Consider the following 55081-nt stretch of genomic DNA (forward strand, 5'->3'; position numbering starts at 1 on the left):
CAGATATTCCTTACTAGCCTCTACATTGCAATGGGGAGATTTCATCGCAACATTGGAGAGTTTTCCCACAAACAACCGGATAGACCTGATTATCCGAATCACTCTTTTAAATTTTAAATCTTACTCTTACACCACCACACGAATTCGCCGACAAACTTTTCCGACACACAAAAAGTTTAAGAAAAAAGGAAATACATTTATGCAATAGACACTTTACAACAAACACCTTAAAAGCAGAAAAGGCAACTCCACCCTAATGGAGTCACCTTTTATAACTTAACTATCTGTCTGAGTGCAAAAGAGGCAAACATAATGTTTACAAGGGTATAACTGGGTGATCTCTTCAAAATTGTGCAACCGAAGATCCCGCCCTTAACTCAACAACACCACCCCACCCGGCAACTCCGTGCACTTGGCCCCATACGCATCGCGAATCAACAACGCCACGCCCGCCAACTGGTGCAAACTGAACCGCGCCTGCACCCGGCGCTGGCCCAACTCTTTGTTGAGCAGTAACAGCATGCCCGGCCGGTAGCGGTTGATTTCATCCACCACCGTTGCCAGCGTGGCGTTGTTGAACACCAAAATCTGTTCACGCCAGGCCACGACGGCCTGGGTGTCTACCGTGGTCACTTCACTGACGCCAGCAACGCCATAGGTCAGTTGCCGACCGCCGTCCAGGCGCACACTGCGTCCGGCGATATCTACCGAGAGCGAGCCCTCGATACAGGTCACGCACACGTTGTGGTCGGTGTTGCGCACGTTGAAGCGTGCCTGCGCCGCGCTCACCCAACCATCACCGGCCTGGACCTTGAGCGGTTGGGCAACGTGGGCGATCACTTCGACTTCACCTTCGACCAGTTCAATGCCCTGCCCCACCCGACTGATGCGGGTCTGGGTGTTGAGTTCCAGGCTGATCCCTTCGCTCAACAGCACTTGGCGTTGCTCACCGACTTCGGTGCGATAGTCCGCCGTGAGTCCGGCAAAGCCACCCGGCACGCCGACGCGCACCATCAACACGGCTGCCGAAGCGGCAATCGCGCCGCCCAAAAACGCGCGCCGACCAAAGCTGCGCGGTTGCGCCACCTGGTCGAGGGCCGGTGTGAGTTGCTGCCACAGCACCTTGGCCTGCTCGAATGCCTGCGTATGTTCCGGGCTCTGCGCGCACCAGGCTTTGAGCGCCTTGGCATCGGCCACGGTGGCGCGGCCCGAGGTCAGCAGGAGCAGCCAGTCGCGGGCTTCATCGTGCAGGGGGCTGGCGGCGGATGGCCGGGCGGTGGGGAAGCTGAAAATATTCAAGCGCGCACGTACTCACGGATTTATCAGGGACTCGACACTAAGACGGTTTTCCGGCCCCGGGACCGAACCGCTGAATCACTTTTCTTTCGAGGCGCTTGGCACAGTGGCCCAGGGCGGCCTTGATTTCCTTCTCGACCATGCGCGTGGAGATGCCGAACCGCTGGGATATTTCCAGGTGCGGCGCCTCTTCCAGGCGGGCGGCGATGAGGATTTTGCGGCGACGGGCCGGCAGTTCGTAGAGCGCTTTGACCAGGGACTGGATTTCTTTCTGGCCGCCCACCACCCGCGACGGGTCCTGGGCTTCATCGGCGCTTTGCAGCAGTTCTTCCACTTCGCTGCCGGTGAGCAGGCGCGCGTCGGCCTGGCGGCGGTCGGCGGCGATGTTCAAGGCCATGCGGTAGAGGTAGGCGTTGGGTTGTTGAAGGTTGGGCGGCACGTCCATGCGGTCGACCCGCAGGTAGGTTTCGTGCAGCACGTCGTTGGCCAGGTCTTCCGAGCCCAGGCGCTTGCGCAAACGCACCTTGAAGTCTTCGTAGGAGGCCAGGAACAAGCTGACCATCGCACTGTGCCCGGTATTTTTCATCCGCCCCAGGCTCCTTTCGCTGCTGTGCATTCCATGCGCATTCCTGTTGTGTCAGGCATCAAAAGTAAAGTCACCGGTTGGCGCAGTGAGCTCGGTGCCGGGCGTTGGACCCGGGCCGCGCTCAGGCTGCGTACCAGTGCTTCATCGCGTTGTTCATCGCCGGTGGAGCTGACCAACCGACTGTGTTCAATCACTCCGTCCGGGTTGACCCACACCTGCACCAAGGCCCGGAAGCTGCCGGGCCGGGTCAGCGGCGAGCGGCACAGGCTGGTCTCGATGGCTTGCTGCAGTGCCGTCGCGTAGCTGTTGTTGATCCGCGCGGCGCTGCGTGCCGCCGCCCCCTTTGTGGGCGGTGGTTGGCTGACCTGCGGGGTCTGCAAGGTAAACGCATCGCTGCGTGCATAACGTGCCATCAGGCCACTCCCTGTCAGCAACATCGCCAGTGCCTCTTGCGCCGTAAAGCGCCCGCGTACCCCGATGGAGCGCCGGCCCCGCGTCAACTCGCGGTCCACCAGCACCGCCATCCCGGTGGCGCGGCTGTAGGCTTGCAGTGCGTGTTCAAGGTCTTGCGCCGGCAGGTTCAACGACAGCAGCGGTGACTCTGCCTGCGCCATACGACCGCCGGCCAGCAGCAACAGCAAGACCAGGGCGCACATGACGCGCCTCCAGCCCCCCTGATCACCCCCTGCTCTGCATCGCTGCACGGCCGACGCGCCCTAGAAAACCGTCATCCTGAGGCCAGTTTATGAACCTGATGTTACGGTGATAGCAAAAAAAACATCACGGTGACGAGAAGCCCGCTGCACTACACTTTCAAGCCTAACCGGCCCACTCCTCAGGGCCTGCCAGGAGGCCCGATGAAGCTGTTACCGACCCTCGCCAGCCTGTTGCTGTGCGCTGCCCTGCCCGCACTCGCCCACGCCGAAAACGCCGCCGGCACGTGCGCCGAAGTCAGCGTGGATGGCTACAAGGCGCCCGACTATGGCTGCCTCAGCCAGCAGATGGGCAACGATACCAATGCGACCAAGGCGGCGAAGAAAAACCGCGAAGCCCAAAACATCCCAGTGGAAAAACGGCCGCCGAATGCAGTGGGGTTGTCCACCCCGGCGGCGACCAGCGTGCGCATGGGCAACACCTTTGGCACGTCGGTCAAGCCGCAGCGGCCTTGAAGATTTTGACGGAATTTTCATATATGCCCGCCTATGATCGCCCTCCTCGTTGGGGAGTAACCGGCTTCTGACCCTGTTGGAAGCGTTCGTATCAACATATTCGGCAACCTGCCGTGGTGCGAACACCGTCTTTTCGGTTGGTGAGACCAGCGACATCCCATGCCTGAAGTCGGGCGCATGGCGGTGTCGTTGTGTCCCATAGCCCGACTGGAAGCCTGACCGTGAACCCCATTTCCCTGATCCTCCTGGCCCTGGCCATGTCGACCGACGCCTTTGCGGCTGCCATCGGCAAAGGCTCCAGCCTGCACAAACCCCGCCTTACCGAAGCCCTGCGCGCCGGCCTGATCTTTGGTGTGATCGAAGCCATCACGCCGATGATCGGCTGGGCCATCGGTCATGCCGCCACCCGCTGGGTGGAAAACTGGGACCACTGGATCGCCTTTACTTTGCTGGTCGGGCTGGGCCTGCACATGATCTGGAACGGGTTGAAAGCCGATGATGAAGAGGCCGAGAAGCCGACCCAGCATTCCTTCATGATCCTCGCCGTGACGGCGTTCGCCACCAGCATCGATGCACTGGCAGTGGGCGTGGGCCTGGCGTTTGTCGACGTGAATATCCTGGTGGCAGCGGCGGCGATTGGCCTGGCGACCATGACCATGGTGACCCTCGGCATGATGCTTGGGCGAGTGCTGGGCACCGTGGTGGGCAAACGGGCAGAGATGGTCGGGGGTGTGGTGCTGATGCTGGTAGGTGCGACGATTCTGTACGAACACCTTTGGGCCTGATCAAGCGTAGGAGCCGAGGGAACGGCTCCTACAGAAGATGAATCAGGCAGCGTGGCTTGCTTTCTTCAAGCTATCCATATCGATCACAAACCGGTACTTCACATCGCCCTTGAGCATCCGCTCATACGCCTCGTTAATGCCCTGGATATCGATCATTTCGATGTCCGAGACAATCCCGTGCTTGGCGCAGAAGTCGAGCATGTCCTGGGTTTCCTGGATGCCGCCAATCAGCGAACCGGCCAGGCTGCGGCGCTTGAAGATCAGGTTGAACACCGTCGGCGACGGATGCGGGCTGTCGGGCGCGCCGACCAGGGTCATGGTGCCGTCACGCTTGAGCAAGTTGAGGAACGCATCGAGGTTGTGCGGTGCGGCAACCGTGTTGAGGATGAAATCCAGGCTGTTGGCGACCTTGGCCATCTCGTCCGCATTCTTGGAGACCACCACTTGATCGGCACCCAGGCGCAGGCCATCTTCACGCTTGTTGGGTGAGGTGGTGAACAGCGTTACATGGGCGCCCATGGCATGGGCGATCTTCACCGCCATATGGCCCAGGCCGCCCAGGCCCACCACGCCGACCTTCTTGCCAGGGCCGACCTTCCAGTGGTGCAACGGCGAATAGGTGGTGATACCCGCGCACAGCAACGGTGCCACGGCGGCCAGGTTGGACGCGTCGTGGGAAATGCGCAGCACGAACTTCTCCTTGACCACGATGCTGTCGGAGTAGCCGCCGAAGGTGTTCTCACCGCCGAACACCGGGCCGTTGTAGGTGCCGGTAAAACCGCTCTCGCAGTATTGCTCCTCGCCTTCGGCACAGGACGCGCAGTGCTGGCAGCTGTCGACCATGCAGCCGACGCCGGCCAGGTCACCGACCTTGAACGTCTTGACGTTGCCACCCACGGCAGTCACACGACCGACAATTTCATGGCCGGGCACGGAAGGATACAGGGTGTTGTTCCACTCGTTGCGTACGGTGTGCAAGTCGGAGTGGCAGACCCCGCAATAGAGAATGTCGATCTGCACATCATCTGCCCCCGGCGCGCGGCGCTCGAAGGTGTAGGGCTTGAGGGAGTCCTTGGCGTTCTGGGCGGCGTAGCTGTAAGTCTTGGCCATTTCGTTCACCTGTGTGATCTGACGTTGGAAGTCAATCGACCAGCATAGACGCTCAACCGTTCAACCGAGCACAGGCGTACAAGCCCTTCGTCCGGTTTAACGCAATAGTGAGCTAGCATTCTCTTTCCACCCTCCCAGGAGTTTTCCATGAGCACATTCGTTGCCAAAGACGGTACCCAGATCTACTTCAAGGACTGGGGCAGCGGTAAACCCGTGTTGTTCAGCCATGGCTGGCCGCTGGATGCCGATATGTGGGAATACCAGATGGAATACCTGAGCAGCCGCGGCTTTCGCACCATCGCGTTCGACCGCCGTGGTTTCGGCCGGTCGGATCAGCCGTGGACTGGCAACGACTACGACACCTTCGCCGACGATATCGCCCAACTGATCGAGCACCTGGACCTCAATGACGTGACCCTGGTGGGCTTTTCCATGGGTGGCGGCGACGTCGCGCGCTATATCGCACGCCATGGCAGCGCGCGCGTGGCCGGCCTGGTGTTGCTGGGCGCGGTGACGCCGATCTTCGGCCAGCAAGCCGATTACCCGCAGGGTGTGCCGCTCGACGTGTTCGCCGGCTTCAAGGCTGAGTTGCTGAAAGACCGCGCGCAATTCATCAGCGATTTCAACACGCCGTTCTATGGTCTCAACAAAGGCCAGGTCGTCTCCGCAGGCGTGCAGACCCAGACGTTGCAGATTGCCCTACAGGCGTCCCTCAAGGCGACGGTGGACTGCGTCACCGCATTCTCCGAAACCGACTTCCGCCCGGACATGGCCAAGATTGACGTGCCGACCCTGGTGATCCACGGCGATGGCGACCAGATCGTGCCGTTCGAAACCACCGGTAAAGTCGCGGCGCAGATGATCAAAGGTGCCGAACTGAAGGTTTACAAGGATGCGCCGCACGGGTTTGCCGCCACCCATACCCAGCAGTTGAACGAAGACTTGCTGGCGTTTCTGAACCGCTGAAACGTGCTCCCCCTACTGGCGCGTATGCGCTGGTAGGGCAGGGTTCCGATTGAATCAACAGCCAGGTAAGGTGGTCCCACTTCATACGCTCACCGCCACAGGACCCGCAAAATGCCCCTGCCTACCGAAATGACCTTGATTGAAATCACCACCCCTGGCGGCCCCGAGGTGCTCAAGCCGCGCCAAGTGCCGTTGCCCTCCCCGGCAGCCGGTGAAATCCTGATCCACGTGCACGCCGCCGGCGTCAACCGCCCGGACGCCTTGCAGCGCGCCGGCAAATATCCGATGAAACCCGGCATGAGCCCGATCCCCGGCCTGGAAGTGGCCGGTGAAGTGGTGGCCCTGGGCGATGGCGTGACCGAGTACGCCGTCGGTGACAAGGTGTGCGCCCTGACCAACGGTGGTGGTTACGCCCAATACTGCGCAGTGCCCGCCAGCCAAGCGTTGCCGGTTCCCGAAGGCATGGACTGGATTCAAGCGGCGGCCATCCCGGAAACCTTCTTTACCGTGTGGGCCAACCTGTTCGGCATCGGCGGCGCCCACAAGGGCCAGCGTGTGCTGATCCACGGCGGCACCAGTGGTATCGGCACCACCGCGCTGATGCTGTGCCGCGAGTTCGGCATCCAGGCGTTTGCCACTGCCGGCAGCGAAGAAAAATGTGCAGCCATTCGTGCCCTGGGCGCGGAAGCAATCAACTATCGCGAACAGGATTTCGCCCAGGTGATCGGTGATCAAGGCGTGAATGTGATCCTCGACATCATGGGTGCCTCCTACCTCAACAACAACCTCAAGGCGCTGGCGATGGACGGCCGCCTGGTGATGCTGGGGTTCCTCGGCGGTGCCAAGGCCAATGAGGTGGACTTGCTGACCATTCTAGGCAAACGCGCAATCGTCACCGGTTCGCTGCTGCGCGCACGGACCAAGGCAGAGAAAGCCGCGATTGCCGATCAACTGCGCGAGCACGTATGGCCGGTGCTGTCAGCCGGACGCTGCCTGACGATGATCGACCAGGTGTTCGATTACACCCAGGCCGATCAGGCGCATGCGCGGATGGAAGGTGGGGATCATATTGGCAAGATTGTGTTGCGGGTTGCCTGATTATCCGGCGTAAACCGGGTAATCGATATAGCCCTCTGCACCACCGCCGTACATGCCCTCCACCCGCAGCGGATTCAACGGCCACGCGTTGAACAGCCGCTGCGGCAGATCCGGATTGGCGATGAACGGCCGCCCGAACGCGATCAAGTCCGCCAGCCCGGCCTCTACCCACCGCGCACCGCGTTCAGCGGTGTAGCGGCCGGCGTAGATGATCCGCCCGCTGAACGTCTCGCGCACGGCACGGCGAAACGACTCAGGCAGGTCGGGTGCGTTGTCCCAGTCGGCTTCGGCGATGGAGACGTAGGCGATGCCCGACGCTTCGAGCACCTTGATGGCTTCGATGTAGGTGTGGTGCGGGTCGTCTTCCACCAGGCCGATGTACACACGGTCCTGATCGGTGCCGCTGAACAACGGCGAGAAGCGCACGCCCAGGCGTTCCGGCCCGACCACCGCGCTCACTGCTTCGACGATCTCGCGCAGAAAACGCAGGCGGTTTTCCAACGAACCACCGTATTCATCGTCACGTTGATTGGCATGGGCCGAGATGAACTGGTTCACCAGGTAGCCATTGGCCGAATGGATTTCCACCCCATCAAACCCCGCATCCAGCGCATTGCGTGCCGCCTGGGCATACTGCCCAACCAAGTCCTTGACCTCTTGCGTAGCCAACGCACGTGGCACCGGCGGCTGTTTCAACTCACCCTCGCCCGGCGCGGTTTCGATAAAGGCCTTGGCTTGCAGGGCCTGCAGGGCCGACGGTGCAACCGGCGCCACCCCTTCAGGCTGCAAAGCGTTATGGGACACCCGGCCCACATGCCACAACTGGGCAAAGATCACCCCACCCTCGGCATGCACTGCGTCGGTGACCTTGCGCCAGCCATCGATCTGCGCGGGGGTGTAGATGCCCGGTGTCCAGGCATAGCCTTGGCCACGCGGCTCGATCTGAGTGCCTTCGCTGACCATGAAACCGGCACTGGCCCGCTGGCGGTAATACTCGGCCATCAAGTCGGTGGCGATATCACCCGGTTGGGCGCTGCGCTGGCGTGTCAACGGCGGCAAGACAATACGGTTGCGCAGCGTATGGTGACCCAACTTTACTGGGGTACTTAAAACATTGTCAGTCATTTAAGGATTTCCAAATTCTGGACGTGCTAAAGCATTGGCGACTTATAAAAGTCGCCAATGAATTCAGCGGTCTAATTAATTAAGCAGTCAGTTTCAGCAGGGCTTTAGCGACATCACTGGAACTGCCAGGATTTTGCCCGGTAACCAACAAGCCATCGGTAATGACAAAGGACTGCCAGTCAGCGCCTTTTTCATAAAGGCCGCCCAACTTCTTGAACTCATCTTCCACCAGAAACGGCACCACATCAGTCAACTCCACCGCCGCCTCTTCCGAGTTGGAGAACCCGGTGACGCGACGGCCCTTGACCAGCGGCTCACCATTGACCGCCTTGACGTGACGCAGCGCGCCCGGTGCGTGGCAGACAAAACCGATCGGCTTGCCAGCACGTTCGAAGGACTCGATCAGGGCGATCGACACCGGCGATTCGGCCAGGTCCCACAGTGGGCCGTGGCCGCCGGGGTAGAACACGGTGTCGAAATCGTCGGCGTTGACCGAGTCCAGTTTCACCGTGGAGGCCAGGGCTTGCTGGGCAGCCGGGTCGGCAGCGAAACGGTGCGTCTGTTCGGTCTGGAAGTCCGGCAGATCACTCACCGGGTCCAATGGCGGCTGGCCGCCGGCCGGTGAAGCCAGCACGATCTCGGCGCTTGCGTCCTTGAACGCGTAATAGGGTGCAGCAAACTCTTCGAGCCAGAAGCCGGTCTTGCGCCCGGTATCGCCAAGCTGGTCGTGAGAGGTCAGTACCATTAATACTTTCATTTTCCAGTGCCTCGATAGGTGTGAATGTCAGTTTCTTGCGGCTGACCCAACAACTGCCGGGTCAACCACAACGCCTCATCAAAAGGCGCCGTAGTACGGGTGATCTTGCTCATGACGCTGGTCCCCAACCACAACGCATACAGGCGCTGGGCCAGGCTGTCCGGGTGTTGCGTAATCGCTACCGAGCCGTCTTCGACGCCCTGCTGCAAGGCCTCGGCCAGCAAACCGATGGTGCGTGCAGTGCCACGTTGCAGGGCCAGGCGCATCGGCTCTGAAAGGTCTGACACCTCCGCACCGAGTTTGACGGCAAGGCATTTGCCTGCGTCGGTGCAGCCGGTCTGGTTATCAATCCAGCACTGCCAATAACGCATCAACTTGGTGTGCTGGGTTAAACCCGGCTGCTCGAACAGTTGCTGCATGCCGTGCACGTAGTTGTCAAAGTAGTGGTCGAGCAATACAACGCCAAACGCATCTTTGGAGGTGAAGTAGTGATAAAACGAACCTTTGGGTACTTCGGCGGTTTGCAGTATTTCGTTCAGGCCCACCGCAGAAAAACCTTTGCGGCCAACAATCAATTGCGCCGTGTCAAGAATGCTCTGGCGTACTGTTTTAGTTTCGCTGCTCATCGGATTAGACCAGTCGTCTAGTGCGTTGAGGGAATGTTAGGAGCCTGGGCAAACCCGCACAATGTCAGATCCGCAAGGATTTCGGACATGCGCCAAAGTCGGTTGCCGTTTTCCCGGCAGCCGCCGACAATCCCTGCTCCCCCCACCCGGAGACATACGATGCACAGCGTTGCGCTGATGGTTTACCCGAACTTCCAGTCCTTGAGTCTCAGCCTGGGCTCGGTGTTCGAGTGCGCGAACCTGTTGCGTGGTGAGCCGGCCTATGAGTTTCACCTGGTGTCGGAAAGCGGCGGCGCGGTGATGACGTCCCAGGGCTTTTCGGTGAACACCACGCCGATCCGGCCGGAGGGCTACGACACGCTGATCGTCAGCGGTTATCTGGAATTCCGCCTGCCGGAGGCCAACCTGCTGGAACTGGTCAAGGCCGCCTCCGCCCAGTCGCGACGCGTCGCCTCGTTGTGCATGGGCATCTTCGTGCTGGCCGAAGCGGGCTTGCTGGAAGGTAAGCGCACCACCACCCACTGGATTCACGCGCCGGCCTTTCGCAAGCGCTATCCGCACATTCATTTGGAAGAAGACAAGCTGTTTGTGGTGGACGGCCAGGTGTGGACCGGCGCCGGCATGAGTGCCGGGGTGGATCTGGCATTGGCCATGGTGGAGAACGACCTGGGCAGCGACCTCGCCCGGCGCATTGCGCGCAAACTGGTGATCGCCCAACGCCGGGGCAGTGAACAATCGCAGTTGTCGGCGCTGTTGGAGCTGGACCCCAAGTCGGACCGCGTGCAACTGGCCCTGGCCTATGCCCGCGAGAACCTGACCCACGACTTGTCGGTAGATGCGCTGGCCGATGTTGCCCGTCTCAGCCCGCGCCAGTTCAGTCGGGTATTCCGCGAAGAGACCGGGCAAACGCCGGCCAAGGCCATCGAGTCGCTACGGGTAGAGGCGGCGCGGGCGATGATGGAAACCAGTCGCCACCCGGTCGAGGTGGTCGCCCGCGAAACCGGGTTTGGTGATCGCGAGCGCATGCGCCAGGCATTTTTAAGGGCGTTCGGGCAGCCGCCGCAGGTGATGCAGCAGGCGTTTAATGCAGTGCCGCCCGCGTAATCAGGTAACTCACCAGCTGCGGGTCATCCTCCAGCTCAATCGTCTGCACCGGACGCGGCAGGTTATCCAGCACCGTGCGCCAGAACGCTTGAGACACTTCATCCTGATCATAGAAGCGCACCAACCAATCAGCCTCGCCACTGCACAGCACCTGGCTGGCGATGGCGCGGCCGATGCCTTTGCGGCGGTAACGCTTGAGGACGAACAAGTCGGCCAACTCCAGGGCATCGATGCCCGGCAGTTCGCTGCCTTCGATCAACAGGAAACCTGCGATATAGCCATCCACTAACAGCAGGTTGGCGCTCCATTGCGGGTCCTGCCAGTAACGGACCAGGTGCTCGTCATGAGTGTAGAAACGGCCATCGGCCTCCACATCTTCCTGTTCCCAGTCAGAGGATTCATAGGCGTAGTACTGGTAAAGATTGCGGATCAGCTCGGCGTGCTCCGGGCCGGTCTGGATCAATTCGACGGTGACTTCGGGCATGAGACTCTCGGTGAAAAAACACAGGGCGCCATTGTTCACAAAACCTGGGGGCAGGCCAAGAGAGCGGCCAACCTTTCTACTTGCTGAACCGATTGCAAATAGGTGTTGCCTCGGCCTAAACCTTGAAACATTTCGAATAAACTCCGCGAAATTGCCGCTCTCTTTCAAGGACACGTATTTTGACAAACGTCTGTACCGCCGGCCTGGACGTGGGTTTTGCCTCCCTGGATTACCTGCAGATCTTCATCCTGGGCGTGATCCAGGGCATTACCGAGCTGCTGCCGGTGTCATCCACCGCCCATATGCGAGTGGTCCCCGCCCTGCTCGGCTGGCAGGACCCCGGCTCAGCATTCTCGGCGGCCATGCAGTTGGCGGCGCTGGCGGCAGTGGTCAGTTACTTCTGGCGGGATGTGCGCCAGGTAACCACCGGCAGCATCAGTGCGGTACGCCGGGGTGACTACAACGATCGCTGGTTCAAGTTGGCGGTGGCAATTGTGCTGGCGACTATCCCCATCGGCATTGCCGGCCTGGCGCTGTCTTCGACCCTGAACGCCTGCAACTCACCGTTGCGCGGGTTGATGGTGATCGGTATTTCCTGCGTGGTCATGGCCGTGCTGCTGGCGGTGGCCGAAGTGCGCGCACGCCACACCCGCGAAGTGAGCGAGATGCGCTTGCGGGATGCGTTGATCGTGGGCATTGCGCAGATCGGTGCGCTGATTCCGGGTGTCTCGCGGTCCGGCTCTACGCTGACCGCCGCGCTGTTCCTCAACTTCAAACGTGAGGAAGCCGCGCGGTTCTCCTTCCTGCTCGGCTTGCCCGCCATCGCCCTCGCCGGCCTGAAGGAACTGTGGGTGCTGCTGCACGCCGACATGCCGGCCCATGCCTGGCCGCATTTGCTGTTCGGCCTGGTGGTCGCGAGCCTCTCGGCGTTTTTTGCGATCTGGGGCCTGATGAAGTTCCTGGAACGGTTCTCCACCTGGCCGTTCGTGATCTATCGCGCGTTGCTGGGGATCTTCCTGATTGTGGCGGTCAGTACCGGGCTGTTGAGCTGACCTCACACACCTACTTCAATCTGTTAAGGTTCAGCGATCACAAAGTTGCGATCACTGAACATGTCTTTTGTAACACGCGTCCAGCACCAGCAAGTATCACGCCCCAATCAACGAAGTTTTGCCCCTGATCGATGGAGCGCGGAGTTCGATCCAAGCACTGCTGACGCCGCCGACAGGAGCCTGCATCAGGCAGGCCTCTGGTTTTATCGAGCGTTCGGCGAGCTGCGCGGGCAACTCAGCTTTGCCGCCGACAAACACATCAGCCAGAAGCAAAAACTCCTGACATTCGTCACGCGCGCTAACCTGAATGCGATGATGTATGACGATGCCACGAGAGACACTTGTGAAACCATCTCAGAGTTTGACCCGATCGAGGTCACCCGACATCAGATAGTCCCCAAGCTTTATGACCATAATGGTGCTCAGCACTCGATCGATGAGGTAGCCCAAGCGGACATCGATGGTCTGCAACTACCGCTCCAGATGGTGCTCTCAGAAAAAGCCGACACCGCAGCATTAGACATCCCCACCACCCCTTTCAACCTCAAGCGCGTTGAACGTGATTATCAGCTTGGCGCCTTTTACGGTGTTCTTGAGCAATACTGGGAAGACTGTCTTTGGAACGACTACCGGTTCGAACTTGATGACAGGCTATTGCTCACGCCGGGAAACCCGATGTTCGCGGCCTGGAAAGTCATCGGTCAATTTCGCCGTAATATTCTGGTTCACTCGAATACCACCGCTCGGCTTCTAGACTTTCACAAGCACCACAAGCACAAAACGCACGACGAACTGGGGCTCCCACGGCCTATCCGCGCAATAACTATGCGCCAGGGCCTTACTTGCTACTCACTCGCCGATGACGCTGAGGTCGAGCGTTCGACCGCCGCCACGTACTTGATCATTCATGAAGCCATGGAGCCCTATTACAGTGGGTACTCCACTTACCAGTCACCTCGGCTGGGTGGTGCCACCATTCATGAGGTCGTCAGATGCTGGGCCGTGCTGTCTAGCCTGGCGAAATGCCTCAAAGATAGCCCCTCAGCAGCGCCGCCGACACTGGACGGTGATTCACTACTGGTGCATGTCGCTGCACCGCGCGTGGATAAAAAAGCCCTGCTCAACGCAGTTTCCGAGTCTCTTGAAATCGATATGCAGCGCAGCCAGGCACTGATCGACTTCCTGACCTTTGACGCTACCGACAAGTCAGATAACGGAAAAAATGAGCTGTGGAGTCAACCTCTGATCCCCTACAGCGATGATCAACTGCTCATTCTGTTCACGCCACTGCTGTGGGGCACGACTCAACGCAACGTCAATATCTGGCTGCGCCAAATGGGCGCCGACCTGGCTGTGCGTGGCAACTCCTTTGAAACTCATGTGCGCCATACCTTGGAGCATTGCGCTCAGCTCTCTCGTATGAAGACCCACGTTCGCGTCATGAAACATGCCTTCACCTTCAACCTCCCAGGAACTGCCGAGCCTCGATACGAAGACATCGACCTGCTCTTGCTGATGGGAAATACCTTAATCGTCGGCGAGGTCAAATGCTTCCTGCAGCCTGCAGACTCGTTGGGCACCTTCAGCCACAGGAAGAAGGTCATTGGGGCCTGTGACCAGTTGGCACGCAAGATCGACCACATCCGACGCCATGAAAAATCATTCAGGAAACAATGCCTGAAAGCCAATTTCCGCCTGCCTGAAAGACTCTCAATCCAACCTGTCGTCGTGCTAAATGGTCCTGCCCATTGCGGGCTTCCCTATAACGAGATTCCGATTGTCGATACCGCCATCCTGTCCAAATTCCTCACGGGTGTTATCCGCCAGAACATCATCGAGACGGCCGAAGCAGGCGTGATTTCTGAAGAGCGGATTATTCTCTTCACTGACCTGGCCAGCGCTGAGTCGAACCTCGCCGCCTACCTCAAAGACCCGCCACAACTGGCTTATATAAAGAATGGGCTCACTGAGCAAGACTCCAGTCGCGCCCATATTGCGCAGAACATAGAAGCTATTTGCTACCGCCATTTCGAGGTGGTCTTATAGTCCGTTCTTTCGGTCGGCCAATTCCTCCATCAGGTCGGCCGAGGGCACGAAAAACAGGCCGCCGGTGACCGCCGTGCTGAAGTCCAGCAGGCGGTCATAGTTGCCGACCGGACGGCCGACGAACATGTTTTTCAGCATCAACTCCAGAGGCTCCGGCGAACGCGCATAGCCGATAAAGTAGGTGCCGAACTCACCGGCACCGGGGCGACCGAAAGGCATGTTGTCGCGCAGGATCTTCACTTCATCGCCGTTCTTGTCGGTGATGACTGTCAATGCACTGTGGGAATTGCTCGGTTTGGTCTCTTCGTCCAGTTCAATATCCGACAGCTTGGTCCGCCCGATCACCTTCTCCTGGGCCTCCACCGTGAGGCCGTTCCAGGCCGTCATGTTGTGCAGGTACTTCTGCACCAGCACGTAGCTGCCGCCGCGGAATTCTCGATCTTCATCACCGACGATGGTGAACCCTTCGGCCTTGCGCCCCACCGGGTTCTCGGTGCCATCGACAAAGCCGATGATGCTGCGCATGTCGAAATAGCGGAAACCCTGGACCTCATCCACCACCTTGACGCTGTCGCCCAGGGTGGCCATCACGTGGGTGGCCAGCTCGAAGCACAGGTCCATCTGTTCGGCGCGGATATGCAGCAGCAGATCCCCCGGTGTCGATACGGCTTTGCGCCCTTCTGCGCCGAATTCGCGAAACGGATGCAGCGCCGCCGGGCGCGGCGCACCGAACAGCCGGTCCCACGCGTCGGAGCCAAACCCGCAGACGCAGGTCAGGTTGCCCGCCGGCACGCGCTTGCCCACCGAACGCACCAGCCCGGCGATGTCAGCACACCAGCCCCGCACCGTGTCTTCACTGCCGGGGGCGACGGTGGCGACCATGAAAATCGCGCTGCTGGTGATGGGATGGCAGACGGACTGCGGCTCAAGAGGCGGCTGAACGGAGGATGGCGTCATGGTGAAGGTCCAGGCTAAAGGGCGAGATTGAACCCGCGCAGATTAGCAGATCATGCCTGACAGCTCTCCCACACCTCGCGAATCAACGCCTGCATTTTCAGCGCTTCGGCCCAGCGATTACTGATCTCACGCCCGTCCGCGCCGGTGATCGCATAGGGCGGCGGGCCCAGTTCGCAGGTGAAGGACAGGCTCTGCGGCGTGTCGGGCCGGGCCAGCCAGTCCTCAATCCCGTAGCGCCACCACTGGGTAAAACGCTGTACCCAGGCCTGGTGTTGGGGAAAGTCCAGGGAGACTTGCACCTGCTCGCTGCTGGCGACACGACCGTGAAACCCCCAGCTGTGGCGCAAAATCGTGCGGATATGTTTGTCGTCTTCCGGCGCGCCCGGTTCGGGCAGTTCACGCCCGACCACGTAGTGGGACAGGTCGGCCAGCAGCTTCAAGTCCGGCATTTGCGCCAGCAGGTCTAGGGTGAACAGCAGGTCGTTGGTGAGGCGATAACGGTGGGTTTCCAGCAACACCGGAAAGTCCACTTGCTCGGCCAGGCGTTGCCAGCCTTCGACCAACCGGGCCGCCTCGGCTTGAGTGCGCGGGCGTACGTCGGCTTGCAGGGTGAGGTGGTGGCAGCCGTAGCGACTGATCACATCCAGTGCGGCGGCCAGGTCATCCACCGTTTGCGGAAACAACTGGCCCTCGATCTGCAAGCCTCTTGAGCTAGCCGCCGCGTGCAAACGGGCAACATCGGCAGGCTGCCAGTAATGGTCGGTAATGCCGTCAAAACCGGCGGCCTGGATGCGGTCGAGTTGGGTGTCGAGACAGCCGGGTTCGGTCTGCATCGCCCAAAGGGATTGGAACACCAGGAATTGGCGCATATCAGCCTCGCAGCAGGAGTTTGAGAGACAGCTCGGGGTTGGCCAGGCTGGCGGTATCGAGCGCAATCCGCGCGCTGATCAGGCGCTCGCAGAGCTTGATGTCCTTGGCCACGCTGTTGCCCGGCGCCCAACCACAGGCGCCTCGCAAGTGCTGATCGGCGTCGAGGTAGAACAGCAACAGGCCGCCGCTCGGTAATGGGCGGTTGACCACTGTCGGTGTGATCACGCCGACAGTCTGCAAGCCCCAGTCGTACTGATCGGACCAGAAACCGGGCAGCGCCTCGAACGGCACTTCGCGCCCCAGCAGATTCAGCGCGGCATGCCGGCCCTGGGCTTCGGCGTTGCGCCAGGTTTCCTGGCGCTGATAGAGACCGTCAAGGCGGAACTCACACACATCACCGGCGGCATAGATGTTCGGCGCGCTGGTGCGCAGGCACGCATCAACACGAACGCCCTGCCCCACCTCCAGCCCTGCTGCTGCCGCCAGTTCGAGATTGGGTTGCATGCCGATGCCGACCACAATCAAGTCGCAGGGCAAGCGGTGCCCATCCACCAACAGCACGGCGTCGGCCTGGATGGATTCCAGCGCCACATTCAAACGCACCTGCACACCGTGCTCGCGATGCAGATCCAGCAGCGCCTGGGAGATCACCGGCGGCAGCACACGCCCCGCCAGGCGCGGCCCGGCTTCCAGCACCGTCACTTCACAGCCCAGGCCACGTGCGGTCGCCGCGACTTCCAGGCCGATAAAACCACCACCCACCACCACCAGCCGCGTGCCGGGGCGTAAAGCGCTGCGCAACGCCAACGCCTCATCGTGAGTGCGCAGGTAAAGCACATTGGCCTGCGCCTGGGGCAAACGTCGCGCCCGGCCGCCCGTGGCCAACAGCAGACCGGCGTAGGGCAACCATTGGCCATCGGCGAGTTGCAGGCGATGCTGCTGCGGTTCCAGATGAGTCACCGGGTTACCGGCGATGTGCTCTATGCCCAGTTCGGCCAGTCGCGCACTGTCGCACAAGCTGTAGCCGGCCAGGTCCGTCGTGCCCTGCAACAGGCCTTTGGACAACGGCGGCCGCTCATAGGGCAAGTGCAGTTCATCGCCTATCAGCATCAAGCGCCCGGTATAACCTTCTTCGCGCAAGGTCAGCGCCGCCCGGCCACCGGCATGACCGGCCCCGACGATAATCAATGGAGCGTTCATCATCAGGCCGTGACCGCGAGCAACACCCGCCCCGCTTCGACCCGCACCGGGTAGGTCTTGAGGTTGACGCACACCGGTGCGCCGAGGGCCTTGCCGGTGCGGTAGTCGAAGCGCCCGTTGTGCTTGGGGCATTCGATCACGTGGTCCATCACCAGGCCGTCGGCCAGGTGGATTTTCTCGTGGGTACACAGGCCGGCGGTGGCGAAGAATTCATTCTCGGCCGAACGGTACAGCGCATAAGTGTGCGGGCCGTGGTCGAAGCGCAGCACGTCTTCTTCGTCGATTTCGCCCACGGCGCAGACGTCGATCCATTGATCGTTCATGGTGTTTTCTCTTGTTCTTGGGTGGGGATCAGCCAGCAGCGGTTTCTGCATGCACCGGCGCATGGGCAGCCGAATGAGTGTTCGGGTGAATCGGGCGCTGGATGAAATAGGTCGGGTCGCTGCGCTGCCGCCAGATCGTCGGCAGGATTTCCTTGTATGCCTCGAACAGGTTGGCGTACGGCGGTGGGCAGTCGCTGCGGATCTCTTCGTGCAGTTGCGCGAGGGCGTGGTACGGCACCATCGGGTACATGTGGTGTTCGAGGTGGTAGTTCATGTCCATGTAGATAAAGCGCAGCACGCGGTTCATGTAGATGGTGCGGCAGTTGCTGCGGTGGTCCAGCACGTCTTCGGCCAGGCCCACATGTTGGGTGAGGCCGAAGACGTAGCCGAGCCAGGCGCCGTAGAGGCTCGGCAGGCCAACCAGCATCAGCGGCAACCAGCTGTGCAGGTATAACGCGGTGCCAATCACCACCGCATAAATACCCACCCAGATCCGCGCCGCACGAAACACCTTGGGCCATTCGGATTCGGGGATGAAGTCGGCTTCCTGGGCACTCATCTTGCCGATGGCATGCCGCGCCACACCGCTGAAGGTTTTCCAAGCCAGGGGCAGGTTGAACAGGCTCAGGAACATCATCAACAGGCTCGGCGGACGCGGCTCGACGATCTCCGGGTCGCGGCCGACCACGATGGTGTCGGTGTGGTGACGGGCATGGCTCCAGCGCCATACGTGGGGTTCGAAGATGCACATGAAACTCGCGACCTGATACAGCCCGTCGTTCATCCACCGGGTCTTGAACGCCGTGCCATGGCCGGTTTCGTGCCAACGTGGGTTGGACGCAGTGCCATAGAGCACGCCGTAGGCGAGGAAGAACGGCACACAGGCCCAGGTACCCCAGAACCAATAGCCGCCGAAACCGGTGGCCAACAGCGCGATCAGCCAGATGGCGGTGTCGAGCAAAGCCGGGCCGTCGCGGCGCTGCATCAGTTCTTTCATGCGTTTGCGCGAGATGGGCGACTGGTACCAACTGGCCGAGACCAGGCCCTTTTCAGCCGCGCGGGCGGCTTCGGGGCCGGTGAGGCTGTAGTCGCGCCGGGCGGTGTGATCGGTGTGTTCAGGCATTGTTATTGTTCTCCGCAAGCGGGTGGTTTCAGGTGCTGTGTGAAACCCACGATAGAGAACGCCTAAATCACCCTCAAGGCCTTGAATCCATTCCCTATCAAGCTATCATCCAGGCCCAGCGGGGCTTGATAGTTTTCTATCAAGACGCTCAAGGGGGCTGTCATGAACAACAATAAACGCCCGACCATCGCCACCGTTGCCGCGCAGGCGGGGCTGAGTGTGGCCACCGTCGACCGTGTGTTGAATGCACGTGCGCCGGTCAATCCCGAGACCGCCGAGCAGGTGTTCCAGGCGGCCGAAGCCGTGGGCTATTTTGCGGCGCGGTTGATCGGCCAGCGCATTCGCGAACGCCGGCCGACCTATCGTTTCGGCATCCTGTTGCTGGCGACCGCCCAGGCGTTCTATGCCAGCCTGGCGCAAGCCATCAGCGCCGCCGCCGAGCAGCATGCCGGCGCCAACCTGACGTGCCAGTTCGAGTACATCGTCGATCGCACGCCCGCCGCCATCGTCGCCCAGATCGAACAACTGGCCGTGCAATGCGACGGCCTCGCGGTGGTCAGCTTTGCCCATCCGCTGATCAACGCCTGCCTCAAGCAGATCCGCGAAGCCGGTGTGCCCGTGGTGGCCCTGCTCTCGGATATCCACGAACAGGCCGTAGAACCCTACGTCGGCCAGGACAACCACGTGGTCGGCCGCACCATGGGCTGGCTGCTCGCCCGCACCTGCGGCGCCCGCAAAGGCAGCGTGGGCATCCTGCTCGGCGGCCACCGTTTCCTCGGCCACCAGGCACGGGTCGAAGGCCTGCACAGCTACCTGGCCGAACACGCGCCGGGGCTCAAGCCGTTGGAGCCGCTGATCAACCTGGACAACTGCGACATCACCGAAGAAGCCACCCTCGACCTGATCAGCCGCCACAGCGACCTGCGCGGATTATGCGTGGTGGGCGGCGGCGGCGACGGCATCATCAGCGCCCTGGCGCAGTTGCCCAAGCGGCCGGCGTTGTGCTGCATCCTGCAGGAGTCGACCGAGCTGTCGCGCCAGGCGTTGGGCCAGGGGTTGATTGATGTGGTGATGGATTCGCAGCCGGGGCAGACAGCGACGGCGTTGGTGCGGTTGATGGTGGAGTTGCAGAGTGCAGAGGGGTTCGATCCGGTGCGGCAGCGGGTGTATGTACCGCCGCAGATTGTGACATCGGAGAACATGGGTAACTGAAACACCGCTCCTACAAAGGCTTGCGAAAATCCGCAGCACTCAAGCCAAACCGACTCATCTTGTTGTACAGCCCGCCCCGCGACACGTTGAGTTGCTGCGCGGCCAGGCGGATGTTGCCGCCGGTGCTGTTGAGCGCGGCGACGATGGCGTGCATTTCGTGGCTGCTCAAGTCCTGGGCAGGCGGCGCTTCGTGGGCCCGCAGCGGGATGCGTTGGCGGCTTTCCAACGGCAGATCCACCGTTTCGATCAGTGCTCCCATCGCCAGGTTGGTCGCCCGTTCGATGCTGTTTTCCAACTCGCGCACATTGCCCGGCCAGCCATAGGCAGTGAGCAGCGCCAGGGCGTCTGGCGAAAATCCCTGCACCGATTTACGCAGTGAACGAGCGCACCGGACCAGAAAATGCCGCGCCAGCAGCGCAATATCTTCGCGGCGCATGCGCAGCGGTGGCACGGTCAGGTTCAGCACGTTGAGTCGGTAGTAGAGGTCTTCGCGAAACGCGCCTTGCGCGACCGCCTGGCTGAGGTTGCGGTGGGTGGCGGCGATGATGCGCACGTTCACTTGCCGCGAGTTTTTCGCACCCACACGGGTGATTTCGCCTTCCTGTAATACGCGTAGCAGGCTGACCTGGGCATCGAAGGACATGTCGCCAATCTCATCGAGAAAGATGGTGCCGCCATCCGCCAGTTCGAACTTGCCCGCCGAGCCGCCACGGGTGGCGCCGGTGAACGCGCCTTCGACGTGGCCGAACAGCTCGCTTTGCACCAGGTCCCGTGGAATCGCACCGCAGTTGACCGCCACAAATGGGCCGTTGCAGCGCTCGCTGCCATTGTGGATGGCCTGGGCGAACAGCTCCTTGCCGGTGCCACTTTCACCGAGGATCAGGGTGGTGGAATCACTGCGACTGGCGATGCGTCCCAAGTGCAGCGCGTCCTGGATCGCCCGCGAGCTGCCCTGGATGGTGTCGAAGGTGTAGCTGGCCTGGGTGCCGATGAGGCGCCGGGTGATTTCGCGGATGCGGCGGTTCTCGCGCAGTGACACGATCACCCCGCCCTGCTCCAGCGGGCACACCGAGACCAGGCAGGCGAGTTGACTGCGGTTGTGCAGGTGGAAGGTGCAGTCGAGGTCGCGCACGGGCTCGCCAAGGACGTTACTCAGTTCGCTACGGCCCAGTTGCTGGAAAGGCCGCCCGATCAACTCCAGCCCAACGCCAAACAGCTGCCGGGCATAGCGGTTGAGCGCCTTGATGCAACCGCGTTCGTCCAGCACCACCAGGCCTTCGTTAAGCACTTCCAGGACGGCCTGCTGTTCTTCCAGCAGCCCTTGCAGGGCCATCTGCCGCGATACCGCGTCGGCTGCGGCCTGCACCGTGCCGAGGGTATGGAAGTGAAACCAGCCGGGCTCGGCAGTCAGCGTCAGCATGGCCACGGTCTGGCCCTGGGCATTCTTGATCGGCGCGGCGGCGCAATGCATGCGGCGCTGGCGCAGGCCGACGCCGAAGTTTTCCTCGGCCAACACGTACACCAGGCGATCCTCGGCCAGCGCCAGGCCGGTGCAGTTGGTGCCTTGCACCGATTCCAGCAGGCGACTGCCCACGGGGGTGATGTCCAGCCCACAGAAATACAGGGTGGTGCCGTCGGCATCGGTAAGGTTGATATGACCGCGCGGGTTGTAGGCCAGCAAACCATGCATGACTTGCGCGGCGGCCTCGATCAGCACCCGGTGTGCCGCCTGGGCGGCGGCCAGCATGTCGTCGGCAAGGAAGCGGTACGCATTGTCGGCCGGGTCGATACCGGCCTGGACACTGCGCCGCCACGAATCCCAGATCACTTGGCGCACGTGCGCCGGGCGTTCGACCTGGCCGGCCAGGCAGTCGCGCCAGGCCTGTTCCAGTGCGACGACCGGGCCATCGTTCAGCGCGGCAGGCCCCAGGGCCGTCAGGTAGTCGAGGTCTTGCACGCTGAACGCCAGGCTCATTGGGCGGTATCCATGTTCATGTTTTTGACATGTCAGTATAGGCATGTCATCCAAATGAACACTTTTTGTTTATAGATAATTATTAATCGTTATTTATCAACATCTTATGAAATGGCACAGCCCTTGCTCTGACCCCTTCGCCATCAGGACCGTCCTGAGGCCAATAACAACAAGGGGTTATTTCATGAGTACACAGAACATCCGCTTGGGCTTGATCGGTGCCGGACGCATGGGCAGCTTCCACGGCCTGACCGCCGCGCGACATATCCCCGGCGCCAGCCTGGCAGCGATCGCCGACCCCACACCGGGCCAGGCCGCCCGCCTCGCCGCTGAGCTGGGGGTGAGCAAGGTCTACACCGACCCGCAGCAGTTGCTCGACGACCCGGACATCGACGGCGTACTCATCGCCGCCCCCGCGCGCAGCCACGCCGAGCTGGTGATCAGCGCCGCCCGCGCCGGCAAGGGCATCTTCTGCGAAAAACCCATGGCCATCACCCTCGATGAAGCCGACCGCGCCATCGCCGCTGCGGCCGATGCGCGGGTTCCGCTGCAAGTCGGGTTCAACCGGCGCTTCGCCAAGAGCTTTCGCACCGCGCACCTCGATGTCGCCGCCGGCCGCATCGGCACTCCGCAACTGCTGCGCTCGCTGACCCGCGACCCAGCACTGAACAACCCGGCCAAGTCGCCGCAATGGGTGATCTTCCTGGAAACCCTGATCCACGACTTCGACACCCTGCGCTACCTCAACCCCGGCGCCGAGGCCGTGCAGGTCTACGTGATGGCCGACGCTTTGATCGCCCCGGAATACAAAAGCAAAGGCTTCCTCGACACCGCCGTGGTCGCGATTCGCTTCGACAACGGCGCCATCGCCACCGCCGAGGCCAACTTCCAGGCCGTGTATGGCTACGACGTGCGCGGCGAAGTGTTTGGCAGCGCCGGCATGCTGAGCATGGGCAGCCTCAACGATTGCGACCTGGTGCGCTACCTGGCCCAGGGCATCCAGGCCGACACCCAGCGCCTGGACACCGACCTGTTGCGCGACGCCTACATCGCCGAGCTCAACCACTTCGTCGACTGCCTGCGCAGCGGCGCCAAACCCCTGGCCAGCGGTGAAGACGCGCGCGCGGCATTGGCGATTGCCCGCGCCTGCATCGAGTCGTTCGAAACCGGCAAGGCGGTGGCCGTATGAGCCCCTTCAAGCTGGCTGTCAGCGCGGAGATGGTGTTTCTCGACCTGCCCTTCATCGAACGCGTGAAGCGTATTCATGCGCTGGGCTTCAGTGCCGAAATCTGGAACTGGACAAACAAGGACATCGCCGCCCTGGCGGCTTCCGGCGCCGACTTCACCTCCATGACCGGCTACATCAGCGGCACCCTCACCGACCCCGACGGTATCCGCCAACTGCTCGGCAGCGTCCGTGAATCCTTAGGGGTCGCCGAACGACTGAATTGCCCCAGCCTCAACCTGCACGGCACCGGCCTGGGTGACGGCGGCCTGCCCGTGCAGCCCGTGAGCCAGACCACCGGCCGCATGTGGCTGAGCGCCTGCAAGACCCTGGAAAAAATCGCCCGCTTGGGGGAAGACGCCGGCCGGGTGTTCCTGCTGGAAAACCTCAACACCGAAGTTGACCACCCCGGCACCCCCTTCGCCCGCGCCGACGATACCCTGGCACTGATCGAGGCCGTGGGCAGCCCGCACCTGAAGATGAACCTGGACCTGTACCACGCGCAGATCGGCGAAGGAAACCTGATCGAACTGATCCAGCGCGCCGGCAGCGCCATCGGTGAAATCCAGGTGGCCGACGTGCCGGGACGCAAGGAGCCCGGCACCGGTGAAATCCACTACCCGGCCATCGCCAGAGCCTTGCACGCCATGGGCTACAGCGGCGTGGTCGGCCTGGAAGGCTGGGCCAGCGGCGACAGCGAGTTGGCCTTGGCGCGTTTCCGCCAGGCGTTCACCCTATAACAATAAAAGGATCACCCTTATGAATCGCTATTCGTTGTTTGCTGCCACCTTGTTGCTGCTGTTCAGCCAATGGACCTTCGCGGCTTATCGCATCGGCGTGAGCATTGCCCGGGTCGACGACAACTTCATGACCTACGTGCGCACCGGCCTGGAAGCGGCCGCCAAGCAGCAGGATGTGCAGATCCAGTTCGAAGATGCCCAGGGCGATGTGGTGCGCCAGCTTAATCAGGTCGAGGGTTTCCTCAACCAGAAGGTCGACGCGGTGATCGTGCTGCCGGTGGACACCGCCGCCACCGCCAACATGACCCGTGCTGCCGTCGCGGCCAAGACGCCGCTGGTGTACGTCAACCGCCATCCGGACGAGCGCACCTTGCCCAAAGGCGTGGTCACCGTGGCGTCCAACGACATCGAGGCCGGGCAATTGCAGATGCGCTACCTGGCGGAAAAACTCGGCGGCAAGGGCAATGTGGCGATCATCATGGGCGACCTTGCACAGAACGCCACCCATGACCGCACCGAGGGCGCCAAACAGGTGCTCAAGGACTTTCCCGGTATCAAGGTGGTCGAGCAGCAAAGCGCCGAATGGCAACGCAGCAAGGGCATGGACCTGACCAGCAACTGGCTGCTGGCGGGCACGCAGTTCGATGCCATCGTGGCCAATAACGATGAAATGGCGATTGGCGCGGCCATGGCGTTACAGCAGGCAGGGAAAGCCAAGGGTGACGTGGCGATTGTCGGCATCGATGGCTTGCCCGATGGGCTGGCGGCGATCAAGCGGGGGTTGCTGACGGCGTCGGTGTTCCAGGACCCGAAAGCCCAGGCAACCCAAGCGGTGCAGGCGGCCGTGCGGATGATCAAGGGCGAGGCGATTGAGCCGGAGGTGTGGGTGCCGTTTGAACTGATCAAGCCGGAGCAGGTGGCGGTGTTTGAGCAGCGCTACAAATAGAGTGAAATACAACAATCCAAATGTGGGAGCGGGCTTGCTCGCGAATACGGAGTGTCAGTCAACAGATTTATTGGCTGATCCACCGCATTCGCGAGCAAGCCCGCTCCCACATTTCTTACAGCGTCAGGCCTTTAGTCCAGGTCGCTGGCGTTATGGCGCTCGGCCAACTGCTCATGGGGCTCACCGGACACCCGATTCACCCGCCGCCCGCGCTGCACCGCTGGCCGCGCTTCGATGGCGTCCGCCCAGCGCAACACGTGCGTGTACTCATGCACCGACAAAAACTCCGCCGCGCCATACAGGCGGCCTTTGACCAACCCGCCATACCACGGCCAGATCGCGATATCGGCGATGGTGTATTCATCACCCGCTATGTATTCGCTCACCGCCAGGCGTTGGTCGAGTACGTCCAACTGACGCTTGGTTTCCATGGCAAAGCGGTTGATCGCGTACTCCATCTTGCTCGGCGCATAGGCATAAAAATGCCCGAAGCCACCGCCCAGGTACGGCGCACTGCCCATCTGCCAGAACAGCCACGACAGGCATTCGGCACGGGCCGCAGGCTCAGTGGGGAAGAACGCGCCGAACTTCTCGGCCAGGTACTGCAAAATCGCGCCCGACTCGAACACCCGAATCGGTGTGGCACCACTGCGATCCAGCAGCGCCGGGATCTTGGAGTTCGGGTTCACCCCCACAAAACCGCTGCCGAACTGGTCGCCGTCACCGATCTTGATCAGCCAGGCGTCGTATTCCGCAGCGCTGTGACCCAGCGCCAGCAGCTCCTCCAGCAGGATCGTGACCTTCTGACCATTAGGCGTGGCCAGGGAATACAGCTGCAGCGGGTGCTTGCCCACCGGCAAGTCTTTTTCGTGGGTGGCACCGGCAATCGGTCGGTTGATGCTGGCGAAGGTGCCGCCATTTTCGGTGTCCCAGGTCCACACTTTCGGGGGTACGTAATCGGTCATGCTGACGGCTCCAGAGGCGTTTGCGATCCCAGACTAAACCAAAGGTTGATGACTCGTCACACAGTGAATGCCACCGCCACCCGCCGCAATGGCATCGACATTCAGCGCCACCACCTTGCGGTCCGGGTAGAGCCGGGCCAGCAGGTCCAGCGCCTTGCGGTCCGCCACCGGGTCGCCAAACTCCGGGGCGATCACCGCACCGTTTATCACAAAGTAATTGATGTAGCCCGCCGCGAAATCCGGATTGCCCTTGCTGAACTTGCTTTTACGCGGTTTGAGCGGCGGCGACACCGTGTGCACTTGCAAAGCCCGGCCATCGGCGTCGGTGGCCTTTTTGAGGATTTCCAGGTGCGCCAGGGTGACCTTGTGATCATAGGATTCAGGGTCGGTATCGAGGTTGGCCAGCACCACGCCGGGGGAGACGAAACGCGCGTAGAAATCGACATGGGCGTCGGTGATGTCCTTGCCCTTGATGCCCGGTAGCCAAATGATCTTGCGCAGGCCCAGGCGTTCCTTGAGTTCGGCTTCGACCTCGGCCTTGCTCCAGTCCGGGTTGCGGTTGCGGTTGATCCAGCTGCTTTCGGTCATGATGCCGGTGCCGAGGCCATCGACCTCAATGCCGCCGCCCTCGCCCACCAGTTCGCTGCGGATAGGCCGGGCGCCGGTTTCCTCGGCGATCTGGGCCGCCAGCAGCGCGTCATCGTCGTGCTGCTGCTTGTTGCCCCAGCCATTGAAGTTGAAGTCCACCGCCCCCAGGCCGCCGCTGCCGTCGATGACAAAGTTGGCGCCCGTATCGCGCATCCAGATGTCATCCAGCTCGGTTTCCACGAAGGTGATGTTGCGGGTGCCGCAGTGTTTTTCCGCAAGATGGCGTTCGTCTTCACGGCAGAACACGGTGACCGGCTCGTGATCAGCAATCGCCCTGGCGATACGGCCCAAAGCGGCCTGCACGTCGGCGGTAAAGTCTTCCCAGATGGCGCCCTGGGCGCCAAAGGCAATGAAGGCCTGACGGTGTTTTTCGCCCTCGTCGGGCATGTAGAAACCGCCGCGGGTGGCGGCGCGTAGATGCGGGGCGATCAAGGTCATGGCGCAGACCACACTGGCTTGTTTGATGAAGGTGCGACGGGTTGGCATAGGGTTCTCTTGCCTAAGGTTCGGATTGAATGGAGTTCTTTGTGGCGAGCGAGTTTTTGTGGCTAGGGGGTCTTTTGTGGCGAGCTGGCTTCTGTGGCGAGGGGGCTTGTCCCCCGTTGGAGTGCGTAGCGCTCCCGCTTTTTTTGGGGCCGCTGCGCAGCCCAACGCGGGGCAAGCCCGCTCGCCACAGAAGCCCCCTCGCCACAAAAGCCCCTCAGCTACATGGTTTTGAATTTAGTCCATACACGCATCCGTGCGCGCATATCGGCCTGGGGGATGTCCTTGCCGGCGATCAACCGTTCGAAGGTGGCAGCGTCCGGGTAGATGTCCGGGTTATCGCGCATGCTTGCCTCCACGTCCGGCCGCGCCTTGGCGTTCGCCGTGGGGTAGCCGGTGAGGTTAGTGATGGCCGCCATGTTTTGCGGGCGCATCACGAAGTTGATGAAGGCGTAGGCGTATTCCGGGTGTTGGGCGTCGACCGGGATGGCCATGGTGTCCATCCACACCGTGGTGCCTTCGCGGGGGATGTGATAACCGAAGGTCACCGCTTTGCCCGCGGCATCGGCGGCGCGCTGGGCCTGGGTCATGTCGCCGCTGTAGCCGAGGGACAGGCACAGGTTGCCATTGACCAGGTCGGTCACCGGTTGCGACTGGAACTTGCGGATGTACGGCCGCACCTTGAGCAGCAGCTCACTGGCCGCCGCCAGGTCTTCGCGCTTGGCGCTGCGCGGGTCGCGGCCCAGGTAGTTGAGCACCACGGCGAGTACTTCGTCCGGCGAGTCGATCAGCGAGATGCCGCAGTCGGCGAATTTGGCCGCGTTCTCCGGTTTGAACAACAGGTCGAGGCTGTTGACCGGCGCATTTGGCATACGCTGCTGGATCTGCCGGGTGTTGTAGGTCAGGCCGATCGTGCCCCAAGTGTAGGGCACCGTGGCTTTGTTCGAATTGACGTAGTGGGTGCGCAGTTTCTGCAGCCCCGGCTCGATGTCGCTCATGGCGCTGAGCTTGGCGGGGTCCAGGGCTTGCAGGCTGCCGGCGCGCATCAGGCGTTCGGCCACGGTATCGCCGGGGAAGATCAGGTCGTAGCCGCTGCCGCCGGCCATCAACTTGGCTTCCAGGGTTTCGCTGCCATCCATCACGTCGTAGATCACCCGGATACCGGTCTCGGCGGTGAATTTGGACAGGGTGTCTGCAGCGAAATAATCGGCCCAGTTGTAGAGCTTGAGGGTTTTATCCTCAGCCGAGGCGCAGACACTCGTCATGATCAGCGCACAACTCAATAGCCGCTTCATGATGGACGCCCATCCAGGGTCAACAGGCCCCTGTACATCTCAGGGCGACGGTCGCGATAGATACCCCAGGTCAGGCGGTCTTCGCGCATGGCGGACAGGTCGAGACGGTGCAGCAGCACGCCGGTGGAATCGCGATCCGCTTCGGCCAACAGCTTGCCCTTGTGGTCGCAGATGAACGATGAACCGTAGAAGTCCATTTGCAGGTCCGGATCAGTGGTCGCCACTTCACGGCCGACGCGGTTGGCCGCCACCACCGGCAACAGGTTCGCCGCCGCGTGGCCGCGCATGGTCATCTGCCAATGGTCCCGCGAGTCGAGCGTGGCGCAGCCGGGTTCCGAGCCAATGGCGGTGGGAAACAGCAGCACTTCGGCGCCTTGCAACGCCAGGCAGCGCGCGGTCTCCGGGAACCACTGGTCCCAGCAGATGCCCACGCCCAGGCGACCGAAGGCCGTGTCCCACACACGAAAACCGCTGTCGCCGGGGCTGAAATATTCCTTCTCCTGATAGCCGATGGCGTTCGGGATATGGGTCTTGCGGTACACGCCGAGCAAGCGCCCGTCAGCATCCGCCACGCTGAGGGAATTGAAGAAGGCATTGCCGGCCTTTTCGAACCAACTCAGCGGCAATACCACGCCCAACTCCTTGGCCAGTGCGGCGAAGCGTTTGAGCACGTGGCTGTGCTGATAGTCCTCGGCCAACGCCAAGTGCTTGTGGTGCTGCTCGATGCAGAAATACGGCGTGGCGAACAGCTCCTGCAACAGGATCACCTGGGCGCCCTGCTTCGCCGCATCTCGCACCAGTTGCTCGGCACGGTCGAGGTTGCCCGGCAGGTCCCAGGTGCAGGGCATTTGGGTAGCGGCAATGGTCAGGAGGCTCATGGCTTCACCCACGCTGGCTGTTGCTGGGTGATGCAGTGCACGCCGCCGCCGCCATGGGCCAGGTGGTTGATCTGCACCGGTACGATCTCGCGACCAGGAAACGCCTGGGCCAGGACTTCGGCCGCGACCTGATCGGCTGCAATGCCATAGGCCGGCATGATGATTGCGCCGTTGGCGATGTAGAAGTTGGTGTAGGAGGCGCAGAACACCTCGGCGTCGGTGTCGACCGCATCAGTGGCTTCATACAACTCGATCAGCTCGAAATGGCGGCCTTGGGCGTCGGTGGCGAGTTCCAGGGCGCGACGGTTTTCGCGCACCACTTCGGCGTATACAGAGCTTTGATCGTGAGTCGCATCGACCAGCAACACGCCGGGGCGGGCAAACGCACAAACACCATCAACATGCCCATCAGTCATGTCGCCCGTGACGTAGTCCGGGTCGCCTGGCAACCAAATGGTCTTCTTGATACCCAGCAGGCGCGTGAAGATGGCTTCCATCTCGGCCTTGCTCACGCCGGGGTTGCGGTTGGGGTTGAGCAGCACCGACTCGGTGGTGATCAGCGTGCCCTCGCCGTCCACATGGATCGCGCCGCCTTCATTGCTCAAGGGCGTGCCGAAACATTCCAGCCCCAGGTGATTGAGCACCCGACGTGCCAGGCTTTCGTCCAGATCATGGGCCGACTTGCCGCCCCAGGCATTGAAGCGCCAGCTCACACCGGCCGTGCCCAGCTGCGGATGGCAGACAAAGGTCGGGCCGGAGTCGCGGCACCAGCTGTCGTTGACGGCCTGTTCGATCAGCTCGATGCCCGGCCCGCACAGCGCCTTGGCGCCCGCCACGGCAGACGGATCAACCAGCATTTTCACCGGTTCGAAGCGTGCGATCGCATTGGCTACCCGCGCAAAATCCTGCTGCACGTGCGCCAGGGTCACGCCCCACGTGGTTTCCCACAAGGCCCGATTGTGCGGCCAGACCATCCACGTCGCCGCATGCCGGGCCCACTCCGCAGGCATCCACCAACCATTGCTTTGCATTGCATTCTGCTGCATGACAAGTACCCTTCAGTTAAGTCATTGTGTTCAGTGAAAACTGCCCACGGAGTCTTGGCACACATGCTATGGCGGCTTGCAAAGCCGGACAAACGATGGATTTTGTAGAAAACTGATTAGAGGAACTTATCAGCATGCTCAACCACTGGCCGCCCCTCGGCACCCTGCGCGGCTTTGAAGCTGCGGCGCGACTGGGCAGTTTCCACAAGGCCGCCGAAGAACTGCACCTGACCCAATCGGCGATCAGCCAGCAGATCCGCAGCCTGGAGGCGTACCTGGAACAGCCGCTGTTTTTCCGCAGCGGACGCAGCGTGAGCCTGACCGACGCGGGGCATGACTTCCTCAGCACCACCCAGGCGTTGCTGCAGCAACTGGCGGTGGGCGTGCGGCGCCTGGGGCAATACCGCAAGCCCAATCAACTGGTGCTCAACACCACGCCGACCTTTGCCCGCCACTGGCTGTTGCCACGGCTCGCGGATTTCCGCCGGCAACACCCGGAAGTCGACCTGTGGATCTTCAGCACCGACGAAGTGCCCGACTTGGCCAGCCAGACCATCGACCTGGCCGTGCGCGACGACATCAGCTCCCAGGCCGAATGCAGCTTCAAGGTGCTGCACGCCGACCGGCTGTTTCCCGCCTGCCACCCACGGCTGTTGAAGCTGCCCCTGGCACAACGCACCACCCTGCACGGCGAACGGGAAATGGACTGGAGCCATTGGGCGGTGGAAGCCGGGATCGATGTGGGGCAGCAGGACCAGGGCCTGAATTTTTCCGACCCCGGCCTGTTGCTCGACGCGGTGTGTGCTGGTCTGGGGATTGGCTTGGTCAGCCAGTTGCTGAGCCGTCAGGCGCAAGAAGATGGGTTGCTCACGCCGCTGGTCGACGCGACGATTCGCGGGCCGAGCTGGGCGTTGCTGACCCATCGCGACAGCGAGCACGACCCGCTGGCGCGCAGTTTCACGGCGTGGTTGCTGAGCCACTTGGAGGCCTAGCTCAAACGTGCAGCGCCACCGCCGCACCACCCTCGGTGCGTGGCACTTGCACCCGCAGCGCAATCAACAAGGCAGCCAACAGCATCAGTACACCCGCGCCCAGAAACACGCCGCTGATGCCACTGAGACTGAACATCGCTCCTCCACCGGCCGCGCCCGCCGCAATGGCTGATTGCACGGACGCCACCACCATGCCACCGGCACTTTCAGCTTGATCCGGCACGGCGCGGGCCACCCAGTTCGACCACGCCACGGGTACCCCGCCAAAGGCCATGCCCCACAGCGCCAGCAGCAATGCCTGGCCTGGCAAAGAGGCCGGCAGCAACACCAGGGCCAGCGCTGCGACGCCCACTAATACAGGCATCAACACCAAGGTGCCGCGTGGATAACGCACCAGCATCCAACCGGCCAGCAGCGTGCCGACAAAGTTGGCTGCGCCGAACCCCAGCAGCATCAACGCCAGCCCTTCTGTCCCCACCCCCGTGGTGCTTTCCAGGAAGGGCCGGATGTAGGTGAACAGCGCAAAGTGCCCGGTGTGAACCAGCACGCAGCCAAACATGCCGATGGCGATGCCCGGACGCAGCAGCACGTCCAGTACCGTGCGCAGACGTGCGGTGCCCGTGGGCGCCAGGCGTGGCAGCGTGAACAGTTGGAACGCCAGCGTCACGCCACCAACAGCGGCGGCGGCAATGAACGCACTGCGCCAGCCATACAGACCACCGAGGTAGCTGCCCAGCGGCACGGCGACCACCGTGCCCACCGCAATACCACTGAAGATGATCGACAGCGCGCGCGGCAGCAGCGCCGCCGGCACCAGGCGCATCGCCACGGCGGCTGCCATGCTCCAGAAACCGCCCAGGGCGACGCCCAGCAGGATGCGCATCAGCAGCAGCACCGCCAGGCTTGAAGAGAACGCCACCAACAGGTTTGAGGCAATCATCAGCAGGGAGAAACCCAGCAGCACCACGCGTCGGTCGATCCCACGGGTGAGGCCGGGCACCAGCAGCCCGGCGAACAACGCCACCACTGCCGTCACCGTCACGGCCTGGCCAGCGAGCGCCTCGGACACGCCCAGGTCCAGCGCCATTGGCGTCAACAAGCTGGCCGGCAGGTACTCCGCCGTCAACAAGCCGAATACCCCCATGGCCAGGGAAAACACCGCCAGCCAGGCGGGCGCATCGGGCGCCACTTGGGCAGGGTGAGCGGTTTGGACTACACAATCATTCATCACACGACATCCTCGGGAAATTAGCGCGACGGCCAGTCTAGGTTCGCCCACCCGGATGATCTATGATGAAGACCCTTGAGTTTTTGACCAAAACCCCGAACATGATTGCAATGGCGCCTTTCAATCAGTCCTCCGACCTTATCGACGAATTGCTGCGCGGCATGCGCCTGAGCGGGGTGCAGTACCGGCGCATCCAGGCCGGACCGAGCTTCGGCATGGGCTTTGAGGCCAAACCCGGACATGCCTACTTCCACTTCCTGGCCGCAGGGACGGCCACCCTGAAAACCGACGACGGCAGCCTGTTTGAGTTGTCGGCGGGCAATGCGGTGTTCATTTCCCACGGCGGCGCCCATGCGCTGTGCTCCGATGCGGACAGGACTGTGCAGGACATCGACGGCTTTGCCGCGACCGCGTTGGGCGATACCGTCTGCGCCGTGGATGCGTCCCCTGATACGCCCCCCAGCACCTTGCTGTTCAGCGCCTGCATGGCGTTCGAACTCGGCAGTCTCCAGGGGCTCGGTAGCCTGATGCCGGCCTTGATGCTGATCGATGCCCAGGGCCAGCGTTACCCCGGCCTGATGCCGATCCTGGCGGTGATGGAACGTGAAGTATCGGCTGCCCGCATCGGCTACTGCGGCATCCTCGCGCGCCTGGCCGATGTGGTCGCCGCCATGATCGTGCGGGGCTGGGTGGAATGTGCCTGCGGGAATGCGTCGGGATTGGTGGCGGCGCTGCGCGACACGCGATTGGCCGGTGCCCTGCTCGTCCTGCACCAGCAACCTGGCCGCGATTGGAGCGTGGCCGAATTGGCGGCGCACTGTCACACCTCCCGTTCGGTGTTCGCCGAGCGCTTCCAGGCCACCCTGGGCATCCCGCCCCTGCGCTACGTGACGCAATTGCGCATGCGCCTGGCCAGCCAATGGCTGACCCTGGAGCGTTTGCCCATCGAGGAAGTGGCGCTGCGCCTGGGCTATACCTCTCAGGCAGCGTTCAGCCGTGCGTTCAAGCGCATTACCGGCCAACCCCCTGGGGCCAGCCGTCAGCGCCGGCGAGCTGGCCCGGCATGAGTTCACGGATGCCGCCGCGGCGTTTGAACAGAAGATCCGACCCTATCAGCAATTACGGCGGGCCATTGCACATGCCGATGCTGAGCCCTTACTCTCTTGAGCCCATCACGTGGTAAGCAATGGAGGCTTCATGAAACTGATCGGCATGCTGGACTCGCCTTACGTAAGACGCGTGGCGATTTCCCTGGACCTGTACGGGGTGGATTTTGTGCATGAACCGCTGTCGGTATTCCGCAGCTTCGACGCGTTCGCCCAGATCAATCCGGTGGTGAAGGCTCCGACCCTGGTGCTGGACGATGGCACCGTGCTGATGGACTCCAGCCTGATCCTGGACTACCTGGAAACCCTGGCCCCGGCGAACAAAAAGCTGCTCGCGCAGCAACCCGCCGCACGCGCCCGGGACCTGCACATCCTTGGCCTGGCCTTGGCAGCCTGCGAAAAAAGCATGCAGATCGTCTACGAACACAACCTGCGCCCGGCTGAAAAGCTGCATGCGCCGTGGCTTGACCGGGTCAGCGGACAGTTGCTCGCTGCTTATTCGCTGCTGGAAAAACAACTGCCTGACAGCGAGGTGCTGACCCAGGCGTCGATTACAGCGGCGGTGGCCTGGTCGTTCAGCCAATTCACCGTGGCGTCTGTGGTCAAGGTGGATGCGTTTCCCAACCTGAGACGCCACGCCGAGCGGCTGGAACAGCATCCTGCCTTCAAGAAATACCCGATCGAGTAAGCGGACCTACACCCAGCCGCCATCCACAATAAAGTTCTGCGCCGAACACATCGCCGAGGCATCGGAAGCAAGAAACAACGCCATATTCGCGATGTGTTCCGGCAGCACACTGCCCGGCAGGCACTGGCTGCGGCTGATCAGTTCCTTGGCCGCATCGTCGACCCACATCGCCAATTGTTTTTCCGTCATCACCCAACCCGGCACCAGCGTATTCACGCGGATCTGGCTCGGCCCCAATTCCCTGGCCAGGGCGCGGGTCATGCCGTGGGCGGCGGCTTTGCTGGCGGCGTACACCGGGTAGCCGGCGGACGCCATCATCCAGCCGACGGAGCCGAGGTTGATGATCGCCCCGCCGCCCGCGCTTTTCATCATCGGCACCACGGCCTTGGCGGCAAAAAAGGCCTGCTTGAGGTTGACGGAGATCAGTCGATCGAACATTTCCGAGTCGACTTCCTCCAAGCTGTGACGCACGTCATTGGCGGCGTTGTTCACCAGCACGGTGATCGGTCCCAGGGAATGCTCGAAGCGCGTGATGGCGGCCTTGTAGGCGATCTCGTCGGTGATGTCGCAGTTCACGAACTCCACGGTGTGCCCTCGCGAACTCAGCAACGCCGCCAGGCGTTCGCCCTGGCTTTGCGCGCGGTCGACAAAGCCGACCTTGGCACCTTGCGCGGCAAAGGCGCGCACCATGAATTCGCCAATGCCCGAAGCGCCTCCGGAGATCAGGACCGTCTTGCCTTCGAGGTCGGGGTAAACAGCGTGCTGGGTCGTCATGAAAGCTTGCCTCGCTTAATTAGTCTTATTTTATTTTGCAAAAATGGCGTTAAAGGCTATAAATTCGCTGCTCTATCGACAAAATATCGCACATTAGTAGAACTATTCCACTCAAAACAACAAAAGGAAGTTCGATCATGAAGCACCCTCGATACTTGCTGTCGGGCCTGGCGATGTCCATGCTGATCGCCAGCGGCGGCACCCAGGCCGCAGGCCTCACCAGCGAACACAAACCTTTCGGTAAAACCAACGACGGCACCGCCGTCGAACAGTACATCCTGCGCAACAGCCACGGCATGCAAGCCACGGTGATCACCTACGGCGGCGTGTTGCAGTCGCTCAAGGTGCCGGACAAACACGGCAAGGTCGAGGACGTGGTGCTGGGCTTCGACGACGTGCAGGGCTATCAAAGCGGCACCGCATTTTTCGGCGCGACCATCGGGCGTTTCGGCAATCGCCTGGCCGGTGGCGCTTTTGAGCTCGACGGCAAGCGCTACCAGGTGCCGCTCAACGACGGCCCCAACTCGCTGCATGGCGGCGCCCAGGGCTTCGATAAGCACGTATGGAAAGCCACGCCCGTCAAGGCCAAGGACTCGGTGGGCGTGACCCTCACCTATCTGTCCAAGGACGGTGAAATGGGCTTCCCCGGCAACCTGAAGACCGAGGTCACCTATAGCCTCAACGACAACAATGAACTGCACATCGACTACACCGCCACCACCGACAAACCCACGGTGCTCAACCTCACCAATCACAGCTACTTCAACCTGGCCGGCGCGGGCAATGGCGACATTCTCAAGCAGGTTGCCACATTGCACGCCAGCCATTACACGCCGGTGAATGCCACCTTGATCCCTACCGGCGAACTGGCACCTGTCAAGGACACGCCGATGGACTTCCTGAAACCGACACCCATCGGCCAGCACATCAAGGAGGATCACCCGCAGCTCAAGTTTGCCGAGCCGAAACAGGGTGGGTTTGACTTCAACTGGGCGCTGGATAACAAAGGTGATGTGAAGCAACTTGCGGCCGAGGTGCATGATCCTGAGTCGGGGCGGCGCTTGCAGCTGTTTACCACCGAACCTGGGGTGCAGTTTTATACCAGCAACTTCCTGGATGGGTCGGTGAAGGGCAAGGCTGGGAAGACCTATCAGCACTGGAGCGGGTTTACGCTGGAGACCCAGCATTTCCCGGATGCGCCTAACCAGCCGAACTTTGCCTCGACCCGCCTGAACCCAGGGCAGACCTATACCCAGAACACAATCTTCAAATTCACCACCGAGTAAACCTCTGGGAGCAGGCTTGCCTGCTCCCACACTTGGATCTTCACATGGCAAGGGTTCAGCGTTGTTTCATGCGGTCGATGACCACGGCCAGGAGCAGGATCGAGCCTCGGATCACATACTGATAGAACGTGTCGATATTCTTCAGGTTCATCGCATTCTCGATGATCGCCAAAATCAGCACCCCGGCGATCACATGGCGGATCATCCCCACCCCGCCACTCAACGAAACCCCGCCCAGCACGCAGGCCGAAATCACCGTCAGCTCAAAGCCCTGGCCAATCATCGGCTGGCCGGAGGTCATGCGCGACGCCAATATCACCCCAGCCAACGCCCCGATCACCCCATGCACAGCGAAGATCAGGATCTTGGTGCGGTCCACATTCACCCCCGCCAGCAACGCCGCTTCCGGGTTGCCGCCAATGGCCATGGTGTTGCGCCCGTAGGTGGTGTAATTGAGCAGCCAGCCGAAGAACAGGAAGCACAAAATGGTGATCAGGATCGGCACCGGCACGCCAAACAACTGGCCGTTACCGAAGATAAAGAACTGATCCTGGGACACGCCCACCGCCTTGCCGTTGGCAAAGATGTACGCCAGGCCACGCACGATCTGCATGGTCGCCAGCGTGGTGATCAGCGCATTGACCCGCAGCTTGGCGATCACGATGCCGTTGATCAGCCCCACCATCAGGCCCATCAGCAACGCGGCGCCAATGCCAAGCATCACGCTGTCGGTGTCGCGCATCACAATCGCCGCCACCACTCCGGCGCAGGCGATGACCGAGCCCACCGACAGGTCAAAATGCCCCGACGCCAGGCAGAACAGCATGGTGCACGCGGCAATGCCCACGGTGGAAATCGCCAGGCCCAGCCCGCGCATGTTCAACGGTGAAAGGAAGTTGTCGATCAGCAAGGCGCACAGCAAAAAGATGCTCACGGCGGCCAGCAGCATCGCCCAGTTGTCGAGCAGCGCACGCAGGTCAAGCGGCTTGCGCGCGTTGGGCAGCACGTTGTGTTGAGGGGTCATAATCGTCTCTCAGTTCGCCAGGCTGCGCGGCAAGGCCAGTTGCAGCAGGTTGGATTCAGTCGCGTGCTCGCGGGTTTGTTCGCCGCGCAGCGCGCCTTCGCACAGCACCAGGATGCGGTCGGCGATGCCCATCACTTCCATGAGGTCGCTGGACACCACGACCACCGCAATGCCCTGAGCAGCGAGGTTATGGATGATCTGGTAGATCTCGGCCTTGGCGCCGATATCGATGCCACGGGTGGGTTCGTCCAACAGCAACACTTTCATCGGCATCGACAGCCAGCGGCCGAGAATGGCTTTTTGCTGGTTGCCGCCGGAGAGGTACAGGATCTTTTGCGCGGCGTTGGGCGTCTTGACCTTCATGGCTTTGATCTGCTGGTCGGCGTTGCCCTTCTCCCAGCCGTCGCGCAGCAGCCAGCCAAACGTGGAATGGGCACCTCGCGCACTGATATTGATGTTCTCGGCCACGCTGGACAGCGGAATGATGCCCTCCTTCTTGCGGTCTTCCGGGCACAACAGCACACCGGCGGCGATAGCATCCCGTGGTGACTGCAAATGCAGCGGCTCACCACAGAGTTGCAGTTGCCCGGCGCTGGCCCGCTCCAGGCCGCTGAGCAGGCGGAACAACTCCGTGCGCCCTGCCCCGACCAGCCCGAACAGCCCAAGAATCTCGCCCTTGCGCACGTTGAAACTGATCGGCTCACGCAGGCCGGGCCCCAACAGACCGTCGACCTTGAGCGCCACCTCGCCGTGCTCACGCGGGCGGTAGTCGTAGATGTCCTGGATATCGCGGCCGACCATGCACGTCACCAACTGGTCATGGGTCAGCGTGCTCATGTCCTCGAAAGTGCGCACATAACGGCCGTCCTTGAACACGGTCACTGCATCGCAGATGCGGAACACTTCCTCCATGCGGTGCGACACGTAGAGCACCACTTTGCCCTCGTCGCGCAGGCGCGCGATGATCGCCATCAAGCGGTCGATCTCCCGCGCCGACAAGCTGCTGGTGGGCTCATCAAACGCAATCACATGGGCGCCACGGGACAGTGCCTTGGCGATTTCCACCAGTTGGCGCTGGCCGAGAGACAGGCGCCCGAGCTTCTCAGCCGGGTCGATCTCATCCGCCAGGCCCTTGAGGCAAGCGAGGGCCTGCTCTCGCAGCAGCCCCCGGTTGACCACGCCAAAGCGCGACGGCAAATGCCCGAGGAACAGGTTCTCGGCCACACTCATTTCCGGCACCAGGTGCAGTTCCTGATGGATCACCGCCACGCCGCTGGCGATGCTGTCGGCGGCGTTCTTGAAGGCCATGACCTGCTCGCCGATCTGCAGCGTGCCGCTGTTGGGAATGTAGGCGCCGCCGAGGATCTTCAGCAGCGTCGACTTACCCGCGCCGTTCTCGCCCATCAACGCGTGCACCTGTCCTGGGCGGGCGCTGAAGCTGATGCCATCCAGCGCCTTGACCCCCGGAAAGGTTTTGCCGATGCCGTCAAATCGCAAGGCGGCAGCGGTCATTGCCACAGCCCGATCTTGGTCAGCTCGGCCTGGAAGTTTTCACGGGTGATCAGGGTCACTTCGTCCATGGCCGTGTACTTCGCAGGTTCGGTGCCTTTAGTGACCCACTCGTACATCATCAGCGCAGTGTTATAGCCCTCGATGTGCGGGCTCGGCAGCATCGAGCCAAAGAAGCCGCTGCTCGGTTTTTTCAGTTCGCCGATGGCGTCGGTGCCATTGATGCCGATGCCGATCACGTTGGCCGCCTTGAAGCCGGCGCTTTCGGTAGCGCGTACGCCGCCGAGCACGGTGTTGTCGTTCATGCCGCCGATGATCAGGTTTTTCGCGCCGCTGGGCAGTTTCACCAGGGCCGAGTTCGTCGCGTCCATGGAGCCTGGGACATCTAGGGTTTTGGCGGCCGTGAACAGGATGTGATCCTTGGGAATGCCGGCTTCTTCCAGGGATTTGACCGAGCCGTCGGTGCGCTTCTTACCGGTGTCGAGCTCGTTGAAGGTGTTGATCACCGCATAGGTGTCCTTCCAGTCCCAGCCGCGTTTTTTCGCTTCGGCGGCCATGGCGGCGCCTTGCTTCTGGCCGACTTCGAAGGCCGCCATGCCCAGGTACGGCACGTCTTCCATGAAATTGCCTTTGGCGTCGACGAAGCGGTCATCCACTGCGATGACTTTCAAGCCGTTGGCCTTGGCCTTGGCGACGATGGCCGGGCCGAGGGACACATCCGGCGGGCAGATCACAAAGCCCTTGGCGCCGTTGGCGGCCAGGCTGTCGATGGCCGAGAGGGTTTTCTCGCCGTCAGGCACGGCGATCTTGATCACGGTGAAGCCATGTTCCTTGCCGGCTTTTTCGGCAAAGGCCCACTCGGTCTGGAACCATGGCTCCTCGGCCTGCTTGACCAGGAAACCGATCTTCACTTCTTCAGCGGCCAGCAACAGCCCGCTCAAGCTCATGGCCGAGACCGCCACAGCGGCGCAGCACAGGGAACGCAAACCACGACGACGATTCATACGGGTGACTCCTTGTTGTTGTTTTTAAAGGGGACTTATCCGGCAAAGCGGTGACAGGGTTTTCCAGGTACATCAACTTCGATGGCCAATACCGCACCATCCAGGGGGTGATCCAAAGCGCTCGCGGCACTGGTGATATAGAGGGTGGTGAGATCCGGGCCACCAAACACGCAACTGGTCGGGCGGCTGACGGGCAGTTCGATGATGCGGTCCACCTCGCCGTCGGGCGTGAGGCGCAACAGGCAACTGCCGTCCCAGCGGGCGTTCCAGGTGTAACCGTCAACGTCCATGGCCGAGCCATCCGGCCCGCCGCGTTCGTGGGGGCCGAACCAGACTTGCGCGGGACCGAGCTGGCCGTCGGCTTGGATTGCATGCCGGTACAGCGTGCCGTCCAGGCTGTCGCCAAAGTGCACGTGGCGACCGTCATCGCTCCACAGCAAGGTATTGGGAATGCCCAAGCCACTGAGCAACGGCGTGACCTGCGCATCAGCATCGATACGAAACAGGCCGCCCGAGCGCCGGGTGATGGGCAGGTCTTCACCCTGCTCGCCGATGTTGTTCTGCATGGTGCCTAGCCACAGGCGGCCCCTGGCATCGCAGCGCGCCTCATTGCCACGGTTACCCGGTTGCGGGTCCGCGACGCATAGCAGGGTCAGGGCTTCGGTGGCCAGGTCGAGGCGATACACGCCGCTGCTCAAGGTCACCAGGGCATCGCCGCTTTCACACGGGATGAACGCCGAGACATGCTCGGGCAACTGCCACACCTGCAATTGCCCGCTCATCAGGCGCAGCGCCTGTTTACCGGCGATATTGACCCAGTACAACGCCTGGGTCGGCGCGTCCCAGAACGGACCCTCGCCCAACTGCGCACGGTGCGGGGTAACGGCGATACACGACATGATGCCTCCTGGATTGTTGTTGTTCTCAGGTGCGTGTTACAGCGGGTCGCGAGATGGCGTGCCATCCACCAGCCGCTGGATACGCAACGGGTTGGCGTTTTTCAACGCGTCGGGCAGCAGGCTATCAGGGTAATTCTGGAAGCACACGGGGCGCAGGAAACGGTCGATGGCCAAGGTGCCGACCGACGTGCCACGGGCATCCGACGTCGCCGGGTACGGCCCGCCGTGCACCATCGAATCGCAAACCTCCACGCCGGTCGGGTAACCGTTGAGCAGGATACGGCCGACCTTCTGTTCCAGCAGCGGCGTGAGTTCGGCGAACTGTTGCAGGTCAGCCGGCTCGCCAATGATCGTGGCAGTGAGCTGGCCATGCAGACCGTGCAAGGCGGCGCTGAGCTGGGCCTGGTCAGCGACTTCGACAAACACCGTGGTCGGGCCGAAGACTTCTTCCTGCAGCACTGCATCGCCGTTGATCAACAGGCTCGCATCGGCCTTGAACAACTGCGGTTGCGCCTGGTTGCCGGCCTGTTGGTGGCCCGCCAGGTGCTGGATGCCCGGATGTGCCAGGAGCTTTTCCAGGCCCTTGCCATAGCTGCCCAGGGTGCCGGCGTTGAGCATGGTCTGTGCCGGTTGGTCACCGATCAATTGCGCGACTTGTTGGGTGAACGCGGTGAACTCAGACGAAGCAATGCCGATCACCAAACCAGGGTTGGTGCAGAACTGGCCGCAGCCCTGGACCACCGAGGCGGTCAGGTCACGCGCGACGCTTTCGGCACGCGCTTTCAATGCCTGGGGCAGCACGATCACCGGGTTGATGCTCGACATCTCGGCAAACACCGGGATCGGCTGCGGGCGTGCTGCCGCCATGTCGCACAACGCACGGCCTCCCTTGAGCGAGCCGGTAAAGCCCACCGCCTGGATCGCCGGGTGCTTGACCAGCGCCTCACCCACACCGCCACCGAAGATCATATTGAACACACCGGCGGGCATCTCGGTGGTCTCGGCCGCGCGGATGATTGCATCGGCAACCCGCTCGGCCGTCGCCATATGCCCGCTGTGGGCCTTGAACACCACCGGGCAGCCTGCCGCCAGCGCGGCGGCGGTGTCGCCGCCCGCCGTAGAAAACGCCAGGGGGAAGTTGCTTGCACCAAATACGGCTACCGGCCCCAGGCCGATGCGGTATTGACGCAAATCCGGGCGCGGCATCGGCTGGCGATCTGGCAACGCCTTGTCGATGCGCGCGCCGTAGAAATCACCACGACGCAACACCGTGGCGAACAGGCGCATCTGGCCGCTGGTACGCCCGCGCTCGCCCTTGATGCGTGCGGCGGGCAAAGCGGTTTCTCGACAGACCAGCTCGACAAACTCATCCCCCAGCGCGTCCAGCTCATCGGCCACTGTATCCAGGAACTGCGCACGGCGTGCCGCACTCAACGCACGGTACTCTGGATAAGCCTGCGCGGCAGCCTTGGCGGCGGCATCGACTTCCTGCGGCGTGGCCTGGTAGAACACCTGGGGCAAGGCTTCGCCGGTGGTGGCGTCGACGCTTTGCAAAGTGATGCTACCGTTGGCGCTGCGCTGGCCGCCGATGTAGTTGTGGCCGAGGAACGAGGTCATGGTGTTCTCCTTAAAGGGTGATGACGTTGCCGGGTGCGAACGCTGCTTCGCTGCTGCCGACACGGTTGACCAGCGGCGCGCCGAACTCGGCCTGGCTGATCTCGAACACATCGCCCGGCTGGGTGCGGATACCGTCGGCGAATGACAGGGTCGCGGTGCCGAAGAAGTGGACGTGCACATCGCCCGGCGTGAGGAACTGACGGTACTTGAAGTGGTGGTATTCGAGGTTTTCCAGGCTGTGGCACATATTGGCCTCGCCGCTGAGGAATTCGTTCTGCCAGATCACTTCGCCGTCGCGCAGAATGCGGCTGGTGCCCGCCAGGTGCTGGGGCAACTCGCCCACGCGCAACTCGGGGCCATAGCTGCAACTGCGCAGTTTGGAATGGGCCAGGTACAGGTAGTTCTTGCGCTCCATGACGTGGTCGGAGAACTCGTTGCCCACCGCGAAACCGACGCGATAAGGCTGGCTGTCCGGGCCGATGACGTAGAGGCCGCCGATCTCGGGCTCTTCCCCCGCATCCTCCGCGAAAGGCGGCGACGGGAAGGCCGCGCCGGGTCGCACCACAATGCTGCCGTCGCCTTTGTAGAACCACTCCGGTTGCACGCCTGCCTGACCGGATTCCGGCTTGCCGCCCTCCACGCCCCATTTGAAGATGCGCATGGTGTCGGTCAGTGCGGTGTCATCACCGGCCTGATGCATCTTGTCCCGCGCCGAGGCGCTGCCCAGGTGGGTCAGGCCGGTACCGCTGATCAGCATGTGGGCCGGATCCGGGTGGTCCAACGGCGGCAGGACTTTCAGGTCGGCCAGCAAGGTGGCGTAATCGTAGCTGTCGCCCAGGCCCAGGCTGTCCACCTGTTGCGCCAGGCCGACACCGGCGTCTATCGCAGCCAGGGCCAGTTCGCGCACTGTGCGGGCGCTGTTGACCTCACGCACTTTACTGCCGTCCACCACGCCAACCCGGCGGTCCCCGTTACGCAATTCGAACTGAACCAAACGCATGTCATTTCTCCTGAATCAAGTACGTGTAGCGCCACGGGCACTGGCGGCGAATTGGTCGGCAGGCAGCACGTGCTTGCGCTCCAGCTGGCGGTAGACCACACCCGTCAGCAGCAAGCCAAACACCATCACGGCGGACAAAAAGTACAAGCCCGACGCCAGGTTGCCGGTGTATTCCTTGAGCGCGCCGATCACGAACGGGCCGATATAGCCGCCGAGGTTGCCCACCGAATTGATCAACGCGATGCCCGCCGCCGCACTGGCGCCGGCAAAGAACCGTCCCGGCAAGGTCCAGAACACCGCCGTGCAAGAAAACAGCGCAAACGCCGCCAGGCACAACGCGGCCATTTGCAGCACCGGTACGCTCAACCAGGCGCTGCAGAACAGGCCGATGGCGCCCAGCACGTAAAGCACGGCGAGATGGCCGTAGCGATCATTCAAACGGTCGGAACTGCGCGGGATGATCAGCAGGCCGATGATGCCGAAGATGTACGGCACGGCAGAGATGAAACCGGTGGTGAGGTCACTGCCGCCGAATTGCTTGATCAGGGTCGGCAGCCACAGGCCCAGGCCATAAATGCTCAGGGTCACCGGCAGGTAGAACAGCGCCAGCAGCAGCACGCGCTTGTCTTTCAAGGCATGCAGCGGGTTGCCGTGGCGGGTCTGGCCGTAGGCTTGCAGGTCTTTGGCGAGTTCGCCGGTGAGCCAGGCTTTCTCGTCCTCGCTCATCCAGTTGACCTGCTTGGGGCCGTCCGGCAGGTAGCGCAGTACCGGCCAGGTCAGCAGGATCGCCGGAGTACCGATGACGATGAACAGCCACTGCCAGCCATGCAGGCCAAGGATGCCGTCCATGCCCAGCAAACCGCCGGACACCGGGCCGGTGATCATCATCGCGATAGGTTGGGACAGGATGAACAGCCCGAGGATCTTGCCGCGATGGCGCACCGGGAACCACTGGGTGATGTAGTAGAGAACGCCCGGAAAGAACCCCGCCTCCGCCGCGCCGAGCAAAAAGCGCATCACATAGAAGCTGTGCGGCCCCTGCACGAAGGCCATGCCGATGGTGATGGCGCCCCAGGTGATCATGATCCGCGCAAACCAGCGCCGGGCGCCGAAGCGATCAAGCATCAGATTGCTGGGGATCTCAAAGAGAAAATAGCCGATGAAGAACAACCCTGCGCCCAAACCATAGGCCGCATCGCCAATGCCGACGTCGGCGCCCATGTGCAACTTGGCGAAGCCCACGGCGGAGCGGTCCACGTAGGCGATCAGGTACAACAGGATCAGGAAGGGAATCAGTTTCAGCGTGATGCGCCGAATAAGCCGCAGTTCCTGGCTCATGGGGTCGATCTCCGATTGTTGTTTTTATAGAAGCTCGGGGGACGCCTCTCGCGAAAATCCGCCAGGGCCATACCTCAGGTAAGACCGACTATATAGTATGACTATTTGCAAAACAACTCTTCCAAAGCAGGGTTTTTACGCTTATGTTTAGGCACGCATAGAACATATAGTCATACAATAAGAGAATCGATCATGTCTGATAAAAAGCCCGGCCTACGCTCCGCCCAGTGGTTTGGTACTGCCGACAAGAACGGCTTCATGTACCGCAGCTGGATGAAGAACCAGGGCATTGCCGACCATCAGTTCCATGGCAAACCGATCATCGGCATCTGCAACACCTGGTCGGAGCTGACCCCGTGCAACGCGCATTTCCGCCAGATTGCCGAGCATGTCAAACGCGGCGTGATCGAGGCCGGTGGCTTCCCGGTGGAATTCCCGGTGTTCTCCAATGGCGAATCGAACCTGCGCCCTACCGCCATGCTCACGCGCAACCTGGCCAGCATGGACGTGGAAGAAGCGATTCGCGGCAACCCGATTGACGGCGTGGTGTTGCTGACCGGCTGCGACAAGACCACCCCCGCCCTGCTGATGGGCGCCGCCAGCTGCGACGTACCGGCCATCGTGGTCACCGGCGGGCCGATGCTCAACGGCAAGCACAAGGGCCAGGACATTGGCTCGGGCACCGTGGTGTGGCAGCTCAGCGAACAGGTGAAAGCTGGCACGATTACCCTGGATGATTTCCTCGCGGCCGAGGGCGGCATGTCGCGCTCGGCGGGCACCTGCAACACCATGGGCACTGCGTCGACCATGGCCTGCATGGCCGAAGCACTGGGCACCTCGCTGCCGCACAACGCGGCGATTCCGGCGGTGGATGCACGGCGTTATGTGCTGGCGCATATGTCCGGCATGCGCGCGGTGGAGATGGTGCGCGAAGACTTGAAGCTGTCGAAGATCCTCACTAAAGAAGCGTTTGAAAACGCGATCCGCGTGAATGCGGCCATCGGCGGCTCGACCAACGCGGTGATCCATCTCAAGGCCATCGCCGGGCGCATCGGGGTAGAGCTGGACCTGGACGATTGGACCCGCATGGGCCGTGGCATGCCGACCATCGTCGATTTGCAGCCGTCGGGGCGTTTCCTGATGGAAGAGTTCTACTATGCCGGCGGCCTACCCGCTGTGTTGCGTCGCCTCGGTGAAGCCAACCTGATTCCCCATCCGAATGCCCTGACCGTGAACGGCAAGTCCCTCGGCGAGAACACGAAGGACTCGCCGATCTACGGCCAGGACGAAGTGATCCGCACCCTCGACAACCCGATCCGCGCCGACGGCGGCATCTGCGTGTTGCGCGGCAATCTGGCGCCGCTGGGCGCAGTGCTCAAGCCCTCTGCCGCCAGCCCGGCACTGATGCAACACCGAGGCCGCGCCGTGGTGTTCGAGAACTTCGACATGTACAAGGCACGCATCAACGACCCGGAACTGGATGTGGACGCCAACTCGATCCTGGTCATGAAAAACTGCGGGCCCAAGGGTTACCCAGGCATGGCTGAAGTCGGCAACATGGGCTTGCCCGCCAAGCTATTGGCCCAAGGCGTGACCGACATGGTGCGGATCTCCGACGCGCGCATGAGCGGCACGGCGTACGGCACGGTGGTGTTGCACGTGGCGCCGGAAGCGGCGGCCGGTGGGCCGCTGGCCACGGTCAAGGAAGGTGACTGGATCGAACTCGACTGCGCCAACGGCCGTCTGCACCTGGACATCCCCGACGCAGAGCTGGCAGCCCGCATGGCCGACCTGGCGCCACCCGAGAAACTGATCGTCGGCGGCTATCGCCAGCTGTACATCGACCATGTGCTGCAGGCCGACCAGGGCTGTGACTTTGACTTCCTGGTGGGTTGCCGTGGGGCGGAAGTCCCAAGGCATTCCCACTAATTGGGATGCTATGATGCGGCGAATTCAAGCCAGAGCCTCCCTGTAGACATGGATCACCAGCCGTCCAAGCCGCGCAAGAGCCAGCATGCCCAGATCGTCCAGGATTTGGGCATGCACATCGTTTCCGGTCGCTTCAAGCCCGAAGAACGCTTGCCCATGGAGGCCACGCTCTGCGAGGAGTACAAGGTCAGCCGCTCGGTGTTGCGTGAAGCGACCCGCGTGCTCAGCGCCAAGGGCCTGGTGTATTCCAAGCCACGGGTGGGCGCAGTGGTGCGGCCGCGCTTGAAATGGCACCTGCTCGACCCGGACGTGCTGTCCTGGTTGATGCAGTCCACGCCGCACAGTGAGTTTTTCAACACCTTGGCCGGCGTGCGGCGCATCCTCGAACCGGAAATCGCCGCCATGGCCGCGACCACCGCCACCGACGAAGACATCGCCACCATCGAGCAAGCCTACCTGGGCATGGAAACCGCGCAGACCCACGAACAGCTGCTGCAGGCTGACCTGGACTTCCACCGCGCGATTGCCGACGCCACCCGCAACGACCTGCTGGCCTATATGTGCAACATGCTGTCGCTGCCGTTGCGCGAGTCGATCAACATCACCAACCGCCGCCCGGACATCCAGGGCCTGAGCCTGCCCCGGCACAAGGCGATCCTCACTGCCATTCAGAACCGCGATGCGCTTGGGGCGCGGCACGCGTCGCTGGTGCAGCTGGATGACACGCGGGTGGCGTTGGACACCGTGATGAATGTGCTCACGCCACTTTGACATTCAGGCCGCCAACCGCGCTTTATCAGGTGCAAACTGATTCAAATGTGGGAGCGGGCTTGCTCGCGAAGGCGGTGCGTCAGCCCAGATTTTCAGTGACTGACACTATGCATTCGCGAGCAAGCCCGCTCCCACATGGGTACCGTGGCGTCCCTTGAAACCAGGTTGCACGGCTACTCAAGCTCAATGGGCATGGCAAACGTGCGCTTGTTGTTTTGCATGGCGACAAAGGTCTTGAACTGTTTGATGTTGCCGAAAAAGAACAGCTCACGGGTCAGTTGCTCGTATTCGCTCATGTCCTTCACATTCATCACCAGCAAAAAATCAAAATCACCGGTCACGTAGTACACCTGCTGCACCTGCGGGCAGCCCACGAAACGCCGCTTGATCTCGTCCAGCAGGTCCAGGCGTTCATTTTCCAGCTTCACTTCAACGATCACCGTGATCGGCCGCCCCACGGCCGTGGGGTCGACGATGCTCACGTTCTGGCTGATCACCCCGGCTTTCTCCAGCGCGACGATACGTCGGTTCACCGCCGACGGTGACAGGTTGACCAACTCTGCCAGTTCGCGCTGGGACAGTCGGTTGTTCTCCTGCAGAACATTGAGGATCTTCCTGTCGTAAGCATCCAACTGCATAGGGCATTCCTCGGTGAAGGGCGCAAAACGCCGGTTGACGCAGATTCGTTGCGCCAGCCACCGAGAATCTAGCAACTTCCCACGCCAACCACGCAACAAAATGCCAAAACGCAAGAATGGTGCATTTACGCCGTGCATTTTCGGCCAATCGTGCGCAAGGCAGGCCTTAGCATCATCTGCACCGCAAATAACAATAAGAAAGGAGACCACATGACCCCCTCCCTTTGTGCTCGCCACTGCCCTTCGCCTTTTCACTGGGAATCCTTCATGAAACTTGATCAGCAGCAAAACCGGCACAACTTCGTCTCCACGGCACGGCGTTATCTCACCCTTGGCGCGGCAGCACTGCTGCTGAGCACAAGTCTGGGTGTCCAGGCAGCGACGCTGGAGCAAATCGAGGCGAAGGGCGTATTGAGCGTCGCCACCGAAGACAGCTACTACCCTTTCGAATTCATCAAGGACGGCGAATCCGACGGCTTTCATAAAGACGTGATCGCCGAACTGCGCAAGTACGCGCCGTTCAAGGTCAACCAGGACATCATGCCCTGGACCGGCCTGCTGGCCGGGATCACCTCGGGCAAATACGACGGCGCCATCACCGGCGCCGGCGTGACCGAAGAGCGCCTGGGCGCCTTCGACTTCGTGGCGCCGGTGGCCCCCGAGGTGTCCTACTACATCAAGCGCGCGGATGACGGGCGCATCAAAGGCCTCGCCAACTTGTCCGGCCTGACCGTGGGCGTACAGGCCGGCGGTGCGCAACTGGCGCGCCTGACCCAGCTCGACGCCAAGCTCAAGTCCCTCGGCGGCTCATTGGGCAAGGTCGTGCAGTACCAATCCTATCCGGAAGCCTACGCCGACCTGGCCAACGGCCGTCTGGACTACGTGGTCAACTCCATCGTGCCGGCCAATATGCTGGTCAAGGAACGCCCCAAGGTCTTCGCTGTGGGTGAGCCCACCTCGGGCATGGGCTTCATTGCCTGGCCCGTGGCAAAAGGCAACACCGCGCTATTGGAGTACCTGAGCGGTTTCGTCAATCACTTGCGCGACACCGGCAAGTTGGCCGAACTGCAGAAGAAATGGCTGGGCCAAGCCTTCGACAACCTACCACGCGAGCCGATCACCTCGGTCGAACAGTTCAAGCAGTTGACCGCGCAGTAGATCGCACGGCGTCTATCACCCGCGTTGATCCGGCCCGCTGGCGGCCGGGCAACGCGCTCGATCCAAGGAATTCATGATGACTGGCAGTGACTGGCTCACGCTCCTTCATGCCGCCTGGACGACGATCTGGATATCCGGCATCTCCATCCTGTTGGGGGTGGTGCTGGGCTTGGTTGTCGCGATGCTCCGGGCCGCGAAGATCCCGCTTCTCAGCCCCTTGTTGGCGCTGTATGTCAGCCTGATCCGGGCCACGCCCATGGTCACGCTGGTGCTGTTCCTGTTTGTGATCGCCCCGTCCATCGGCTGGGAGATCGACCCACGCATCGTCGCCATCGGTGCCATGACCCTCAACACCACCGCCTTCAATGCGGAAATCTGGCGCGGCGCGCTCAACAGTTTTTCCCGCGAACAAGTGGAAGCGGCCAAGGCGGCCGGCATGACCACCGGCCTGACCCTGCGCCGGATCATGTTGCCGCAGATGATGACCACCAGCCTGCCCGGCCTGGTCAACGAGATGTCTTTGCTGGTCAAGAGCAGCCCGGCCATCGCGATGATCGGCATCGTCGACCTGACCCGCGTGACCAACCGCATCGCTGCCGTCACGTACGACCCGCTGCCACCGATCCTTGCCGCCGGGGTGTTCTACATCCTGATCATCGGCGCCCTGGTGCGCTTTCAACGAGTCGCTGATGCGCGCGCCAAGCGCCTGGCCATGTAGGAGGCCCCATGAACGGTTTGACCATGTTGTGGGAAAACGCCGCGCTGTTTGCCACCGGTTTGCAGAACACCCTGTTGCTGTTTTGCGTGTCGGCGGTGTGTGCCTTCGGACTGGCATGCGGCATTGCGTTTTTGCTCGAAGGTCGGCAGAACCTCCCACGCAGGCTGTTGCGCGGCCTGCTGGACCTGATGCGCATGCTGCCCTTCCTGATCTTTTTGTACCTGCTGTATTACGGGCTGCCCAATGCGGGAATCCGCCTGGACGTGTGGACCGCTGGCTTTATCGCGCTGATCACCTACCACGGCGCTTACTTCGCCGAGATCCTGCGTGCCGCCCGCATCGCATTGCCTGCCGGCCAGGCGGAAGCCGCGTGGGCCCATGGGTTTATCAACGCAACGATGTACTGGCGGATCCTGCTGCCGCAGATGGTCATGCGCTCGGGCCCGCTGTTCGGCAACCAACTGGTGTGTGTGCTCAAGGACACGGCGTTTCTCTCGATCATCACGTTGATGGACCTGACCGCCGCCGCGTCCGCTGTTCAAGCCAAATATTTCGTACCCCTGCCGCCGTTCATTCTGGTGATCGCGCTGTACTGGTCGATCACGCTGATCGTCGAAGCGCTTCTGCAGCGCCTGGCGCGACGCGCGCAAAAAAGAGGATTGGTCCATGAATAAATCAGCGCCCGTCGTGGAAATCCGCGACCTGCACAAACATTTTGGCGGCATCGAAGTGCTGCGTGGTATCAACCTGACCGTCGAGCGCGGGCAGACCGTCAGCATCCTGGGCTCCTCCGGCTCCGGCAAGTCGACCATGCTGCGCTGCATCAACTGGCTGGAAGTGCCGGATGCCGGCGAGATCTACCTGGGCGGCGACCGCATGGGCCTCAAGCCCGACAGCCTCAAGCCCATGTCCAACCGCGAACTGGCCGCCATGCGCGCACGCACCGCGATGGTGTTCCAGGGTTTCAACTTGTGGCCGCATTTGACGGTGCTGCAAAACGTGACCGAGGCGCCGATCCATGTCATGGGGGTCAACCGCAAAGAGGCCAACGAACAGGCAGCGGCACTGCTGGACAAGGTCGGGCTGTCGCATAAACACGATGCCTATCCCTGGTCGCTGTCCGGCGGGCAACGCCAGCGCGTGGCGATCGCCCGTGCGCTGGCGATGAACCCTGAGGTGATCCTGTTCGACGAACCCACCTCGGCCCTCGACCCGGAACTGGTCGGCGAGGTGCTGGCCGTGATGCGTGCGCTGGCAGAAGACGGCTTCACCATGGTGATTGTCACCCACGAAATGGAGTTCGCCCGCGCGGTTTCCAATGAGGTGGTGTTTATCGACAAGGGCCTGGTGGTGGAACGCGCCGCGCCCGAAAAATTCTTCACCCATTCGGACAGCGAGCGGGTCCGCCAGTTTTTGGGCCGCTACCGCACCGCGACCGCCTAAGTCTGCCACTTCCATCAACAAGGAGCCTTTCATGTTGTGTGTTAATCCGCGAGCCATCCGAGGCCCGTACCCGGACAGCCTGAAACAGGTCATGAATATCGAGGCCGCCCTGCAGTCTCGGCGCTGGCTGGCGCACTGGGATCAACTCAGCCCCCAGGCGACGCCGCTGTGGGATTTGCCAGGGGTTGCCGCCCGCCTCGGCGTCGGCAGCTTTTGTGTGAAAGACGAATCGACCCGCTCGCCCCTGGGCAGCTTCAAGGCGCTGGGCGCGCCGATTGCGTTGATCCGGTTGATCCTGCGGATGCTGCCGCAGGAGGCGTTCGAACCCGAAGGCCTGATCACCGGCCAATACCGCCAGCGTTTGCAGGATTTCACGGTGATCAGCGCCACCGATGGCAACCACGGCCGCGCCTTGGCGGCGGCAGCGCAGAGTGTCGGCTGCCGTTGCGTGATCGTGCTGCACGCGAATGTCAGCCTGGAGCGCGAGGCGTCGATTGCCGAGTACGGAGCGCGAGTGATCCGTATCAGGGGCAATTATGACGAGTCGGTGGCGCATACCGCGCAACTGGCCGAGGAACACGGCTGGCCGGTGGTGTCCGACACTTCCTACGAAGGCTACGAAACCGTCCCCCGTGATGTGATGCAGGGCTATGGCACGCTGGTTGCCGAATTGATCGAGCAAACCGCCGGCACCCCGCCGTTTACCCATGTGTTCCTGCAAGGGGGCGTGGGCGGAATGGCGACCGGTATCAGCAGTTATCTGTGGGAGCACGCCCAGGCGCAGCGCCCGGTGTTTGTGATGGTCGAGCCGGAGCAAGCCGATTGCCTGTATCAAAGCGCATTGCAAGGGCGTCCGGCGAGCGCCACCGGTTCAGTCGACTCGGTGATGGCCGGCCTGGCCTGCGGTGAGACCTCGCCGTTGGCCTGGCGCTTTCTAGCGCCGTGCATCGACTTTTTCATGACCATCAGCGATGACGCTGCCGTGTCGGCCATGGGCTCCTTGGCGCGAGGCAGCACGACGGATATCCCGATCCTGGCCGGCGAGTCGGGCGTGGCCGGGCTGGCGGCCTTGCAGCAGTTGGCGAACGACCCGAACGCCGCGCAGCAAATCGGCCTGGGGCCCCACGCCCGTGTGCTGATCATCAATACCGAAGGGGCCACTGCGCCCACCGTCTACGCAGAGTTGGTGGGAGAAACCGCGCCGTCGGTGCTCGCCCGCCAACGCGATTGGCTGACCCAGGAGGTTTCCCGTGAGCAATGACACTGCCTTTCACCAACAACTGGTGCGCTGGCGCCACCACTTGCACCAACATCCGGAAGTCGGTTTTGAAGAGGTGCAGACCGCCGACTACATCGCCAACGCCCTGACGGCGATGGGCCTGGAAGTACACCGTGGTATCGGCGGCACCGGCCTGGTCGCCAGCCTGACGCTGGGGGACAGCCTGGCCACGGTCGGCCTGCGCGCAGACATGGATGCGCTGCATATCCACGAAAACGCACCGGACCGCGCACACGCTTCGGTCACTGCCGGCAAGATGCACGCCTGTGGGCACGACGGGCATATGTCGATGGTACTGGGCGCCGCCAAGCTGCTCACCGAGCGCCGCAACTTCAATGGCACCGTGCGGTTTATCTTCCAGCCGGCCGAAGAACACGGCTGCGGCGCCAAGGCCATGATCGCCGACGGCCTGTTCGAACGTTTTCCGGTGGACGCGATTTACGGCGCGCACAACATGCCGGGCCTGCCCGCGGGTAGCATCGCCACACGCAGCGGCGCAATCATGGCCAGCGAAGACAACTTCGTGATCCGCATCACCGGCACCGGCACCCACGCGGCACGCCCGCACATGGGTGTCGACCCGATCGTGATTGCCGCCGAGGTGGTGCTGGCCCTGCAAACCATCATCTCGCGCAACCTCGATCCGAGCGTGCCGGCCGTGATTTCCTGCACGGAGTTCATCACCGACGGTATCCGCAACGCGATTCCCACCCACGTGGTGATCAAGGGTGATACGCGCAGCTACGCGCCCGAAGTGCAGGCCATGCTCGCCAAGCGCATGCGCGAAATCAGCGAAGGTATCTGCCGGTTGCACGGGGCATCGTGTGAATTCGAGTACACCCATGAGTTCGCCCCCACCGTGAACTGGGCGCACTGCACAGCGATTGCCGTTGCTGCGGCGACGGCGGTGGTGGGGGCTGGACGGGTGAACCCAGAGGTTCAACCGATGATGATTTCCGAAGACTTCGGCGCGTTCCTACGAGAGGTGCCGGGCAACTTTGTGTTCATTGGCAACGGGGAACAGGCTGGCGAAGGCGGCACGCCACTGCACAACGCGCGGTATGACTTCAACGACCAGGTGCTGGAGACGGGCGCGCAGTATTTCGCGCAGGTGGCGGTGGCGGCATTGGCGTCGTGAAATCGAGGGAAGAGCGCCCCGCTCTTCCCCGTTTTTTTACAGGGTGTAGGCGATCCCCACCTGCACCGTGCGCGGCTCACCCGGATACGCATACACGTTGCCGAACGCGCCTTCTTCATAGTCGCGGTTGAACAGGTTCTTCACGTCCAGGTTCAGGCGGATCTTGTCGTTGACCTTGTAGTAGCTGAGCAGGTCGACGACGGTGTAGGCGTCCATCGAGAACGCCGTGTTGGACGTCTGCCCCGCGCGCTCATCCACGTATTTGCCGCCCGCCCCCAGGCCTAGGCCCTTGAGGGCACCGTCCTGGAATTCGTAGACGTTGAGCAGGCTGAAGCCGTTGCGCGGAATGTTCAGCAAGCGGGTGCCGGTGTGCAGGGTGTTGTCCTTGGTGACTTCGGCGTCCACGTAGGCATAGCCGCCAATCACACGCCATTGCGGGGTGATGTTGCCGGCGACGTTGAGGTCCAAACCTCGGCTGCGCACCTGGCCGGCGGCGACACTGAAGGTTGAGTCGAGCGGGTCGGTGGTGAGCACGTTTTTCTTCTCGATCTGGTAGATCGCCGCGTCGACACTCAGTTGGCGATCCAGGGCTTCCCACTTGATGCCCATCTCGTAGGACTTGCCTTTCTCCGGCTCAAAACCACCCCCCTGGCGGCTGGCACCGGTGTTGGGCTTGAACGAACGGGCTGCGTCCGCATACACCGCGACGGTGTCGGTGAGGTCGTAGATCACGCCCATGCGCGGGGTCACCGCGTTATCGCTGGCTTCCCAGCTTTTACCGCCTGGCACATAGGTGTGGTAGTCATGTTCGAAGCGCTCGAAGCGGGCACCGGCCAGCACTTTGAGGCGCTCGGTCAGGGCGACCTGGTCCTGGACGAAGGCGGCGTAGGTCTTGAGGTTTTCCTTGTCGTGGGTCGGCGTGCGTGTGAGCGCCGGGCGCGGCTGGCCGTAGACCGGGTTGAAGATATCGATGGGGTAGGCACCCACCGCGCCACTGGAACGCTGGATGATCGACTTGTAGTCGTAGTCTTCGAACTCGACGCCGGTCAGCAGCGTGTGGTCGAAACCGCCGGTGGAGAAATGCCCGGTGAGGTTGAGTTGGGTGTCCTTGTCGGTCCACTCCAGCTTGCGGTAGTTGAAGTTGCGGCCCAGGGTGCGACCGTCAGCGGCCAGGCCGTTGGCTTCGATGGCATTGCCTTGCAGGGTGCCGTCGAGCCACTGGAAACCGCCGCCCAGGGTCCAGTTTTCGTTGAGCAGGTGCTCGAAACGCAGTTGCGCCATGCTGTTGTCGTTGTGCAATTTGCCGGCGTCTTTTTCACCCCAGAAGGTGTCGCGCGAAGGCGTGCCTTTTTGATTGGGGTAACGCGTCAAGCCACGGTCCAGCGGGTGATTGTTGCGCATGAAGTCACCTTCGAAGATCACCTTGGTGTCATCGGTGGCCTGCCAGGTGAT

Annotated in this window: 53 protein-coding genes and 1 pseudogene (1 of these 54 running past the window's edge); 24 read left to right on the forward strand and 30 right to left on the reverse strand. The window is 62.0% G+C overall.

Going from position 1 to position 55081, the window contains the following annotated elements; translation table 11 throughout:
• Positions 1–372: 372 nt before the first annotated feature.
• From ACP7BX_RS22680 to ACP7BX_RS22690, 3 genes are read right to left on the reverse strand one after another with little or no spacing between them, the layout of a single operon-like run.
• Complete coding sequence (locus ACP7BX_RS22680) at positions 373–1299, reverse strand: FecR family protein (protein ID WP_426127776.1); 927 nt, start codon at positions 1297–1299, stop codon at positions 373–375.
• Positions 1300–1336: 37 nt separating this feature from the next.
• A complete protein-coding gene (locus tag ACP7BX_RS22685) occupies positions 1337–1882 on the reverse strand; it encodes an RNA polymerase sigma factor (protein ID WP_038841783.1) in 546 nt (181 codons plus the stop codon).
• Positions 1879–2538 carry a TonB family protein gene (locus ACP7BX_RS22690; protein WP_051422269.1) on the reverse strand — a complete coding sequence of 220 codons (660 nt, stop codon included), beginning with the start codon at positions 2536–2538 and terminating at the stop codon, positions 1879–1881. The genes ACP7BX_RS22685 and ACP7BX_RS22690 overlap by 4 nt, the downstream gene beginning before the upstream one ends.
• A gap of 201 nt (positions 2539–2739) precedes the next feature.
• Here ACP7BX_RS22690 and ACP7BX_RS22695 point away from each other — a divergent pair, with 201 nt between their 5' ends.
• Positions 2740–3051, forward strand: a complete 312-nt coding sequence (locus ACP7BX_RS22695; RefSeq protein ID WP_314527952.1) for a hypothetical protein — start codon at positions 2740–2742, stop codon at positions 3049–3051.
• Positions 3052–3272: 221 nt separating this feature from the next.
• A complete protein-coding gene (mntP, locus tag ACP7BX_RS22700; protein ID WP_314527949.1) occupies positions 3273–3836 on the forward strand; it encodes a manganese efflux pump MntP in 564 nt (187 codons plus the stop codon).
• A 42-nt stretch (positions 3837–3878) separates the two neighbouring features.
• Here the strand turns inward: mntP and ACP7BX_RS22705 are convergent, their stop codons facing one another.
• Positions 3879–4946: an NAD(P)-dependent alcohol dehydrogenase gene (locus ACP7BX_RS22705; RefSeq protein WP_426127773.1), complete on the reverse strand. Its 1068-nt coding sequence runs from the start codon at positions 4944–4946 to the stop codon at positions 3879–3881.
• 147 nt (positions 4947–5093) lie between these two features.
• Between ACP7BX_RS22705 and ACP7BX_RS22710 the strand changes: the two genes are divergently transcribed.
• Positions 5094–5912, forward strand: a complete 819-nt coding sequence (locus tag ACP7BX_RS22710) for an alpha/beta fold hydrolase (RefSeq protein WP_426127771.1) — start codon at positions 5094–5096, stop codon at positions 5910–5912.
• A 111-nt stretch (positions 5913–6023) separates the two neighbouring features.
• Positions 6024–7010 (forward strand): NAD(P)H-quinone oxidoreductase, encoded by a 987-nt coding sequence (locus ACP7BX_RS22715; protein WP_426127769.1) that lies wholly within the window; start codon positions 6024–6026, stop codon positions 7008–7010.
• Here the strand turns inward: ACP7BX_RS22715 and ACP7BX_RS22720 are convergent, their stop codons facing one another.
• The 3 genes from ACP7BX_RS22720 to ACP7BX_RS22730 form a co-directional block, all read right to left on the reverse strand.
• Positions 7011–8135 (reverse strand): alkene reductase, encoded by a 1125-nt coding sequence (locus ACP7BX_RS22720; RefSeq protein ID WP_426127767.1) that lies wholly within the window; start codon positions 8133–8135, stop codon positions 7011–7013.
• A gap of 79 nt (positions 8136–8214) precedes the next feature.
• On the reverse strand, positions 8215–8892 hold the full coding sequence (locus ACP7BX_RS22725) for a type 1 glutamine amidotransferase domain-containing protein (protein WP_314527938.1): 678 nt from the start codon (positions 8890–8892) through the stop codon (positions 8215–8217).
• Positions 8889–9518, reverse strand: a complete 630-nt coding sequence (locus tag ACP7BX_RS22730; protein WP_426127765.1) for a TetR/AcrR family transcriptional regulator — start codon at positions 9516–9518, stop codon at positions 8889–8891. The genes ACP7BX_RS22725 and ACP7BX_RS22730 overlap by 4 nt, the downstream gene beginning before the upstream one ends.
• 159 nt (positions 9519–9677) lie before the next feature.
• Here ACP7BX_RS22730 and ACP7BX_RS22735 point away from each other — a divergent pair, with 159 nt between their 5' ends.
• Entirely contained in the window at positions 9678–10622 is a 945-nt protein-coding gene (locus ACP7BX_RS22735) for a GlxA family transcriptional regulator (protein WP_033903177.1), read from the forward strand.
• Here the strand turns inward: ACP7BX_RS22735 and ACP7BX_RS22740 are convergent.
• Positions 10600–11106, reverse strand: coding sequence for a GNAT family N-acetyltransferase (locus ACP7BX_RS22740; protein WP_038841802.1), 507 nt, complete (start codon positions 11104–11106; stop codon positions 10600–10602). The two genes, ACP7BX_RS22735 and ACP7BX_RS22740, sit on opposite strands and share 23 nt — an antisense overlap.
• 179 nt (positions 11107–11285) lie before the next feature.
• On the opposite strand from ACP7BX_RS22740, the gene ACP7BX_RS22745 reads away from it, so the two are divergent.
• Positions 11286–12158: an undecaprenyl-diphosphate phosphatase gene (locus tag ACP7BX_RS22745; RefSeq protein WP_426127762.1), complete on the forward strand. Its 873-nt coding sequence runs from the start codon at positions 11286–11288 to the stop codon at positions 12156–12158.
• Between the two features lie 60 nt (positions 12159–12218).
• Positions 12219–14204 carry a hypothetical protein gene (locus ACP7BX_RS22750; protein ID WP_426127760.1) on the forward strand — a complete coding sequence of 662 codons (1986 nt, stop codon included), beginning with the start codon at positions 12219–12221 and terminating at the stop codon, positions 14202–14204.
• Here ACP7BX_RS22750 and ACP7BX_RS22755 read toward each other — a convergent pair.
• Genes ACP7BX_RS22755 through ACP7BX_RS22775 form a run of 5 tightly spaced genes read right to left on the reverse strand, consistent with a single transcriptional unit; the run spans position 14199 to position 18677 of the window.
• Complete coding sequence (locus tag ACP7BX_RS22755) at positions 14199–15161, reverse strand: Dyp-type peroxidase (protein ID WP_426127758.1); 963 nt, start codon at positions 15159–15161, stop codon at positions 14199–14201. The two genes, ACP7BX_RS22750 and ACP7BX_RS22755, sit on opposite strands and share 6 nt — an antisense overlap.
• Before the next feature lie 50 nt (positions 15162–15211).
• The gene (locus tag ACP7BX_RS22760) at positions 15212–16030 is read right to left on the reverse strand and encodes a sugar phosphate isomerase/epimerase family protein (RefSeq protein ID WP_426127756.1); all 819 of its coding nucleotides are present in this window, start codon (positions 16028–16030) and stop codon (positions 15212–15214) included.
• A 1-nt stretch (position 16031) separates the two neighbouring features.
• Positions 16032–17231 carry an NAD(P)/FAD-dependent oxidoreductase gene (locus ACP7BX_RS22765; protein WP_426127961.1) on the reverse strand — a complete coding sequence of 400 codons (1200 nt, stop codon included), beginning with the start codon at positions 17229–17231 and terminating at the stop codon, positions 16032–16034.
• Between the two features lie 2 nt (positions 17232–17233).
• Entirely contained in the window at positions 17234–17554 is a 321-nt protein-coding gene (locus ACP7BX_RS22770) for a MocE family 2Fe-2S type ferredoxin (RefSeq protein WP_028619741.1), read from the reverse strand.
• A gap of 28 nt (positions 17555–17582) precedes the next feature.
• Positions 17583–18677, reverse strand: coding sequence for a fatty acid desaturase family protein (locus ACP7BX_RS22775; RefSeq protein WP_426127754.1), 1095 nt, complete (start codon positions 18675–18677; stop codon positions 17583–17585).
• A 162-nt stretch (positions 18678–18839) separates the two neighbouring features.
• Here ACP7BX_RS22775 and ACP7BX_RS22780 point away from each other — a divergent pair, with 162 nt between their 5' ends.
• Complete coding sequence (locus ACP7BX_RS22780) at positions 18840–19889, forward strand: LacI family DNA-binding transcriptional regulator (RefSeq protein ID WP_426127752.1); 1050 nt, start codon at positions 18840–18842, stop codon at positions 19887–19889.
• Positions 19890–19899: 10 nt separating this feature from the next.
• Here the strand turns inward: ACP7BX_RS22780 and ACP7BX_RS22785 are convergent, their stop codons facing one another.
• Positions 19900–21864: a sigma-54 interaction domain-containing protein gene (locus ACP7BX_RS22785; RefSeq protein ID WP_426127750.1), complete on the reverse strand. Its 1965-nt coding sequence runs from the start codon at positions 21862–21864 to the stop codon at positions 19900–19902.
• A gap of 184 nt (positions 21865–22048) precedes the next feature.
• Here ACP7BX_RS22785 and ACP7BX_RS22790 point away from each other — a divergent pair, with 184 nt between their 5' ends.
• The 3 genes from ACP7BX_RS22790 to ACP7BX_RS22800 are packed head-to-tail and all read left to right on the forward strand — an operon-like array spanning position 22049 to position 24775.
• The gene (locus ACP7BX_RS22790) at positions 22049–23053 is read left to right on the forward strand and encodes a Gfo/Idh/MocA family oxidoreductase (protein WP_016980139.1); all 1005 of its coding nucleotides are present in this window, start codon (positions 22049–22051) and stop codon (positions 23051–23053) included.
• The gene (locus ACP7BX_RS22795; RefSeq protein ID WP_426127747.1) at positions 23050–23829 is read left to right on the forward strand and encodes a TIM barrel protein; all 780 of its coding nucleotides are present in this window, start codon (positions 23050–23052) and stop codon (positions 23827–23829) included. Before ACP7BX_RS22790 ends, ACP7BX_RS22795 begins: the two co-directional genes overlap by 4 nt.
• Before the next feature lie 19 nt (positions 23830–23848).
• Positions 23849–24775, forward strand: a complete 927-nt coding sequence (locus tag ACP7BX_RS22800) for a sugar ABC transporter substrate-binding protein (RefSeq protein WP_033903167.1) — start codon at positions 23849–23851, stop codon at positions 24773–24775.
• Between the two features lie 131 nt (positions 24776–24906).
• Here the strand turns inward: ACP7BX_RS22800 and yghU are convergent, their stop codons facing one another.
• The 5 genes from yghU to ACP7BX_RS22825 all read right to left on the reverse strand — a co-directional run bounded on the left by yghU (position 24907) and on the right by ACP7BX_RS22825 (position 30090).
• Complete coding sequence (gene yghU / locus ACP7BX_RS22805) at positions 24907–25740, reverse strand: glutathione-dependent disulfide-bond oxidoreductase (RefSeq protein ID WP_426127745.1); 834 nt, start codon at positions 25738–25740, stop codon at positions 24907–24909.
• A gap of 33 nt (positions 25741–25773) precedes the next feature.
• Complete coding sequence (locus tag ACP7BX_RS22810; RefSeq protein WP_426127743.1) at positions 25774–26874, reverse strand: agmatine deiminase family protein; 1101 nt, start codon at positions 26872–26874, stop codon at positions 25774–25776.
• A gap of 218 nt (positions 26875–27092) precedes the next feature.
• Positions 27093–28166 (reverse strand): extracellular solute-binding protein, encoded by a 1074-nt coding sequence (locus ACP7BX_RS22815; RefSeq protein ID WP_426127741.1) that lies wholly within the window; start codon positions 28164–28166, stop codon positions 27093–27095.
• Entirely contained in the window at positions 28163–29044 is an 882-nt protein-coding gene (gene aguB / locus ACP7BX_RS22820; RefSeq protein ID WP_426127739.1) for an N-carbamoylputrescine amidase, read from the reverse strand. Before aguB ends, ACP7BX_RS22815 begins: the two co-directional genes overlap by 4 nt.
• Positions 29041–30090: an agmatine deiminase family protein gene (locus tag ACP7BX_RS22825; protein WP_177050547.1), complete on the reverse strand. Its 1050-nt coding sequence runs from the start codon at positions 30088–30090 to the stop codon at positions 29041–29043. Before ACP7BX_RS22825 ends, aguB begins: the two co-directional genes overlap by 4 nt.
• Before the next feature lie 134 nt (positions 30091–30224).
• Between ACP7BX_RS22825 and ACP7BX_RS22830 the strand changes: the two genes are divergently transcribed.
• Positions 30225–31082, forward strand: a complete 858-nt coding sequence (locus ACP7BX_RS22830; RefSeq protein ID WP_426127737.1) for a LysR substrate-binding domain-containing protein — start codon at positions 30225–30227, stop codon at positions 31080–31082.
• A gap of 1 nt (position 31083) precedes the next feature.
• Here the strand turns inward: ACP7BX_RS22830 and ACP7BX_RS22835 are convergent, their stop codons facing one another.
• The gene (locus ACP7BX_RS22835; protein ID WP_426127735.1) at positions 31084–32310 is read right to left on the reverse strand and encodes an MFS transporter; all 1227 of its coding nucleotides are present in this window, start codon (positions 32308–32310) and stop codon (positions 31084–31086) included.
• 65 nt (positions 32311–32375) lie between these two features.
• Between ACP7BX_RS22835 and ACP7BX_RS22840 the strand changes: the two genes are divergently transcribed.
• From ACP7BX_RS22840 to ACP7BX_RS22850, 3 genes and pseudogenes are all read left to right on the forward strand, one after another.
• Entirely contained in the window at positions 32376–33377 is a 1002-nt protein-coding gene (locus ACP7BX_RS22840) for a cupin domain-containing protein (RefSeq protein ID WP_426127959.1), read from the forward strand.
• Positions 33343–33417 (forward strand): annotated as a pseudogene (locus ACP7BX_RS22845) (G/U mismatch-specific DNA glycosylase); the annotation flags it as partial. The gene ACP7BX_RS22840 and the pseudogene ACP7BX_RS22845, both read left to right, overlap by 35 nt.
• Before the next feature lie 90 nt (positions 33418–33507).
• Entirely contained in the window at positions 33508–34104 is a 597-nt protein-coding gene (locus tag ACP7BX_RS22850) for a glutathione S-transferase family protein (protein WP_426127733.1), read from the forward strand.
• A gap of 6 nt (positions 34105–34110) precedes the next feature.
• Here ACP7BX_RS22850 and ACP7BX_RS22855 read toward each other — a convergent pair whose 3' ends face one another.
• Complete coding sequence (locus tag ACP7BX_RS22855) at positions 34111–34878, reverse strand: SDR family NAD(P)-dependent oxidoreductase (protein WP_426127731.1); 768 nt, start codon at positions 34876–34878, stop codon at positions 34111–34113.
• Positions 34879–35015: 137 nt separating this feature from the next.
• Between ACP7BX_RS22855 and ACP7BX_RS22860 the strand changes: the two genes are divergently transcribed.
• Complete coding sequence (locus ACP7BX_RS22860; protein ID WP_426127729.1) at positions 35016–36164, forward strand: aldose epimerase family protein; 1149 nt, start codon at positions 35016–35018, stop codon at positions 36162–36164.
• 55 nt (positions 36165–36219) lie between these two features.
• Here the strand turns inward: ACP7BX_RS22860 and araH are convergent, their stop codons facing one another.
• Genes araH through ACP7BX_RS22895 form a run of 7 tightly spaced genes read right to left on the reverse strand, consistent with a single transcriptional unit; the run spans position 36220 to position 44555 of the window.
• Complete coding sequence (araH, locus tag ACP7BX_RS22865) at positions 36220–37188, reverse strand: L-arabinose ABC transporter permease AraH (RefSeq protein WP_426127727.1); 969 nt, start codon at positions 37186–37188, stop codon at positions 36220–36222.
• A gap of 9 nt (positions 37189–37197) precedes the next feature.
• Entirely contained in the window at positions 37198–38700 is a 1503-nt protein-coding gene (gene araG, locus ACP7BX_RS22870) for an L-arabinose ABC transporter ATP-binding protein AraG (protein WP_426127725.1), read from the reverse strand.
• Complete coding sequence (locus ACP7BX_RS22875) at positions 38697–39701, reverse strand: substrate-binding domain-containing protein (protein WP_010211214.1); 1005 nt, start codon at positions 39699–39701, stop codon at positions 38697–38699. The genes araG and ACP7BX_RS22875 overlap by 4 nt, the downstream gene beginning before the upstream one ends.
• A gap of 35 nt (positions 39702–39736) precedes the next feature.
• A complete protein-coding gene (locus ACP7BX_RS22880; protein ID WP_426127724.1) occupies positions 39737–40600 on the reverse strand; it encodes an SMP-30/gluconolactonase/LRE family protein in 864 nt (287 codons plus the stop codon).
• 36 nt (positions 40601–40636) lie between these two features.
• Entirely contained in the window at positions 40637–42217 is a 1581-nt protein-coding gene (locus ACP7BX_RS22885) for an aldehyde dehydrogenase (NADP(+)) (protein ID WP_426127722.1), read from the reverse strand.
• A 10-nt stretch (positions 42218–42227) separates the two neighbouring features.
• Complete coding sequence (gene araD1, locus ACP7BX_RS22890) at positions 42228–43217, reverse strand: AraD1 family protein (RefSeq protein WP_426127720.1); 990 nt, start codon at positions 43215–43217, stop codon at positions 42228–42230.
• A gap of 15 nt (positions 43218–43232) precedes the next feature.
• A complete protein-coding gene (locus ACP7BX_RS22895; RefSeq protein WP_178953792.1) occupies positions 43233–44555 on the reverse strand; it encodes an MFS transporter in 1323 nt (440 codons plus the stop codon).
• A 192-nt stretch (positions 44556–44747) separates the two neighbouring features.
• Here ACP7BX_RS22895 and ACP7BX_RS22900 point away from each other — a divergent pair, with 192 nt between their 5' ends.
• Positions 44748–46484, forward strand: coding sequence for an IlvD/Edd family dehydratase (locus ACP7BX_RS22900; protein WP_038847710.1), 1737 nt, complete (start codon positions 44748–44750; stop codon positions 46482–46484).
• 48 nt (positions 46485–46532) lie between these two features.
• A complete protein-coding gene (locus tag ACP7BX_RS22905; protein WP_010211221.1) occupies positions 46533–47255 on the forward strand; it encodes a FadR/GntR family transcriptional regulator in 723 nt (240 codons plus the stop codon).
• Positions 47256–47428: 173 nt separating this feature from the next.
• Here ACP7BX_RS22905 and ACP7BX_RS22910 read toward each other — a convergent pair whose 3' ends face one another.
• Entirely contained in the window at positions 47429–47893 is a 465-nt protein-coding gene (locus tag ACP7BX_RS22910) for an Lrp/AsnC family transcriptional regulator (protein WP_426127717.1), read from the reverse strand.
• 267 nt (positions 47894–48160) lie between these two features.
• Here ACP7BX_RS22910 and ACP7BX_RS22915 point away from each other — a divergent pair, with 267 nt between their 5' ends.
• The 6 genes from ACP7BX_RS22915 to ACP7BX_RS22940 all read left to right on the forward strand — a co-directional run bounded on the left by ACP7BX_RS22915 (position 48161) and on the right by ACP7BX_RS22940 (position 53629).
• Entirely contained in the window at positions 48161–49051 is an 891-nt protein-coding gene (locus ACP7BX_RS22915) for a transporter substrate-binding domain-containing protein (protein ID WP_314527861.1), read from the forward strand.
• Between the two features lie 76 nt (positions 49052–49127).
• Positions 49128–49769 carry an amino acid ABC transporter permease gene (locus tag ACP7BX_RS22920; protein WP_314527859.1) on the forward strand — a complete coding sequence of 214 codons (642 nt, stop codon included), beginning with the start codon at positions 49128–49130 and terminating at the stop codon, positions 49767–49769.
• Between the two features lie 8 nt (positions 49770–49777).
• Entirely contained in the window at positions 49778–50443 is a 666-nt protein-coding gene (locus ACP7BX_RS22925) for an ABC transporter permease subunit (RefSeq protein WP_314527857.1), read from the forward strand.
• Positions 50436–51212, forward strand: a complete 777-nt coding sequence (locus tag ACP7BX_RS22930) for an amino acid ABC transporter ATP-binding protein (protein WP_033903145.1) — start codon at positions 50436–50438, stop codon at positions 51210–51212. The genes ACP7BX_RS22925 and ACP7BX_RS22930 overlap by 8 nt, the downstream gene beginning before the upstream one ends.
• Before the next feature lie 31 nt (positions 51213–51243).
• The gene (locus ACP7BX_RS22935) at positions 51244–52473 is read left to right on the forward strand and encodes a diaminopropionate ammonia-lyase (protein ID WP_426127713.1); all 1230 of its coding nucleotides are present in this window, start codon (positions 51244–51246) and stop codon (positions 52471–52473) included.
• Positions 52463–53629: a M20 aminoacylase family protein gene (locus tag ACP7BX_RS22940; protein WP_426127711.1), complete on the forward strand. Its 1167-nt coding sequence runs from the start codon at positions 52463–52465 to the stop codon at positions 53627–53629. Before ACP7BX_RS22935 ends, ACP7BX_RS22940 begins: the two co-directional genes overlap by 11 nt.
• Positions 53630–53665: 36 nt before the next feature.
• Here ACP7BX_RS22940 and ACP7BX_RS22945 read toward each other — a convergent pair whose 3' ends face one another.
• Positions 53666–55081, reverse strand: the 3' portion of a protein-coding gene (locus tag ACP7BX_RS22945; protein WP_426127709.1) for a TonB-dependent siderophore receptor. The gene runs 711 nt beyond the window's last position; only the last 1416 of its 2127 coding nucleotides appear in the window; its start codon lies beyond the right edge, outside the window — the gene reads right to left on this strand; the stop codon is at positions 53666–53668.

The organism is Pseudomonas sp. DWP3-1-3b3, from assembly GCF_049896305.1.
Lineage (GTDB): Bacteria > Pseudomonadota > Gammaproteobacteria > Pseudomonadales > Pseudomonadaceae > Aquipseudomonas > Aquipseudomonas azotoformans_A.

What these genes read in the sequence shown, in the direction of transcription:
- araD1 (WP_426127720.1), bottom strand. Translation starts at nt 43,217, where the DNA reads ATGCGTTTGGTTCAGTTCGAATTGCGTAACGGGGACCGCCGGGTTGGC.
- ACP7BX_RS22855 (WP_426127731.1), bottom strand. Translation starts at nt 34,878, where the DNA reads ATGACGACCCAGCACGCTGTTTACCCCGACCTCGAAGGCAAGACGGTC.
- ACP7BX_RS22705 (WP_426127773.1), bottom strand. Translation starts at nt 4,946, where the DNA reads ATGGCCAAGACTTACAGCTACGCCGCCCAGAACGCCAAGGACTCCCTC.
- ACP7BX_RS22910 (WP_426127717.1), bottom strand. Translation starts at nt 47,893, where the DNA reads ATGCAGTTGGATGCTTACGACAGGAAGATCCTCAATGTTCTGCAGGAG.
- yghU (WP_426127745.1), bottom strand. Translation starts at nt 25,740, where the DNA reads ATGACCGATTACGTACCCCCGAAAGTGTGGACCTGGGACACCGAAAAT.
- ACP7BX_RS22800 (WP_033903167.1), top strand. Translation starts at nt 23,849, where the DNA reads ATGAATCGCTATTCGTTGTTTGCTGCCACCTTGTTGCTGCTGTTCAGC.
- ACP7BX_RS22780 (WP_426127752.1), top strand. Translation starts at nt 18,840, where the DNA reads ATGAACAACAATAAACGCCCGACCATCGCCACCGTTGCCGCGCAGGCG.
- ACP7BX_RS22905 (WP_010211221.1), top strand. Translation starts at nt 46,533, where the DNA reads ATGGATCACCAGCCGTCCAAGCCGCGCAAGAGCCAGCATGCCCAGATC.
- ACP7BX_RS22735 (WP_033903177.1), top strand. Translation starts at nt 9,678, where the DNA reads ATGCACAGCGTTGCGCTGATGGTTTACCCGAACTTCCAGTCCTTGAGT.
- araG (WP_426127725.1), bottom strand. Translation starts at nt 38,700, where the DNA reads ATGACCGCTGCCGCCTTGCGATTTGACGGCATCGGCAAAACCTTTCCG.
- araH (WP_426127727.1), bottom strand. Translation starts at nt 37,188, where the DNA reads ATGACCCCTCAACACAACGTGCTGCCCAACGCGCGCAAGCCGCTTGAC.
- ACP7BX_RS22785 (WP_426127750.1), bottom strand. Translation starts at nt 21,864, where the DNA reads ATGAGCCTGGCGTTCAGCGTGCAAGACCTCGACTACCTGACGGCCCTG.
- ACP7BX_RS22810 (WP_426127743.1), bottom strand. Translation starts at nt 26,874, where the DNA reads ATGCCAACCCGTCGCACCTTCATCAAACAAGCCAGTGTGGTCTGCGCC.
- ACP7BX_RS22850 (WP_426127733.1), top strand. Translation starts at nt 33,508, where the DNA reads ATGAAACTGATCGGCATGCTGGACTCGCCTTACGTAAGACGCGTGGCG.
- ACP7BX_RS22825 (WP_177050547.1), bottom strand. Translation starts at nt 30,090, where the DNA reads ATGCAGCAGAATGCAATGCAAAGCAATGGTTGGTGGATGCCTGCGGAG.
- ACP7BX_RS22815 (WP_426127741.1), bottom strand. Translation starts at nt 28,166, where the DNA reads ATGAAGCGGCTATTGAGTTGTGCGCTGATCATGACGAGTGTCTGCGCC.
- ACP7BX_RS22840 (WP_426127959.1), top strand. Translation starts at nt 32,376, where the DNA reads ATGAAGACCCTTGAGTTTTTGACCAAAACCCCGAACATGATTGCAATG.
- ACP7BX_RS22790 (WP_016980139.1), top strand. Translation starts at nt 22,049, where the DNA reads ATGAGTACACAGAACATCCGCTTGGGCTTGATCGGTGCCGGACGCATG.
- ACP7BX_RS22930 (WP_033903145.1), top strand. Translation starts at nt 50,436, where the DNA reads ATGAATAAATCAGCGCCCGTCGTGGAAATCCGCGACCTGCACAAACAT.
- ACP7BX_RS22925 (WP_314527857.1), top strand. Translation starts at nt 49,778, where the DNA reads ATGAACGGTTTGACCATGTTGTGGGAAAACGCCGCGCTGTTTGCCACC.
- ACP7BX_RS22695 (WP_314527952.1), top strand. Translation starts at nt 2,740, where the DNA reads ATGAAGCTGTTACCGACCCTCGCCAGCCTGTTGCTGTGCGCTGCCCTG.
- ACP7BX_RS22755 (WP_426127758.1), bottom strand. Translation starts at nt 15,161, where the DNA reads ATGACGCCATCCTCCGTTCAGCCGCCTCTTGAGCCGCAGTCCGTCTGC.
- ACP7BX_RS22795 (WP_426127747.1), top strand. Translation starts at nt 23,050, where the DNA reads ATGAGCCCCTTCAAGCTGGCTGTCAGCGCGGAGATGGTGTTTCTCGAC.
- ACP7BX_RS22765 (WP_426127961.1), bottom strand. Translation starts at nt 17,231, where the DNA reads ATGAACGCTCCATTGATTATCGTCGGGGCCGGTCATGCCGGTGGCCGG.
- ACP7BX_RS22875 (WP_010211214.1), bottom strand. Translation starts at nt 39,701, where the DNA reads ATGAATCGTCGTCGTGGTTTGCGTTCCCTGTGCTGCGCCGCTGTGGCG.
- ACP7BX_RS22760 (WP_426127756.1), bottom strand. Translation starts at nt 16,030, where the DNA reads ATGCGCCAATTCCTGGTGTTCCAATCCCTTTGGGCGATGCAGACCGAA.
- ACP7BX_RS22835 (WP_426127735.1), bottom strand. Translation starts at nt 32,310, where the DNA reads ATGAATGATTGTGTAGTCCAAACCGCTCACCCTGCCCAAGTGGCGCCC.
- ACP7BX_RS22915 (WP_314527861.1), top strand. Translation starts at nt 48,161, where the DNA reads ATGAAACTTGATCAGCAGCAAAACCGGCACAACTTCGTCTCCACGGCA.
- ACP7BX_RS22880 (WP_426127724.1), bottom strand. Translation starts at nt 40,600, where the DNA reads ATGTCGTGTATCGCCGTTACCCCGCACCGTGCGCAGTTGGGCGAGGGT.
- ACP7BX_RS22885 (WP_426127722.1), bottom strand. Translation starts at nt 42,217, where the DNA reads ATGACCTCGTTCCTCGGCCACAACTACATCGGCGGCCAGCGCAGCGCC.
- ACP7BX_RS22740 (WP_038841802.1), bottom strand. Translation starts at nt 11,106, where the DNA reads ATGCCCGAAGTCACCGTCGAATTGATCCAGACCGGCCCGGAGCACGCC.
- ACP7BX_RS22690 (WP_051422269.1), bottom strand. Translation starts at nt 2,538, where the DNA reads ATGTGCGCCCTGGTCTTGCTGTTGCTGCTGGCCGGCGGTCGTATGGCG.
- ACP7BX_RS22685 (WP_038841783.1), bottom strand. Translation starts at nt 1,882, where the DNA reads ATGAAAAATACCGGGCACAGTGCGATGGTCAGCTTGTTCCTGGCCTCC.
- ACP7BX_RS22920 (WP_314527859.1), top strand. Translation starts at nt 49,128, where the DNA reads ATGACTGGCAGTGACTGGCTCACGCTCCTTCATGCCGCCTGGACGACG.
- ACP7BX_RS22895 (WP_178953792.1), bottom strand. Translation starts at nt 44,555, where the DNA reads ATGAGCCAGGAACTGCGGCTTATTCGGCGCATCACGCTGAAACTGATT.
- ACP7BX_RS22715 (WP_426127769.1), top strand. Translation starts at nt 6,024, where the DNA reads ATGCCCCTGCCTACCGAAATGACCTTGATTGAAATCACCACCCCTGGC.
- ACP7BX_RS22720 (WP_426127767.1), bottom strand. Translation starts at nt 8,135, where the DNA reads ATGACTGACAATGTTTTAAGTACCCCAGTAAAGTTGGGTCACCATACG.
- ACP7BX_RS22770 (WP_028619741.1), bottom strand. Translation starts at nt 17,554, where the DNA reads ATGAACGATCAATGGATCGACGTCTGCGCCGTGGGCGAAATCGACGAA.
- ACP7BX_RS22775 (WP_426127754.1), bottom strand. Translation starts at nt 18,677, where the DNA reads ATGCCTGAACACACCGATCACACCGCCCGGCGCGACTACAGCCTCACC.
- ACP7BX_RS22860 (WP_426127729.1), top strand. Translation starts at nt 35,016, where the DNA reads ATGAAGCACCCTCGATACTTGCTGTCGGGCCTGGCGATGTCCATGCTG.
- ACP7BX_RS22710 (WP_426127771.1), top strand. Translation starts at nt 5,094, where the DNA reads ATGAGCACATTCGTTGCCAAAGACGGTACCCAGATCTACTTCAAGGAC.
- ACP7BX_RS22725 (WP_314527938.1), bottom strand. Translation starts at nt 8,892, where the DNA reads ATGAAAGTATTAATGGTACTGACCTCTCACGACCAGCTTGGCGATACC.
- ACP7BX_RS22900 (WP_038847710.1), top strand. Translation starts at nt 44,748, where the DNA reads ATGTCTGATAAAAAGCCCGGCCTACGCTCCGCCCAGTGGTTTGGTACT.
- ACP7BX_RS22830 (WP_426127737.1), top strand. Translation starts at nt 30,225, where the DNA reads ATGCTCAACCACTGGCCGCCCCTCGGCACCCTGCGCGGCTTTGAAGCT.
- ACP7BX_RS22730 (WP_426127765.1), bottom strand. Translation starts at nt 9,518, where the DNA reads ATGAGCAGCGAAACTAAAACAGTACGCCAGAGCATTCTTGACACGGCG.
- aguB (WP_426127739.1), bottom strand. Translation starts at nt 29,044, where the DNA reads ATGAGCCTCCTGACCATTGCCGCTACCCAAATGCCCTGCACCTGGGAC.
- ACP7BX_RS22750 (WP_426127760.1), top strand. Translation starts at nt 12,219, where the DNA reads ATGTCTTTTGTAACACGCGTCCAGCACCAGCAAGTATCACGCCCCAAT.
- ACP7BX_RS22935 (WP_426127713.1), top strand. Translation starts at nt 51,244, where the DNA reads ATGTTGTGTGTTAATCCGCGAGCCATCCGAGGCCCGTACCCGGACAGC.